This is a genomic window from Aeribacillus sp. JST-2 (assembly GCF_056032925.1).
Genome location: NZ_JBVVUU010000022.1, coordinates 1 through 42,378, shown reverse-complemented (window position 1 = coordinate 42,378; position 42,378 = coordinate 1). Strand labels below are relative to the sequence as shown.

The following is a 42,378-nucleotide window of genomic DNA, read 5'->3' as shown; positions in this document are numbered from 1 at the left end:
AAAAAAGTTTATCCTCATATCTGCTCATTTCTTGAATCAACAGGAACGCTTTCGTTTTGTTCAGTTTTCAAAGATCAATCAAAACAAGCGACTTTTATATTGTATAAAATACAATAACGATTGTCAACAAATTATTTATCCATCATCGCTGACTTCAAAAATTATAACAGCTTCAAACATGAATGACAAGTATTTTTTTATATACATGCAATTTCTTTAACACCAATTACATTAGAAAAGGCAGCTTGCCTAAAAACAAAAGCAAACTGCCACTTTACAATTAAAAAACTTGTTTAATAGACAAATCATTTTGTTTTTCTAAAGAGATGATCTCATCTGAATCAATGACTTGAATTAGAGGCCTAGAAGCGGTTTTCTCATTTATAAATCCAATTTTTCCAACCGTACCGTCGGAAAGCTTTACTTTCCGGCCGATCATATATTTAACAAATAATTTTTTAAAAACATTGACCACACTTAAATCGAATTTTCCAAACCCGTACTTTTCTAATTCTTCCAGCACGTAAAAAGGCGAGTATCCTGCCCGAAACGGACGCGGAGATACCATCGCTATATAATGATCTGCGAACGAAACAATCTTTGCGAATGGATGAAAATTGTCCCCCTTGACCCCTAACGGATACCCGGTTCCATCCATTCTTTCATGGTGTTGCAATACACAAATCTTTGTTCCTTTTTTTAAGGATGGAATATCCTTTATTAGCTGATAGCTGTATATTGGATGTTGTTTCACTTCTTTATATTCCCATTCATTCAACACTTCTTTTTTGTTTAAAATAGCCGGGGGGATTTTGGACATGCCACAATCACTTAACAATCCCGCAAGAGCAATTTGATTAATTTCCCCGGAAACAAACCCCAGTTTTTTCGCAATCAATGCGCTAAGCAATGAGACCGAAATGGAATGATGGTAAATATATTCATTAACTTTACATTTTTTATATAAGTCCATGGCATAGTGCTCTTCTTCCAGTGCTTTTCCTAACAAGGGAAATAATAATTTTCTTATATAAAAAATATCCAACGGAACTCCTGATTGCCATGATAAAAAAGTTTTTTGAAAATTTTTTACAGCCTCATCATATATTTCCGTAAAACTATCTGCTGTTATTTTTTCTTCTTTTTCATCTGCCACTTCTCGTTCAGACTTTTTCTTTGCCGACACTGCTTTCGAGAATGGTTCGACATTTACCTTCTGTACCAAAAATGCGCGGAAAATTTCAATATGTTTCTCTTCTATGACAGTGCCTTTTCTAGCAATTGGCTTTGATGTCAATGAAAAAACATCTTGTTGTAGGACAAAACCCTCTTGCAGTTGATTTACATCCATTAGCAAAGTAATCCCCCCTGTTTGACCAATTGAAACTTATAATAAATACGCCTGCTAATGATGTTTACTTAAACCTCATCTTGCTCCTCATTATCTTCTTCTTTTTCTACAAGAGCGACTGTCGAAACGTGTTCATTTTTATCGAGTTTGATTAACTTAACCCCCACTGTGTTTCGTCCCATTGATGATATGTCATTGACATCCATTCGGATAAGTACGCCGTTTTCTGTAATAATCATTAAATCTTCATGGCCTCGGACCGATTTTACAGCTACAACTTGCCCGTTTTTCTCAGTGATGTTGCACGTTTTTAAACCTTTTCCCCCACGGCTTTGAATTCGATACTCAGTTTCCGGCGTACGCTTTCCGTATCCATTTTCGGTTACGACTAACACATCGACGCCTTGTTCCAATACTTCCATACCGACTACTTGGTCATCGGCAAACAGTGTAATCCCTTTTACGCCAGTTGCTGTACGTCCCATTGAACGAACATCTGTTTCATGAAAACGAATCAACATCCCTTTTTTTGTGCCTATGACGATATCCTTCTTGCCATCTGTCAAATGTACAGAGATAAGTTCGTCTCCTTCGCGCAAATTTAAAGCAATTAAGCCGCTGTTGCGAATATGAGCAAATTGTGATAGAGGCGAACGTTTGCAAATCCCTTCCTTTGTAGCAAAAAATAAAAACCAATCATCGACAAACTCTGAGACAGGAATAACAGCATTAACCCATTCATCTTGGTCAATCTCTAATAAGTTAATAATTGGGATTCCTTTAGCTGTACGCCCATATTCTGGAATTTCATATCCTTTTGTCTTGTATACTTTCCCTTTGTTGGTGAAAAATAGAATGGTATCATGGGTGCTTGTCGTAAACAAATGTTCGACAAAATCATCCGCATGAGTCCCCATGCCTTGGATGCCTCTTCCACCACGTTTCTGGCTTCGATAGGTCGAAACAGGGAGCCGCTTAATATAACCTTTATGAGTGAGCGTAACCACTATATTCTCTCTCGGAATCAAGTCTTCATCCTCAATTGCTTCAAAACCAGTCGCAATAATTTCCGTACGCCGCTCATCATTAAATCTTTCTTTTATTTCTTGCAATTCTTCACGAATAATATCCAGTACTTTTTCTTCGCTGGCTAAAATTCCTTTTAATTCTTCTATTAATCGAACGAGCTCCTTATATTCTTCTTCTATTTTTTCGCGTTCTAGTCCTGTCAAGCGCTGCAATCTCATATCCAAAATCGCTTGCGCTTGTTTTTCTGTCAAAGAAAATCTCTCCATTAACCCTTGGCGGGCCAGATCGGTTGTTTTAGAACTGCGAATCAAATTAATTACCTCATCGATATGATCTAGGGCGATTCTTAATCCTTCCAAAATATGAGCCCGCGCTTCGGCTTTCCGTAATTCAAAGGCAGTTCGTCTTCGAATCACTACTTTTTGGTGATCTAAATAATGTTCCAATATTTGTTTTAAATTTAAGACTTTCGGCTCCCCGTTTACTAACGCCAGCATATTGATTCCAAAACTTGTCTGCAATGCAGTTTGCTTATATAGATTATTCAACAGGACATTTGCATTCGCATCTCTATGCACTTCAATAACAATACGCATGCCGTTTCTGTCCGATTCATCACGCAAATTAGATATGCCATCAATTTTTTTCTCCCGAACAAGTTCCGCAATCCTTTCGATGAGCTTAGCCTTATTCACTTGATACGGGATTTCAGTTACAATGATTGCTTGCTTTCCGTTCTCTTTTTCCTCAATCTCCACTTTCGCCCGAATGGTGATGGATCCGCGGCCGGTTTCATAAGCTTTTCGAATACCGCTCTTCCCCATAATTTGCCCAGCGGTTGGAAAATCGGGACCTGGGATGATTTCCATCAGTTCAGCAATCGATATATCAGGATCTTTGCTTAAAGCAAGAACACCATCAATTACTTCGCCGAGCTGATGAGGGGGAATATTTGTCGCCATACCGACAGCAATTCCTGATGCGCCATTGACTAATAAGTGCGGAAACCGGGAAGGTAAAACAACAGGCTCCTTTTCTGATCCATCATAGTTATCCTGATAATCAATCGTATCTTTATTGATATCCCGAAGCAGTTCTAGCGAAATCTTTGACATACGCGCCTCCGTATAGCGCATGGCGGCCGCCGCATCGCCATCAATGGAACCAAAATTACCGTGCCCGTCCACTAACATATAGCGATAGTTAAAATCCTGCGCCATTCTAACCATCGTCTCGTAAACCGCCGAATCGCCGTGAGGATGGTATTTCCCGATCACTTCTCCTACGATGCGGGCGGATTTTTTATGGGGTTTATCCGGGGTCATGCCGAGGTCATGCATCGCATAAAGAATTCGCCGGTGCACAGGCTTTAAACCATCGCGGACATCAGGCAAGGCGCGCGACACGATAACGCTCATAGCATAATCAAGAAAGGATGTCCGCATTTCCTGACTAATATTAACCTCTTGTATTTGTGATTCGTTCTTTTCAGCCATTTTTCTTACCTCCCAATAAACATTTCGCAGACCTCACCGAATTGGGGAGGAAATCTATTTGCTCGATTTGTCAACACAATGGAGCATTTCCATTGGATTTGGGCATGCTCAAATGATTTGCTCTATATTTCAATGAACGTTCAACCTACTAGCTAGGCGAACCATGCTGATGCCTGTATCAGATATCAAGATTTTTTACATAACGTGCATTTTCTTCAATAAATTGGCGACGGGGCTCAACTTTGTCGCCCATTAAAATTTCAAACGTTTCATCGGCATCAATTGCATCTTGCAATGTAACCTGCAATAAAGTTCTTGTAGATGGGTTCATAGTTGTTTCCCACAGCTGTTCTGGATTCATTTCTCCGAGACCTTTATAGCGCTGAATGCTTGGTTTCGGCTGATCCGGCAATTCAGACAAAATCTTTTCTAACTGCCGGTCATTATAAGCATATTCAACCTTTTTTCCTTGCGTAATTTTATATAAAGGCGGTTGTGCAATATAAACATAACGTTTTTCAATAATGCCTCTCATATACCGATAGAAAAATGTTAGTAAAAGAGTACGGATGTGAGCTCCATCCACATCGGCATCGGTCATAATCACAATTTTATGATATCTTGCCTTCGACACGTCAAAATCCTCGCCAATTCCTGTTCCGATGGCAGTAATTATAGCTCGCACTTCGTTGTTTGATAATATTTTATCAAGACGGGCTTTCTCTACATTCAATATTTTCCCTCTTAACGGCAAAATTGCTTGGAAATGACGATCTCGGCCTTGTTTTGCAGATCCTCCTGCAGAATCCCCTTCAACAACAAACAATTCAGAGATTGATGGGTCTCTAGAAGAACAGTCAGCTAATTTCCCAGGTAAATTGGAAATTTCTAATGCTGTCTTTCTTCTTGTTAATTCCCTTGCTTTTTTGGCAGCCAAACGAGCCCGCGCCGCCATCAAACCTTTCTCGACAATTTTTTTGGCAACATGTGGGTTTTCAAGCAGGAACGCTTCAAACATTTCTGAAAAGACCGAATCAGTAATCGCCCTGACTTCTGAATTTCCAAGCTTTGTTTTTGTTTGCCCTTCAAACTGAGGATTCGGATGTTTGACAGAAATGATCGCTGTCAACCCTTCGCGAACATCTTCTCCAGTTAAATTTTGATCGTTTTCCTTAATAGCGCCTGTTTTCCGTGAGTAATCATTTATAATTCTGGTTAAACCGGTTTTGAAGCCGGATTCGTGAGTACCACCTTCATATGTGTGAATATTATTGGCAAATGAGTAAATATTACTAGTAAACCCGTCATTATATTGTAAAGCTATTTCAATTGAAATGCCGTCTTTTTCCCCTTCAATGTAGATCGGTTCTTCGTGGAGAACCTCTTTTGTCCGATTAAGGTGTTTCACATAAGAAATAATGCCGCCCTCATAATGATATTCATTTTTGCGCTGTTTCCCTTCCCGCTTGTCTTCAATGGTGATGAGAATGCCTTTGTTTAAAAAAGCTAGTTCGCGCAGCCTTGTCGCCAGCGTGTCATAATCATATTCTGTTGTTTCTTTGAAAATTTCAGGATCCGGTTTAAAGTGGACGATTGTACCCGTTCCATCCGTTTCTCCAACAACCTTTAAATCTTCGCAAGGCACCCCTCGATTATATCGTTGATAGTAAATTTTCCCGTCCCGGTGAACAAAAACCTCCAGTTCTGTTGAAAGGGCATTTACAACGGAGGCACCTACACCGTGAAGTCCACCGGATACTTTGTATCCGCCGCCTCCAAATTTTCCTCCTGCGTGAAGGACAGTCATAATCACTTCAACAGCCGGCCGCCCCATCTTTTCATGAATTCCGACGGGGATTCCTCGTCCATTATCTTTTACCGTAATGCTATCATCTTTTTCGATGATGACATTAATTTCAGTGCAATAACCCGCAAGTGCTTCATCTATACTGTTATCAACAATTTCCCATACGAGGTGGTGCAGACCTTTTGAACTCGTTGAACCGATATACATACCGGGTCTTTTCCGGACAGCTTCCAATCCTTCGAGCACTTGGATCTGGTTTTCATCATATGTTGTTTGTTTTACTTCTTTTTGTTCCATTGCCACAATGATCACCTGCACTTTTCTAAACATAAAATTTTCATATTTCGGACTCATCCTTAAAAAAATCGTGCTCGTCTTTCCAAAGTTTTGGGAGCTAAAGCAGAAAAGTAAATCCTACTTTTCGTAATCACTAATGATTTCACTTCAACCGTTTGCAAAGGGACGACCATATTTTCTAGTTTTTTAGCAACTCCTGAACAATTGGGGGTGAGATGCATTTGGAATTGAGAATGATGATGATATCTTTTGAAGGGACGATTTGATTTTCACCGACATGCAAATGCATTCATCACCTCATTGACTTATACTAATTGTCCGGAAGATACCTGGTATATCGTTGCTTCCTTCAGTGTTTGATGATCAATCCCATCAACGCTTGTAGTCGTCACAAAAGTCTGTACTTTCCCTTGTATGGCATTTAATAAATGCGATTGGCGGAAATGATCTAATTCAGACAGCACATCATCCAGGAGCAAAATTGGATAATCACCTATTTCTTCTCTAATTAAGTCTATTTCAGCCAGTTTGACGGACAATGCTGTTGTTCGCTGCTGGCCTTGTGAACCAAATGTTTGAACATCTCGATTATTGACATAAAAAATGAGATCATCTCGATGAGGACCCGCCAACGTTGTGCCGCGTTCGATTTCTTTTTCCTTTATTTCTGAAAACTTGTTATAGTATACCTCTATTATTTTCGACAAGTCTTCTTCTTCTGATACCTCTACAGACGGCTTGTACCTTATCCTTAGATCTTCCATATCTCTTGAAATTGTTGAATGAATTGGATTTGCCCATTTTTCGAGCTTCTTCACAAATGAGGCGCGTTTCTTTGTTATGCTAGCGGCCGTTTCACAAAGCTGGAGCGTAAGTACATCAAGCATCTTCTCATCTGTTTGCTTTTTCGTTTGCAGGAGTTTTAAATAATGATTTCGCTGGTGCATAATTTTTTGATATTTGTTCAAATGATGCAAATAAACCGGCGAAACCTGCCCGATTTCCATATTGATAAAACGTCTTCGTATTTGCGGGCTTCCTTTTACTAAATTCAAATCCTCCGGCGCAAACATAATGACATTAACATTTCCCACATAATCGCTCAATTTTCTTTGTTCAATATGGTTAAATTTTGCTTTTTTTCCTTTATTTGAAATAATGAGCTCCACTGACGCAAAACGGTTTTGCTTTTCCACTCCACCTTCTATTTTAGCATATTCCTTTTCCCATTGAATCAGCTCTTTATCATTGCTCGTACGATGCGATTTCGCCATGGCCAAAACGTATATGGCTTCCATCATATTTGTTTTTCCTTGAGCATTTTCACCAATAATGACATTTACTTTATTTTCAAACTGTGCTGTTAAAGAATGATAATTTCGATAGTTCTTTAAGTTTAATTCTTTTAAATACAAGGACAGTCACCAACTTTAACTTTTTACGATAAACGTTCCGAACTCTTTAATATAGACAATGTCCCCATCTTTCAGTTTTCTCCCTCGCCGCTTTTCAGGTTCATCATTGACAAACACTTGATGCTCCTTTAAAAAACATTTCGCCATTCCGCCTGTTTGAATGATATCCGCCATCTTTAAAAACTGTCCAAGTGTGATGTATTCTCCTGTGAATCGAATAACTTGACCCATTTTATCAACCGCTTTCTCAAAACATTCTCTAACATTTAATTTTAACTTTTTTATTTTAAAGAAGAAAGCTACTAGCTAAATTTGAAACTAGTAGCTTTTTTTTGCTAATAAGTTCTAACAGGAAGGATCAGCTGCAATATAGTTTCATCTTCCGGCACTCGGATTAAAAACGGCCTCATCGCACCTGTAAAACTAATGTGAATTTCTGTTCCCTCTACGGCTTTAAGCGCATCTATCATATACTTTGCACTAAAGGAAATTTTTAATTCTTCCCCTTGAACTTCTTTTGCTTGAATTTCTTCAACCACTTTCCCGATTTCAGGGGAATTTGATGTAATTTCGATTGTTCCATCAAGTGTGGCGGATAATTTTACAACATTATTTCTTCCTTCCTTTGCAAGCAAGGAGGCCCGGTCAATAGCTTGGAGAAATTCCTTTGAATCAATGGTGATATCTGTTTTGCTTTCAGTAGGAATGAGCCTGCTTGTGTCAGGATAGGTACCATCAAGCAATCGGGAGAAGAGCAATATATTTTTTGTTTTAAACAGTACTTGGTTTTCGGTGATGACAATTTCCACAAGATCGGTACTGTCATCAATAATTTTGCTTAGTTCATTTAGGCTTTTGCCGGGAATGACGACGTTTTGGACATCATGGATATTTGTATCGACTTTTGCTTTCCTTAAAGCAAGACGGTGGCTGTCGGTTGCAATGCATGTTAATTCTCCATCCGAAAGGCGCCAATTCACTCCTGTTAAGATCGGTCTTGTTTCCGATGTGGAGACGGCAAATGCGGTTTGGCGTATCATGTTTTTTAATAAATCGGCCGGCAATTTGAAAACATTTTGTTCTTTAATATCAGGGAGCCTAGGGTATTCCTCTGCGTCTAATCCATGCAAATGAAATTCTGTTTTTCCCGAACGAATTACCGCTAATAAATGATTTTCCACTTTTATTTCAACTTGCTCCTGCGGAAGTTTTCTAACAATTTCGCTAAAAAATCGGGCTTGCAAAACAATGCTGCCTGGATTGATAACTTCGGCATTTATTTTTCCATCTTCTTCTATTGGAATGAAAGATTCAATAGAGATGTCTGAATCGCTTCCTGTTAATGTGATCCCTTCTTCTGATGCAGTTATTTTAATCCCTGTTAATATCGGAATGGTGGTTCTGGATGATACAGCTTTCATAACGTCTTGAACACTTTGGACAAGTTTACCTTTTTGAATAATTACTTGCATGTGTATCCTCCTTTATTTAAAAACGCGAGTAAACATCTTATGATGATTTATTTTTATTAATAAAAAAACAGCAAAAGTAATAGTAGTGTCTGTGGATATGTGGATAAATCTGTTGAAGAAAGGAAACACAGTCCATCCACATGTGGACAGACTGTGCGTGAATGGATTGTAATTATTCACAATGTCCCCAAAAACTAAAAAGGGTTTTTCAGCATTTCTTGTATCTCGTTAATTTGTTTTTGTAATTGTTGATCGTGTTCGAGCAGTTTTGAAATTTTTTCGTGTGCGTGAATGACTGTCGTATGGTCCCGTCCGCCAAACTCTTCCCCAATTTTCGGCAATGAACTATCCGTAAGCTCTCTTGATAAATACATGGCAATTTGCCTAGGAAATGCTACTGACTTCGTCCTTTTTTTTGCCTTAAAATCTTCCATCTTTAAATTAAAATGTTGACCGACAGCGCGCTGTATATCTTTAATTGTAATCACTTTCGGCTTTGAATTAGGAATGATATCTTTTAAAGCTTCTGCTGCCAGATCTGCGTTAATATCTTTATTGATCAACGAAGAATAGGCAACGACGCGTATGAGTGCACCTTCTAATTCGCGTATGTTCGAATCAATTTGATTTGCAATGTAAAGCATTACTTCATTTGGGATATCGAGCCCATCAGCCTTCGCTTTTTTTCGCAAAATGGCAATTCTTGTTTCAAGGTCAGGAGGTGTGATGTCTGTAATTAATCCCCATTCAAAACGTGATCTTAACCGATCTTCCAGAGTAGGAATTTCTTTTGGCGGTCTATCGCTGGAAATTACGATTTGTTTACTTTCTTCATGAAGAGTGTTAAACGTGTGGAAAAATTCCTCCTGAGTTGATTCTTTTCCGGCAAGAAACTGAATATCATCTATTAGCAGAACATCAACATTCCGATATTTGTTGCGGAATTCGACAGCTTTATTGTCACGAATGGAATTGATAAATTCATTCGTAAATTTTTCTGATGACAAGTAGACAACTCTTGCGGAAGGATTATGTTCAAGAACATAATGGCCGATTGCATGCATGAGATGGGTTTTACCAAGACCTACACCACCGTAGATGAAGAGCGGGTTATATGCCTTTGCCGGTGCTTCTGCAACTGCTAAAGAGGCGGCGTGAGCAAATCGATTTCCAGATCCAATGACGAATGTGTCAAAAGTGTATTTTGGATTAAGCAAATTTTGCGGAAAATCATTTGGCTCTTCCTCTTTTTTTGGTGCAGTTTTAATAGGAGCTTTCGGCATAAACTCATCATCTGTCAAATTTTGGGGAATAATAAACTTTACTCCGATTTCTTCCCCAGTTAAATCATAGATCGTATTGGCAATAAGATGAAGATACCGGGTCTCAAGCCAATCTCTAGCAAACTCGTTCGGAGCAGTAATAATTAACAGGTCGCCTTGCAAAGAGTGTGCTTTCGTTGATTTTAGCCATGTTTCATAACTGGGTTTGCTAACCTTCTTCTTGATTTCTGCAAGCACACGATTCCATAATTCTTCAATATTCTCCATGGCTCCCAAGGTTTCCCTCCTTCGCGGTGGCTAAGAAAACAAATGAATAAATATACAATCCCCAATGAATGTGTATAAAACATATAATATAGTAGAAAAATAACTTTTCTACTCTTTCCCTATGATGTGGATAAGTTCGTTCACATCATTGTGAATATTTTTCCACAATTTATTCACAATCTGTGGAAAAATAGAATAAAAAAGAAAGATGTTCAGGGTTAAAACAAAAATATAATAACAAAATCAATAAGATGTTGCAATGGTTTTTGTAGGTTTATCCACAAGAGAAACAATATGTTGAAAACAATTGTCCACAGGGGTGAAATGTGTGGAAAGTTTGTCGATAATTGTTGAAGATTGCATTTTTGTCGAAAAAAATATCCACAATGAAAAGATCTATGATTTCATTGGAAGGTTGGTTGACAATTAATGTGTTCCGTTACTATAATTAAAAAGACTGTCTTTGTTGAGATAATCCTCGGGGAGGTGTCATAAATAATGAAAAGAACTTATCAACCAAATAAACGTAAACGCAGCAAAGTGCATGGATTCCGCAGCAGAATGAGTTCAAAAAACGGGCGCAAAGTATTAGCAAGACGCCGTCGTAAAGGAAGAAAAGTTTTATCAGCATAGACCACTGAAAAAAAGTCAGTGGTCTTTTTTCACAATAGATAGCCGTCCATGTATGACTTGCTCCAGAAAGGCATTGTGCCCTGATGGAGAAAGTGAAAGTCGGAGTGAATGAAATGAAAAAAAGGAATCGCATTAAAAAAAATGAAGATTTTCAACAAGTATTTCAAAATGGAAAATCAACGGCGAATAGACAATTTGTTCTTTACGTGCTTGATCAACCTGATCAAAAAGAGTTCCGAGTCGGTTTATCCGTCAGCAAAAAAATTGGAAATGCTGTTACGAGAAATAGAGTAAAACGGCTCATTCGCCATGTTTTTATTTTAGAAAAGGAGAAAATATCAAAAGGAAAAGATTATATTGTTATAGCCAGAAAGCCGGCTGCTCATATGAGTTTTCATGAGGTTAGGAAAAGCCTGATCCACCTTTTTTTAAAGATGAATGTTTATCACAGCAATCCGGAAAAACAGATATAAAATGCAGGAATCGCAAGCAAATTGATCAAAAAGATGTTACAATGTTTTTAAATGAAAACGAATAAAATTTTTTCTATATAAACAGAGATATTAGTTGTTAGGAGGAAGTGTTGTTGATTAGGCGAATTTTATTATCTTTCATTTTAGCAATACTTGTATCTGTTTTGGCGGGCTGTATGGAATTCAATAAGCCGATTACGGAAGATAGTGAAGGGTTTTGGAATCAGTACATTGTTTATCCGCTTTCTATGTTAATTACCTATTTTGCGAAATTGTTAGGGAACGATTTCGGCTTGGCGATTATCATTGTGACATTTTTAATTCGGTTGGCTATTTTGCCGTTAATGATTAAGCAAATTCAGAATTCAAAAGCTACACAGGAAATACAGCCAGAACTGCAAAGACTTCGGGAAAAATATCGTTCAAAAGACCAAAAAACCCAGCAGAAGCTTCAACAAGAAACAATGGAACTGTTTCAAAAGCATGGCATCAATCCTCTTGCTGGATGTCTGCCGGTATTGATTCAGATGCCGATTTTAATAGGATTTTACCATGCTATAATGAGAACTCGCGAAATTGCCGAACATAGCTTTTTATGGTTTGATTTGGGGGAAAGGGATCCTTACTTTATATTGCCCCTTTTAGCAGGTGTTTTAACGTTTGTTCAGCAAAAATTGATGATGGCAGGTTCCGCCAATTTAAATCCGCAAATGCAGACGCTGTTGTGGATGATGCCGATTATGGTTATCATTTTTGCCGTAAGCTTGCCAGCAGCTTTGTCACTTTATTGGGTCGTTGGAAATATATTTACAATTGTTCAAACATTAATTATGAACAGCTTACATAATCCTTCTAAAAAGGCAGGAGGAGCACAAAAGTGAAAGAAATCACATCTACCGGCCAAACTGTGGAAGAGGCCGTAAAAAAAGCGTTGGAGAAATTGAACGTTGCCGAGGATGATGTTGAAATTCAGGTGATCGATGAGGGGAAAAAAGGTTTTTTCGGCATATTCGGCCAAAAGCCCGCCACCGTTTATGTGAAAGTGAAAGCGAAAATCAATTTTGAAGCTGATGTTTCAGTGGAGAAGGACAAAACGGGATCGTCGGCAGAAAGCAAAAAAGAAAATTCCGATCCTGTAGAAGAGGCGGAAAAATTCCTTGAAAAAGTAATAAAAGAAATGGGAATTGTTAATTCAGCTATTGATGTAAGAAAAGAAGGAAAAACGATTTATTTTGATATTAAAGGGGAAAATTTGGCCGTTCTCATTGGCAAAAGAGGACAAACATTAAATTCACTACAGTATTTGACACAACTCGTGGCAAATAAATCTTCGGAAGAATATGTAAAAATTATATTAGATGCAGAAAATTATCGGGAGCGGCGCAATGAAACGCTGAAACAGCTTGCGGTTAAATTGGCGGATAAAGCCGTCAAAACAAACAAGGAAATTTCATTGGAGCCGATGCCATCATTTGAAAGAAAAGTAATTCATTCTGCATTGATGGAAGATGGGAGAGTCCAGACTTATTCCATTGGAACGGAACCATACCGATATATTGTTATTGCTCCGAAATGATACTTTCAATGAGGAGAAAATGCTTTCTTTTTCCAAATATCGTATTAAAGTGTAGCTAAAGAGGCTGTCTTAAAATAAGGTCTAAACTCCCCTTTAGGTAAAACAGATTTATATTTTTTTATCTGTCTACCTTAAGGAGAGCATATTGGACTATGGCACAGCCTTTTTTTTTTGCATTCATTTGATGGCAATTCGTTTAAATAATCGAAACTGAAATATTGTTATTAACATGTGGATAAGTTAAAATAATAAATTAGAAATTTTTTGTGGATAACATAGTTGCCATTGTGTTTTGACTTTCATGTTTGAGTTCTATGCGGTATTTTTCGATTTTGTTTTCGGCCGAGATGATTTCAAGTTGATGTTTTATAGATAGCAATGTAACGTGAGGTGAACATCGTGGAATTTGATACAATTGCTGCAATTTCCACGCCGATGGGAGAAGGCGCGATTGCAATTGTCCGATTAAGCGGCAATGAAGCAATCGACATTGCCGATAAAATTTTTCGAAACCCAGCAGGAAAACAGCTAAAAAATGTTTCAACGCATACCATTCATTACGGAAAAATCGTTGACCCTGAAACGGATCAGATGGTGGAAGAGGTCATGGTATCTGTTATGAAAGCGCCAAAAACATTTACTCGTGAGGATGTTGTGGAGATTAATTGCCACGGAGGATTAGTCTCTGTGAATCGTGTTCTGCAGCTCGTTTTGCAACATGGGGCTCGTCTCGCAGAGCCGGGGGAATTTACAAAAAGGGCTTTTTTAAATGGCCGGATTGATTTATCTCAAGCCGAAGCGGTGATTGATTTAATCCGTGCCAAAACCGACAGAGCAATGAATGTTGCCTTAGGGCAGATGGAAGGGCGGCTGTCCAACCGTATTCAGCGCCTTCGCCAAGACATTCTTGAAACATTGGCTCATGTTGAAGTCAACATAGATTATCCCGAATACGATGATGTGGAGGAAATGACCCATGAAATGTTAATAAAAAAAGCAACAAAAGTGCGGAATGAAATTGAAACATTATTAGCAACATCCAAGCAAGGCAAGATTTTACGTGAGGGGTTGTCGACAGTCATTATCGGCCGGCCGAACGTCGGCAAATCCTCTTTGCTTAACGGCCTTGTCCATGAAAATAAAGCAATTGTCACGGATATTCCCGGTACCACAAGGGATGTCATTGAGGAATATGTCAATGTGAGGGGCGTCCCGTTGCGGTTGATCGATACGGCCGGAATTCGTGAGACAGAAGACATTGTAGAAAGAATCGGAGTGGAACGTTCCCGAAAAGTGTTAAAAGAAGCGGATTTAATATTATTCGTGCTGAACTATAATGAAGAACTCACAGATGAAGATCGAAAGCTTTTTGAAGCAGTAAAGGGAATGGAATATATTGTTATTGTCAATAAAACGGATTTGCCGCAAAAAATCGATATGAATGAAGTGAAAATCCTTGCGGAAGGCCGGCCGATCGTGGCAACCTCTTTAAAAGAAGACAAAGGAATAGATGAATTAGAAAAACAAATCAGTTTCTTGTTTTTTGAAGGAAACCTTCAAGCAAACGATCTAACATATGTTTCAAATGCCCGGCATATCGCTTTGTTGAATCAAGCAAAAAAAGCAATTGAAGATGCGCTTAATGGGATTGAACAAGGAGTTCCGATTGATATCGTCCAAATTGATTTAACCCGGACTTGGGAGCTCCTTGGCGAAATTATTGGCGACACCGTCAATGAAAGCCTGATCGATCAATTGTTTTCACAGTTTTGTCTTGGAAAATAAAAGGAAAGGTTTGATGAAAATGGGATATCAAGCAGGTGAGTACGATGTCATCGTAGTTGGCGCCGGTCATGCAGGCTGTGAGGCCGCACTTGCTGCAGCGAGATTAGGCGCAAAAACGCTTGTCCTCACTATAAATTTGGATATGGTTGCCTTTATGCCATGCAATCCTTCGATCGGCGGACCCGCTAAAGGAATAGTCGTACGGGAGATTGATGCGTTAGGCGGAGAAATGGGGAAAAACATAGACAAAACATATATACAAATGAGAATGTTAAATACAGGAAAAGGTCCAGCTGTTCGTGCGCTTCGTGCGCAAGCAGATAAAGTGATGTATCAGCGGGAAATGAAAAAGACACTTGAACAAGAAAGAAATTTGACTTTAATGCAAGGAATGGTGGAACAGTTAATTGTCGAGGATGGTGTTTGCAAAGGAGTTATTACACAAACCGGTGCAGAATACCGTTCCAAAACCGTTGTTTTAACAACTGGAACATTTCTTCGCGGCAGAATTATAATTGGTGATCTTTCCTATTCCAGCGGGCCAAACAATCAACAGCCGTCCATCAAGCTTTCGGAGCATTTGGAAGAGCTTGGTTTTGAACTTGTCCGTTTTAAAACAGGCACTCCGCCGAGAGTCAACGGACAAACGATTGACTACAGCAAAACTGAGATTCAGCCGGGAGACGAAGAGCCGCGGGCATTTTCATATGAAACGACAAAATATATCACTGATCAACTGCCTTGCTGGTTGACGTATACAAGCAGCGAGACACATAAAATTATCGATGAAAATTTGCACCGTTCACCAATGTATTCCGGAATGATCAAGGGAACAGGGCCACGGTACTGCCCTTCGATTGAAGACAAAATTGTCCGTTTCCATGATAAACCGCGCCATCAAATCTTTTTGGAACCTGAAGGCCGCAACACTGAAGAAGTCTATGTTCAAGGACTATCGACAAGCCTTCCGGAAGATGTGCAACGCCGTATGCTTACAACAATTCCAGGGCTTGAAAACGCTCAAATGATGAGAGCCGGATATGCTATTGAATATGATGCGATCGTACCAACACAATTATGGCCGACTTTGGAGACAAAAAAAGTAAAGAACTTATATACAGCGGGGCAAATTAACGGAACATCCGGTTATGAAGAAGCAGCCGGTCAAGGAATTATGGCTGGCATTAATGCCGCAAGAAGAGCGTTGAATAAGGATGAGGTTATTCTCAGCCGCTCTGATGCCTACATTGGCGTTTTAATAGACGATTTAGTAACGAAGGGGACAAATGAACCTTACCGCTTATTAACATCAAGAGCAGAATACCGTCTTCTCCTTCGCCATGACAATGCCGATTTGCGTTTGACAGAGCTCGGATATAATATCGGTTTGATCAAAAAAGAGCGGTATGAAAAGTTTTTGGCTAAAAAAGAAGCTATTGAAAAGGAGAAAAAACGTTTAAGTTCTATCATCATTAAACCGACCGAGGAAACGCAAAAATTGATTCAAAGCCTTGGCGGCAGCCCGTTAAAAGACGGCATTCGCGCATCGGATCTTTTAAGACGTCCGGAAATCAATTATGAACATATTAAAAAACTTGCTCCCGGCAATGAAGTGCTGGCTACTGAAGTGGAAGAGCAGGTTGAAATTCAAATAAAATACGAAGGATATATTGAAAAATCGTTGCAGCAGGTTGAAAAATTAAAACGAATGGAAAACAAAAAAATTCCGGAAGATATCGATTATGATGCCATCAATGGAATTGCATCCGAAGCGAGACAAAAACTAAAACAAGTGCGGCCAATTTCGGTTGCGCAAGCGTCACGCATATCGGGTGTGAATCCGGCAGATATTTCAATTTTGCTCGTTTATTTGGAACAAGGACGAATTGCACGCGTGTCTAATGAGTAAAATTTGACCAATTAGAAATGAAAGGATAGTTCAATGGACAGCATTCAGTTTCAACAATTATTGGAGAAAAAGGGGATTTTACTGTCCCCTCAGGCAATGGAACAATTTGAGATGTATTTTAAGCTTCTCGTAGAATGGAATGAAAAAATGAACTTGACGTCAATTACAGATCAGTCAGGAGTTTATTTAAAGCATTTTTTTGATTCCATATCTGCTGCCTTTTTTTATGATTTTCAAAAACCTCTTTCCGTTTGTGATGTGGGAGCGGGTGCGGGATTTCCAAGCATTCCGTTGAAAATTTGTTTTCCCCAACTGCAATTAACCATTGTCGATTCGTTAAAGAAACGAATCACATTTTTGGAACATTTAACGGAACAGTTAAAACTGGAAGGTGTATTTTTATACCATGATCGTGCGGAAACTTTTGGACAAAAAAAACAATTTCGGGAAACATTTGATGTGGTGATAGCCCGGGCTGTCGCCCGATTATCTGTTTTAAGCGAACTATGTATTCCGCTAGTTAAGATAAACGGTGATTTTCTTGCATTGAAAGCGCAATCGGCAAATGAAGAATTGCTGGAGGCAAAAAAAGCAATCTCTTTGCTAGGGGGAAAAGTCCAAACGGTCCATTCTTTTGAATTGCCGATTGAAAGAAGTGAACGGAATATAATTGTCATTCATAAGGAACGAGCTACTCCCAAAAAATATCCGAGAAAACCTGGAACTCCCAATAAAATGCCGATTGAATAAGTTTTTTTTAAAAATAAAATATTTATTTTGTCGTTCCAAGCAGGAAATTTGTCTAGAAAACGAGAAATAGTTTGCTGGTAGTATCTAAAGGTGGTGTCAGCGTATGAAACATCCTTTTTCTCGATTATTTGGATTAGGGGAAAAAGATGTGACCGTATTTGAAGAAGCTGAAAAAGAAGAAGTATTACATATTCGTGTTGACGACATTGTTCCGAATCGTTATCAGCCTAGAACGGTTTTTTCCAAGGAAAAAATTAATGAACTAGCGCAAACGATTCGTACACATGGAATCATACAGCCAATTGTCGTTAGAAAAATAGATGATAAGTATGAAATTATTGCCGGGGAAAGAAGATGGAGGGCTGTCAAAAAACTTGGTTGGGGAGAAATTCCAGCTATTGTTAAAAATTATAATGATAAAGAAACAGCATCCATTGCTTTAATTGAAAACTTACAGAGGGAAGAATTATCCGCTATAGAAGAAGCTGCCGCTTATGCAAAATTAATTGATCTGCATCAGCTGACTCAGGAAGCTCTTGCTCAAAGGCTTGGAAAAGGACAATCAACTATTGCAAACAAACTCCGATTGTTGAAACTTCCCCAAGAGGTTCAGGAAGCATTGTTAAACAAACAAATTACAGAACGGCATGCTCGTGCACTCATCCCATTAAAAAATTCTGAATGGCAAATCAAACTGTTACATGAAATTATTGAAAAACAATTAAATGTAAAACAAACAGAAGATCGTGTCATGAAATTAATGAATCAGGATGAAAAAAAGAAAAGGCCTAAAAGAAAAGCATTCAGCAGAGATACTAGAATTGCCATGAATACTATTCGACAGTCTCTCCACATGGTAGCGGAAACAGGTGTTAAAATAGATTCAAAAGAAGAAGAATTTGAGGATTATATACAGTTTACGATTAGGATACCGAAATAGCTCTTCACAGAATGTGAAGAGTTTTTTGCTTCCTAAAAAATATTCGACAATAATCAATTATTTTCCGGGAAATATGACAAGTTCTTTTGCCGATAACAAAGAAACTCCCTACATTTCTTCTTTTTCATGATAAAATAAACATTATGAGACTATGTGAAGTTGAAGAAAGTAGGTGACACCGTGGGAAAAATCATTTCCATAGCGAACCAAAAAGGCGGCGTTGGAAAGACTACAACTTCCGTTAACCTGGGCGCTTGTTTAGCATTCATAGGAAATCGGGTTTTGATCGTAGACATAGATCCTCAAGGCAATGCCACAAGCGGTTTGGGAATTGAAAAAGCGGATGTCGACCTTTGCGTGTATGATCTTTTAATAGAGGATGCAGATGTAAAAAAAGTAATAAAAACAACGCAAATAGAACAACTCGATGTCATTCCGGCCACCATTCAATTAGCTGGAGCAGAAATAGAATTAGTTCCAACTATTTCTCGGGAAGTCAGACTAAAAAAAGCCATTGATCAGGTGAAAGAACAATACGATTACATTATCATTGATTGCCCGCCTTCTCTTGGACTTTTAACACTCAATGCGCTGACTGCTTCCGATTCTGTTATCATTCCTGTTCAATGCGAATATTATGCTTTGGAAGGTTTAAGTCAATTATTGAATACCATTCGTTTAGTTCAAAAACATTTAAATCCCAACTTAATGATTGAGGGCGTTTTGCTGACAATGCTTGATGCAAGAACGAATTTAGGAATCCAAGTGATTGATGAAGTGAAAAAATACTTTCAAGATAAAGTCTATCAAACGATCATTCCCCGAAATGTGAGACTAAGCGAAGCACCAAGCCATGGACAGCCAATTATCCTTTATGATGCAAAATCGAAAGGAGCAGAGGTTTATTTAGAATTAGCAAAGGAAGTGGTGGCAAATGGCTAGAGGGTTAGGAAAAGGAATAAATGCACTGTTTCAAAATATGGAGTTAGGAAAAGAAGAAGTCGTACAGGAAATCAAGATATCTGAGTTGCGTCCAAATCCTTATCAGCCAAGAAAGACATTTGAACCAAGCACGATTGAAGAGTTGAAGGAATCGATTTTACAGCATGGAATTTTGCAGCCGCTTATCGTCCGAAAAAGCATTAAAGGTTTTGAAATTGTGGTTGGCGAACGCCGATTTCGTGCTGCGAAAGAGGCAAAATTAAAAACAGTGCCTGCCGTTGTTAAAAATCTAACGGATGAGCAGATGATGGAAATTGCGCTGTTGGAAAATTTGCAAAGGGAAGATTTAACACCGATTGAAGAAGCAAAAGCTTACCAAACATTGCTTGATCATTTAAACATTACCCAGGAAGAATTGGCAAAGCGGCTTGGAAAAAGCCGTCCGCATATTGCCAATCACCTGCGGCTATTGACTCTTCCGCCTTTCGTTCAATCGTTGATTTCGGAAGGAAAATTATCGATGGGTCATGGAAGAACATTGCTTGGATTAAAGAAAAAAGAGAAAATGGAGAATCTCGTCAATAAAATTTTAAAAGAGCATTTAAATGTCCGGCAAGTGGAACAGTTGGTGCAGCAATTAAATGAGAAAGTTCCACGTGAAACAAAAAAAACAATGGAGAAAAAAGACGCTTTTATCCGCGAACACGAATCATTTTTAAGAGAAAAATTCGGAACATCCGTAAAAATAAAACAACAAAAAAAGAAAGGGAAAATTGAAATCGAATTTTTTTCAAGAGAAGATTTGGAACGTATTTTAGAGCTATTAAATGTAAATATTTCTTCATAGTTTTTGTCCTTGTTATATTCTCTTGAAACGCATATTGCTGATATTAGCAGATACATTGGAAAGGCTGCTGCCAATTACATCTGCCATGCTCATAACAAGATGGAGTCTCGTATTTTGCAGAACGAAATATTCCATAAAGCCACCGACGTTCACTATACCGGTAATATGGATATCGCCGACTTCAGGCAATTTCTTGTTCACGCCTGCGCCGGGTTTTAAGGAACCTTTTGAAACAACGATCGATCCGATATTTTTCATTAAACCGAGGCAAGCATCTACTGCAATAATAAACGGATTTGAGTATGTGTAATATATTGTTTCAAGTGTTTCTTCTAAATTAACGGCATGTATGGGATATTTTAAAGTTCCATAAATATAGAAATGGTTTGCCCCTTGTTCTTCAAGTTTTGTCCCAACTAATGGACCGAGTGAGTCCCCTGTTGATCGATCGGTGCCAATGCATAAAACAACAATGGGCTGGTATGTATTTTTTGGTATTAAATTTTCGATTTTTAATGTTAAACGGGAAACTGCATCTGGATGATGAAAAAAAATCCTTTCCTTTTCGGTAATAGGAGATATAGCAGCCTTTCGTTTCATTGTGGATTCACTCCTTTTAATAGTATTACCATTATACGGAAAGCGCCGGAATTCTATACATAAAACAAATGATTATTTCTGTTTAAGAGACTGGAATTTTCGCGACATGCTACCAATGAGCCAAAAAAGTGGGTAAAATATAGATATCATATGCCATCTCTTTTAGGTGGCATTTCATTTTGGACATTACCTGAACAATAGGTTGAACATAAAGAAATAGAGGAGAAAGGATGATGATAATTTAAATGGTAAATAAAGAATTTGATCTTTACGATATTGTCGAAATGAAAAAACCTCATCCTTGTGGTGAAAACCGTTGGAAAGTCATACGAATGGGCATGGATATTCGGATTAAATGCGAAGGTTGCGGCCATAGTGTGCTTATGCCAAGAAAAGAATTTGTAAGAAAAATGAAAAAAGTGATTGCAAAAAGCAGCGAATGATAAAAGGCTGCCGGTAATGCACGGCAGCCTTTTGAAATGGTGGATGCGGCCTGGATCATGAAATGGAAGAAAGCTTGTCATTTTCCTTTTTCCTATCTATAATATGTGAAGATTGGCGGCATATCGCCCTAATAAAGAGGAGTGAAGAATAAATGGGTTTAACAGCTGGTATTGTAGGTCTTCCGAATGTCGGAAAATCTACATTATTTAATGCTATTACACAAGCTGGTGCAGAAAGTGCCAACTATCCTTTTTGTACGATAGATCCAAACGTTGGGATCGTTGAAGTACCTGATGATCGGTTGCAAAAACTTACAGAAATTTTTAATCCGAAAAAAACGGTGCCGACTACGTTTGAATTTACAGATATCGCAGGCATCGTCAAGGGTGCTAGCAAAGGTGAAGGTCTCGGAAATAAATTTCTTTCCCATATTCGTCAAGTTGATGCAATTTGCCATGTTGTTCGTTGTTTTCAAGACGATAATATCACCCACGTTGCCGGAAAAGTCGACCCGATTGCAGATATTGAAACCATCAATTTGGAGTTAATCTTGGCTGATTTGGAGACTGTTGATAAACGGATGGATCGAGTGGCCAAGATGGCTAAACAGAAAGATAAACAAGCGATGTTTGAGCATGAGATTTTAGTGAAATTGAAAGAAGCGTTTGAAAATGAAAAACCGGCTCGCTCCCTTTCATTTACCGAAGAACAGTTGAAATATGTGAAACAGCTTCATTTGTTAACCATTAAACCTGTTCTTTATGTGGCAAACGTAAACGAGGAAGATGCCGCATCAGGCAGCAATGAATATGTGGAAAAAGTTCGAGAATACGTGGCGCAAGAAAATGCGGAAGTAATCGTTGTTTGTGCAAAAATTGAATCCGAGATTGTTGAACTGGAATCTGAAGAAAAAGAGATGTTTTTAGAGGAACTTGGGATTCAAGAATCCGGTCTGGATCAATTAATTAAAGCATCCTATAGCTTACTGGGGCTTGCTACATATTTTACAGCTGGTGAACAAGAAGTCCGAGCATGGACGTTTCGGAAAGGAATGAAGGCTCCAGAGTGCGCAGGGATCATCCATTCCGATTTTGAACGTGGTTTTATACGGGCGGAGACTGTTTCTTATGATGATTTAATAGCGGCTGGATCAATGGCGGCAGCTAGAGAGGCAGGAAAAGTGCGCTTGGAAGGAAAAGATTATGAAGTGCAAGATGGGGATATCATCCATTTCCGCTTTAATGTTTAAAATTCCATCTCAAATAAGTGAAGAAAGAAAATAACGTTTTTCGGTATATTCCTATTCTCTACGGCAGATTTCCTGTATTGCATAGCAATGAAAACTTTGCTATAATTTTGCTTTGTGAGTAATGATGATTACTCCTTGCCCGATTGGGCCGCAAAGACCAGAAGGAGGTGGAAAAGGATGAGAAAATACGAAATTATGTACATCATCCGCCCGAACATTGAAGAGGATGCCAAAAAAGAGCTCGTGGAGCGTTTTAACAGCATTCTTGTGAACAACGGTGCGGAGATTACGGAAGTAAAGGAATGGGGAAAACGCCGTCTCGCATATGAAATTAAAGACTTCCGCGACGGCATTTATATGATTCTCAATGTTAAAGCTGCCCCAGCGGCTGTTGAAGAATTCAATCGTTTAGCAAGAATTAACGAAGACATTTTACGTCATATTATTGTAAAAGAAGAAGAATAAATCGTTTAAATAAAAATGTTAAAATGGTAAAATCATCTTAAAAGCAGTTTAGGAGTTGTTTGAATATGATGAATCGTGTCGTCCTTGTCGGCAGGCTTACAAGGGATCCGGAATTGAGGTACACGCCCAGCGGTGTTGCGGTTGCAACGTTCACCCTTGCAGTGAATCGAAATTTTACGAATCAGCAAGGGGAACGGGAAGCTGATTTTATTAATTGTGTCGTATGGCGGCGTCCCGCAGAAAATGTTGCAAACTATTTAAAAAAAGGAAGCCTTGCGGGCGTTGACGGACGTCTTCAAACTCGCAGTTACGAAGATCAAACGGGAAGACGGGTATATGTAACAGAGGTTGTTGCAGACAGTGTCCAATTTTTAGAACCGAAGAGCGCCTCAAGCGGGAATAATTACGGCGCTAATCAAGGAAATGCAAATCCGTATGGCGATTTTCCTTTTGATCAAAACCGCAGCAATCAAAGCCGCACAAGCTTGGACGATGATCCTTTCGCCAATGACGGACAGCCGATCGATATTTCTGATGATGATTTGCCATTTTAACATATTGTACGGCAAAATTAGAAGAGAAGGGAGGATTTGATGATGGCAGGACGCAGAGGTCGCGGAAAACGCCGCAAAGTTTGCTACTTTACAGCAAACGGCATTACCCATATCGATTACAAGGATGTGGATTTGCTTAAAAAATTCATTTCTGAACGCGGTAAAATTTTGCCTCGCCGTGTAACAGGAACAAGTGCAAAATATCAACGGAAATTAACAATTGCCATTAAACGGGCTCGCCAAATGGCATTGCTCCCATATGTAGCAGATGATAAGTAAGAGGTAAAGCAGTGAGGTAATATCCTTGCTGCTTTTTTCTTACTCAAAGTGATTTGAAAAATGTTTTTTGATAGAACCATGATTTGATTGTTTAAAAACTCTGGATTAAAATAGGAGTTAAGATTCAAGATCGAGGTGAGTTTGTGAAACGAACGAACGTTTTAGTGGAAGGAGCCATATTGCTTGCTTTATACATCATCCTTCTATTGGTTACATTATATGCTCCAATTATTAGTTTCATCACCATCTTGTTGCTTGCAACGCCATTTATCATTTTTGTTTTTCGGCATGGATGGAAACAATCGATTTCGTTGGTGATCGCCGCTTGTTTGCTATCGTTTTTGGCAGGAACCTTTGTTTCGGTTCCGATGGCCTTAATGTTTAGCACAACAGGGATTGTCATGGCTTATTTTTATCGTCGTCAAAGGCCAATGTACAGTCTGATCGGCGGAACGATTTCTCTCCTTATCCATTTTGTTGCGGCATATGCCGTATCTATTGTCTATTTAGGAGAGGATATTTTCGCTGAAACGATCGAGCAAACGAGATCTACCATAAATGAAACTTTGGAATTGTTTCCATCTTTAGATGAAGAAGCAAAGAAAATATTGGCGGAGCAAGTAAACGCCCAGCTAAATGTATTCGCTTATTTGCTTCCAAGTATGTTTGTTGTTGGTTCATTTATATTAACAATTGTCATACATATCATAAATCAACCGATTTTGAAAAGATTAAAAATGAATACTGGATCCCTCATGCCTTTTCGAGATTGGAAATTTCCTACTAGCATTATATGGTATTATTTAATTGCTGTTGTTCTGATGTTTCTTAACATACCGGAGGGGTCGTTTTTATATATAGCCCTTTTAAATCTTGTTTTTATATTGCGGACATTATTGTTGATTCAAGGTTTTTCCTTCATTTTTTATTTTTCTTACGTCAAAAAGTTCTCTAAAGCCATACCAATTTTGGCTGTTGTTGTTTCGTTTTTCATCCCGATCCTGCTTTATCCTGTCCAGATATTAGGAATTGTTGATTTAGGGTTTAATCTCCGTGATAAAATCCGTTAAACGGTTCGTTTTGTTTGCGAGGAGCTGAATGAAATGCCGGATGTTTTAGAAAAATCTTTATTCCTCTACTCCTTATATGTTTTGATAGGGATAGTAATAACAACGGTCGTTCTTTTGTTTTTCTATCATTGGTTGGCGGGATGTATAATCGCAGTAATCGCAGTTTCCGGTTTGCTTTTTTTCCATTACGCTTTCAAAAAACTGAGGTCAGACATCGATGCCTATATTTCGGCATTGAGTTTGCGGCTGGAAAAAGCGGGCGAGGAAGCTTTAATGGAAATGCCGATTGGAATCATGCTTGTAAATGATCAGTATATCGTTGAATGGGCGAATCCATTTATTGCTTCTTATTTTAAAAACGAAACGTTGATTGGCCGGTCACTTCAAGATATAGCGGAGCCATTGACGGCGCTCTTTAAGAAAAAAGCTGGTTCGGATATCATTTCTTTACAAGATCAAAAATTTCACGTTATTGTAAAAAAAGAGGAACGCATCCTTTATTTTTTTGATGTGACAGATAAAACAGAACTGAAAAAACAGTATGAGAACGAACGGACTGTTTTAGCATATATTTTCCTTGATAATTACGATGAAATTACGCAAGGGTTGGACGATCAAAAACGAAGCAGCTTAAATAGCGTTGTCACTTCTATTCTCAATAAGTGGGCGGTTGAAAACGGAATTTTTTTAAAGCGTGTTTCTTCCGAACGCTTTGTTGCGGTGTTAAATGAGAACATTCTGGCAGAACTTGAAAAAAATAAGTTTGCCATTTTGGATGAAGTAAGGGAAAATGCCATCATTCAAAATGTATCATTGACTTTGAGTATAGGGATTGGAAAAGGTGTTAAAAGTCTGCCGGAACTGGGTGATTTGGCACAATCAAGCCTTGATCTAGCTTTAGGAAGAGGCGGTGATCAGGTAGCCATTAAACAAGAAAATGGCAAGGTGAAGTTTTATGGAGGAAGGACGAATCCGGTAGAAAAACGAACGCGCGTCCGTGCCCGCGTCATTTCTCATGCGTTGAAAGAAATTATTCTTGAGAGCGATAAAGTATTGATTATGGGTCATAAAAACCCTGATATGGATTCAATTGGTTCAGCCATCGGCATTTTAAAAGTAGCGGAAGCAAATCAAAAAGACGGGTTTATCATTATCAATTTTGATGAGATGGGACACGGAATTGATAAACTGATCAGCGAGGTAAAGAAAAATTCTGAGTTATGGTCTCGATTTATTTCGCCGGAAGAGGCGATGGAAATTGCTACCGATCAAACGCTTCTCGTTGTGTTGGACACAAACAGGCCATCTATGGTGGAAGAGGAAAAAATATTGGATGAAATCGATCACATTGTCATTATTGACCATCATCGAAGAGGAGAAGAATTTATTAAAGACCCTCTTCTCGTCTATATCGAGCCGTATGCTTCGTCTACGTCCGAATTAGTCACAGAACTTTTAGTTTATCAACCGGCAGAATTAAATTTAAATATGGTTGAAGCAACAGCGTTATTAGCAGGAATTACTGTCGATACGAAAAATTTCACGCTTAGAACAGGCTCCCGTACATTTGATGCAGCTTCATATTTAAGATCAAAAGGGGCAGACACCATTCTCGTACAAAAATTTTTAAAAGAGGATATCGGACATTATGTCAAGAGGGCAAAATTCATTGAAAACACGGAAATATTCCCTAATGGCGTCGCTATTTCCAAAGCGGAAAACGAAGATGAATATTTTGACCAAGTAATGATAGCCCAAACAGCTGACACCCTTTTGACGATGAGCGGTGTATTAGCCTCTTTTGTGATTGCCAAACGTGATGAGAATACAGTTGGCATTAGCGCCAGGTCTTTGGGGGATATAAACGTCCAATTGATTATGGAAGCTCTTGGAGGAGGGGGCCATTTAACAAATGCAGCAGCACAGATAGAACATGTTACAATAAAAGAGGCTGAAAAAAGGTTAAAGCAAGCTGTTTTTGATTATTTTGAAGGGGGAAATAGGGAATGAAAGTCATTTTTTTAAAAGATGTAAAAGGAAAAGGGAAAAAAGGCGAGGTAAAAGAAGTAGCGGATGGATATGCACAAAATTACCTTATTAAAAAAGGATTGGCGATTGAAGCGACAAACTCAAACTTAAAACAGCTGGAAGCTCAAAAGAAAAAAGAAGCTAGAGAGGCTGCCGAGGAATTGGCTCAAGCAAAAAAATTAAAAGAACAGCTTGAACAAATTACCGTAGAATTGAAAGCAAAAGCGGGAGAGGGCGGAAGGCTATTTGGTTCTGTTACGAGCAAACAAATAGCAGATCAATTAAAAAAAGATTTTCAGATTCAAATCGATAAACGGAAAATCGACCTTCCGGATGCGATTCGCTCTCTAGGGTATACGAACGTTCCCGTCAAACTGCATTCCGAAGTCACCGCAACTTTGAAAGTTCACGTAACAGAAGAATAAAAGAATGAAAAGAAAATGTGGTATTATGGAAAGAAGTGAATCTTGAAATAATGCCACATTTCTCTTTATACTTTCTTTTCGGATAACCATGATGAAAGTGTTGATTGAAAAAGGCGGTGATCATCATGAATGATCTTCTATTAAGTGATCGAATTCCACCCCAAAATATAGAAGCAGAGCAGGCAGTGCTGGGGGCGATTTTTTTAGAACCGCAGACAGCCCTTATGTTAGCTTCGGAAATTTTAGTGCCTGAAGATTTTTATCGATCCAGTCACCAAAAAATTTTCCAATCGATGCTAAGGCTTGCTGATAAAGGGGAGCCGGTCGATTTAGTAACAGTGACGAAAGATTTAGCGGATGCGAAAATTTTAGATGAAGTTGGCGGAGTTTCCTATTTAAGCGACTTGGCCAACTCTGTTCCGACAGCCGCAAATGTAGAATATTATGCAAAAATTGTAGAAGAAAAGTCGATTTTGCGGAGATTGATTAGAACGGCAACATCGATTGTTCAGGAAGGTTACAACCGCGAAGATGAAGTAGATTCGCTGCTGATGGATGCGGAAAAAAACATCATGGAGGTAGCGCAGCGCAAAAAAGCAGGAGCGTTTCAAAATATAAAAGATATTCTTGTCAGAACATATGACAAAATTGAAATGCTTCATAACCGCAAAGGGGAGATTACCGGGGTTCCTACAGGTTTTTCCGAATTGGATCGAATGACGGCAGGTTTTCAGCGAAATGATTTGATCATTGTTGCAGCCCGTCCTTCTGTCGGAAAAACGGCCTTTGCACTAAATATCGCTCAAAATGTTGCGACGAAAACGGATGAAAATGTAGCTATCTTCAGCTTGGAAATGGGTGCTGAACAGCTTGTGATGCGGATGCTTTGTGCAGAAGGGAACATTGATGCGCAAAATTTAAGAACTGGGAATTTAACCCCAGATGATTGGGGGAAATTGACAATGGCAATGGGAAGTTTATCAAATGCGGGGATCTATATAGATGACACACCCGGCATAAGAGTGAGCGAAATAAGGGCCAAATGTCGGCGGCTAAAACAGGAAAAAGGGCTTGGATTGGTGATTATTGATTATTTGCAATTAATTCAAGGGAGCGGCCGAAACAGGGAAAACCGTCAACAAGAAGTTTCAGAGATTTCGAGATCTTTAAAAGCACTGGCACGGGAATTGGAAGTTCCTGTGATTGCTTTGTCTCAGCTTTCCAGAAGTGTGGAGCAACGTCAAGATAAACGCCCGATGATGTCAGATATTCGCGAATCGGGAAGCATTGAACAAGATGCGGACATTGTGGCCTTTTTGTATCGGGATGATTATTACAATAACGAATCAGAAAACAAAAACATTATTGAAATTATTATAGCCAAACAGCGCAACGGTCCTGTCGGCACAGTGCAGCTTGCCTTTGTAAAGGAATATAATAAGTTTGTTAATCTTGAACGGAGATTTGATGATGATCACATTCCTCCAGCTGTCTCTTCATGAGACAGTTTTTTTTATATAATACCGAACATTTTATTTGATTTTAAATATTTTGTTCGGATTTATTTGACTCCGCCCTTAGCAATTGGTAGAATAAACTTGTTTCTTGGTTTGATTTTTTGTTAAACGCGGAGGTGGATATATACATGTCATCAGTTGTGGTGGTTGGTACGCAATGGGGAGATGAAGGAAAAGGGAAGATTACTGACTTCCTTTCGCAAAATGCGGAAGTGATTGCGCGATACCAAGGAGGCAATAATGCAGGTCACACCATTAAATTTAACGGTGAAACATATAAGCTGCATTTAATCCCATCAGGTATTTTTTTTCAAGATAAAATTTGTGTCATTGGAAATGGAATGGTTGTTGATCCGAAAGCGTTAGTAGAAGAGCTTAGCGGTTTACATAAACGAGGAATTCAAACGAACAATCTGCGAATTTCCAACCGTGCTCATGTCATCCTTCCATACCATTTAAAATTAGATGAAGTGGAAGAAGAAAGAAAAGGCGCCAACAAAATTGGCACAACAAAAAAAGGAATTGGCCCGGCATATATGGACAAAGCCGCCCGTATTGGCATTCGGATTGCCGATTTGTTGGATCGGGAAGTGTTTGAAGAGAAATTAAAACGGAATTTAGAAGAAAAAAACCGGCTGTTTGAAAAAGTGTATGAAGTGGAAGGATTCAAACTTGAAGAGATTTTAGAAGAATATTATGAATATGGCCAACAAATTAAAGAATATGTATGCGATACATCTGTCGTGCTAAACGATGCATTGGACGAAGGCCGCCGGGTGTTATTTGAGGGAGCACAAGGGGTTATGCTTGATATTGACCAAGGGACATATCCATTTGTCACTTCGTCCAATCCGGTAGCAGGCGGTGTAACCATTGGCGCCGGTGTAGGGCCAACCAAAATTAAACATGTTGTCGGCGTTTCGAAAGCATATACCACTCGTGTAGGAGATGGACCGTTTCCGACAGAACTCCATGATGAAATAGGCAATCGCATTCGTGAGGTCGGAAGGGAATATGGAACAACGACAGGACGTCCCCGACGCGTTGGCTGGTTTGACAGCGTTGTCGTCCGCCACGCACGCCGTGTGAGCGGGATTACTGATCTATCATTAAATTCGGTAGATGTTTTAACAGGGATTGATACGTTAAAAATTTGCGTGGCATACAAGTATAAAGGCCAAATTTTAGAAGAATTCCCGGCAAGTTTGAAAGTACTTGCGGAATGTGAACCGGTTTATGAAGAAATGCCAGGCTGGACGGAAGATATTACGGGTGCGAAAAGCTTGGACGACTTACCTGACAATGCCCGTCATTACGTAGAACGCATTTCTCAATTAACAGGCATTCCGCTCTCTATTTTCTCGGTTGGGCCTGATCGTTCGCAAACCAATGTCGTCCGCAGTGTTTACAGCCCTGTTTAATAAGGAAAGGAGGGATTTGGAAAGATCCCTCTTTTTTATTGATAGAAAAAATGAAAAAGAACTTGTTTTATCCATTCGAAAATGGTATGATTATACACGTCTTGAAAAAATAAACCGTCAGATTATGTGGCAAAGCATGAACGACTTTGCTTCGGAGTTATCCTTTTGGGTATTCTGCTCGAACCACTGCTTGGTTTCTCAACTGAGCGGGGCGGCAGGCAGAAGAGGTTAAAGACATCAGGAAAATTGAAAAAGAGATCATAATTGCTATGAAGAGCCATTAGCCCAGTGGTGGAGCAACGAGCCAAGCTTCTTTGAAAAGACTGTGAGTTGTCCCGACGCACTCATCATCGCCGAAAGAGCTGGAAGAGGAAGGGACATCTGACTTTTAAAAAATAAGAATTGTTGATTGATTTTGAGCCATTAGCTCAGTCGGTAGAGCATCTGACTTTTAATCAGAGGGTCGGAGGTTCGAATCCTCCATGGCTCACCATGATAAAGAGATGAACCACATTGCAGTTTGACGATGCATCTTTACAGATGATCCATTGTTGCACCATCATGGGCCATAATGAAATACTTTTCACGGCTCGGTAGCTCAGTCGGTAGAGCAAAGGACTGAAAATCCTTGTGTCGGCGGTTCGATTCCGTCCCGAGCCATTCAAAACGCACGAATTGTCGTGCGTTTTTTTGTTTCCTCAAAATTTATACATAAAAATTTGTTTACATTTATTATACAAATTTGTTACATTTTTTCTCGATTTAAAGAGTTTAAAAAAAAATATGTTACCCTATAAAAGTACAACTGAAATGGTTGCTTACGGTTGACAGCTTGTTTAAACAGCAAGGGGGAAACTCGATCGTGGCAATAAGGAAAAAGGAAGTTAAGCATTTCCGGGACAGAGGGATTACGTTTACTCTTTTAAGCTCATTGCTTGCAGTGAGCCTGCCGTTGAAAGCTTCTGCAAACCAACAAACTGACAACGTTTATCAAGTTTATTTAAACGGCAAATATATTGGTGCGTTGGATCAGCCGCAAGGAATCAGCAAAATGGCCGGAGTAAAAAAAACAAAAAACTTCTATAGGAACGCGCCGATTGCCATCCGAGACTTAGTTTTTATTCCTGTAAAGAGGTTTCATAGCAGAAAAAATCAAACGGCAATCAATAGTCTTCAAGTTCCAGTTTCATCTATTGCCTTGGTTGTGGGCGGAAACATTATTGCTTATTTTCAAAATAAAAAAGAGGCGGAAAAAGCAGTCTCCCAGCATATCCAAAAATTTTTGCCCGAAGATTTCCACGTTGAAATGGAAGAACTGCTTGCAAATCGCAAACTTTTTTCCGCCGTACAAAAAGGTGAGTCCCAAATAATAGACGTATTTTTATCAAAAGAAGTTTCATTTAAAGAGAAAAAAATAATACCTGAGATGATCGTATCTGCTGAAGAAGGTGCTAAACTTTTAGATAGAGGATATTTGCAAGAAATCATTTATACGGTGCAAAAACATGATGTACTCATTAATATAGCAGCAAAATTTCATTTAACTCTGGATCAGTTGTTAGCTTTTAATCCGTTTTTAACAAAGGAATCAATTATTCGTCCTGGCGATAAACTCTATATACAGACCTATCAACCTTTTTTCAATGTTCAAGTTCGAGAAAAAGTAATGGAAAAAGAACGTGTTCCCTATGGAATGGAAATTATTAGGGATGCAACAATACCTGAAGGAAAAGAAATAGTAAAACAGGAAGGAAAAGAAGGAATCAAACTTCATCATTATTTCGTTTATAAAATAAATGGCAAACAAGTAAGAAAAGAACCAATAAAAGAGGAAATCCTCCAAAAACCGATAAAAAAAGTAATCATAAAAGGAACAGAAGCTGTTTCTTCCCGAGGACAAGGAGTTTTAAAATGGCCTGCTGCAAAAGGTTATGTTTCTAGCAAAATGGGTCAGAGATGGGGCCGAATGCATAAAGGGATTGATATAGCCCGCCCGGCAAATAGAACGATCGTAGCGGCGGATGACGGAACGGTGATTTCAGCAGGATACGATGGCGGATATGGAAACAAAATTGTGATCGATCACCATAATGGAATGCGCACAGTATATGCGCATTTACATTCCATTTCCGTTAGTGCCGGCCAAACGGTTACACAAGGGCAAAAAATTGGTATAATGGGTTCAACGGGAAATTCCACAGGGGTTCATTTGCATTTTGAAGTTTATCAAAACGGCAAGCTGCAAAACCCTTTGAACTATTTAAAATAAACCTCTAGCAACTGGGCTAGGGGTTTTCTGCTTACATTTTCCCCATTTTTCCCAGTAAAAAGTTTATGCTGGGAGATATTGACTCTGTTCTCATGGATGGTGAAACATAGCCAATCGTGGTAAATTTAAAATAAGGAGATTTAAAGGGGAGAAAGTGATGGAAAACAAAAAAATACTTGTTGTAGATGATGAAAAACCGATTGCAGATATATTAGAATTCAATTTAAAAAAAGAAGGTTTTGATGTTTATTGCACTTATGATGGAACAAGCGCCATTGAAATGGTGGAAGACATACAGCCGGATTTAATTTTGCTTGATATTATGCTTCCGGGCAAGGATGGAATGGAAGTATGCCGCGAAGTTCGAAAAAAATATGAAATGCCGATTATTATGTTAACAGCTAAAGACTCAGAAATTGATAAGGTGCTTGGATTAGAACTGGGGGCGGATGATTATGTGACAAAGCCTTTTAGTACAAGAGAACTGTTGGCAAGAGTCAAAGCGAATTTGCGCAGACACCAAGCAAATGCAGCAAAAGATGCCAATTTTGAGCAGACGGAAATTCAAATCGGCTCCCTCGTCATTCATCCGGACGCCTATGTCGTATCGAAGAGAGGGGAAACGATTGAATTGACACATCGCGAATTTGAACTGCTTCACTATTTGGCAAAGCATATTGGACAAGTGATGACGCGTGAACATTTGCTGCAAACCGTTTGGGGCTATGATTATTTTGGCGATGTGAGGACTGTGGATGTAACGGTCAGAAGACTTCGGGAAAAAATTGAAGACAACCCGAGCCATCCAACTTGGATTGTCACTAGACGAGGAGTAGGATATTATTTGCGCAACCCTGAACAGGAGCTGTGAACATGAACAGCAGTAAAGTCAGCTTTTTCCGTTCAATTCATTTCAAGATTGTTTTAATTTATGTTCTTTTGATTATATTGGCAATGCAAATTATTGGAATTTATTTCGTTAAGGAGCTTGAATCTTCTCTAATTGAAAATTTTAAATCCTCTCTTTCGCAGCGGATTGATTTGCTTGTTTACAATATCGAACAAGCAATGACGACTGCCGAAACGGATGAATCAATGGATTTGGAAGAGGAGATTTCCGCTATCCTGCAAGATTTTAAACGAGAGGAAATTCATGAAGTTCGTGTAGTCGATCAAGACGCACGGATAATCGGGACATCTGATTTTAATAAAGATGTTGTTGGAAAAAGAACGACTGAAAATATGATCAAAAGAACTTTAATCGTCAGCTCTCCGGAAAGCAATGTTCTTCTTGATCCCGATACGAAACATCGGATGTATGTTTCGGCGACACCTATCATTACTGATCATAAGCGGGAAACGATCGGAGTCGTGTATGTCGTTGCTTCAATGGAAGAAGTGTTTTCGCAAATGCGTACGATCAACAAAATTTTTGCAACAGGCACGGGAATGTCGCTTTTAATCACAGCAGCACTTGGGATTTTTCTTGCCCGTACGATTACACGCCCTTTATCGGATATGAGAAAACAAGCTTTAGAACTTGCAAAAGGGAATTTTTCCAGAAAAGTAAAAGTATATGGGGAAGATGAGATCGGACAACTAGCTTTGACATTCAACCATTTAACAGAAGAACTGGAAGAAGCGCATGAAACAACGGAAGAGGAACGGAGAAAGCTCGCTTCGGTCATTGCTCATATGACTGAAGGTGTTATCGCAACAGACCGGACAGGAAACATCATTATAATCAATAATCCCGCTCTTGAAATGCTGAATGTTTCACGTGAAACAGCATCAGAAAAGTCGATTGTGGAGCTTTTAGGATTAACCGATCAATATACTTTTGATGATTTGCTGAATCAGCAGGAACCGATGTTGCTAGATGTCAGTACGAAAGAGAAACCTTATATATTGCGGATAAGTTTTTCTACCATACAAATTGATGAACATCACATTAATGGCCTGATTGCCGTTGTCTACGATGTGACAGAACAAGAGCGGATCAATCAGGAACGGCGTGAATTTGTTGCGAATGTTTCTCATGAACTAAGAACACCGTTGACAACTATGAGAAGCTATTTAGAGGCATTGGCGGAGGGGGCTTGGAAGGATCCGGAAATTGCACCAAAATTTTTGCAGGTTACACAAAATGAAACGGAGCGGATGATTCGGCTTGTTAATGATTTGCTTCAATTGTCCAAAATGGACAGTAAAGACTATCATTTAAATAAACATTGGGTGAATTTCACCGAATTCTTCCATAAAATTATTGACCGCTTTGAAATGATGAAACAGCTGCATGTCATATTTGAACGGGACATTCCAAAAAAGAATTATTATGTTAAAGTTGATGCTGATAAAATTACTCAAGTGCTCGATAATATTATTTCAAATGCTTTAAAATATTCGCCTCAAGGAGGAAAGATTTCTTTTCGCGCAGCGGAAGTTGGCAGTTTTATTCAAATTAGCGTAAAAGATGAAGGAATTGGGATTCCAAAAGAAAGTGTGAAAAAGATTTTTGAACGTTTTTACAGGGTGGATAAGGCTCGTTCCCGGAAAATGGGAGGAACTGGTCTTGGTCTTGCAATAGCAAAAGAGATGGTAGAAGCCCATGGCGGAAAAATCTGGGTTAAAAGTGAGGAAGAAAAAGGAACAACGGTTTTCTTCACTTTGCCGTATGAACCGAATCAAGATCAAGAGGATGATTGGCAATGAACCGGGAAACGATCAAATCGGTCATTTTAACAATATTAGTTTTGACAAGTTTGTTTTTCACGTGGAATATTTGGACTTATCAGCCGAACTACGGAGAAATATCCAACTCAAATTATGTGGAAAACAATCCTTTAAGCAATACTACCAAGAAACTGTATGAAGTTATTGAGCCAGATCATGTTTTTATACATGAAGATCAGAAGCATTTTGCAACATATGATGAAAACATCATTGAAAAATTATGGAGGGATGTTCGCCAATTAGAATTAGAAAATTTTCGAAATATATCTGACAACATCGGAAAAGAATATGGTTTTGATAAGTGGATCATTGGTGAAAGCAAAGATTTCAATCAAACATTCGTTTTTGTTTTTAATGATTTAATCCCGATGTCTGCCATGATGACTATTTCTGAGTGGGATAATAAGGAAGACTTTAATATTAAATTTGACCGGATTTTAGTGCCGTTTTCAGAAGGCAGAAATAAGCAAAAAATTTATTTAGTGGATTATGAGCATAAATATGTTGTTGAAGCGGAAGTCAAAACGGTATTAAATGATATTTGGAAGCAAGTTTACGGACAAGAGAAAGAAAGATTTCACCGCTATTTCATTTGGAAAGGCCTTTTTTTGCCGCAAGACCCATTTCCGATGAAGAGGCTTCAATACTTTACAAAATCGTTGAATGGAGAACAAATTAAAAACGCTTTGTTTAGTGATCCAAGCTACGTGAAGCGGGATGTCAACGCAACTGAATATATTTATACAGACAGTTCCCGACAGCTTGTTATTAATGAAGATAAGGAACAGGTTTTGTATGTCAATCCAGCCATTGATCAATCGCTGACAACAGAAAAAGGGCAGCTGATTTTGCAAAGCGTCGATTTTTTAAATAAACATGGAGGATGGGTATCAGGGTTAAATGATTATCGCTATGATAAAACGGATCAAGATCAAAAAATTTATTTTCGTTTAATGGTTCGCAACTTTCCTGTATTTTCTTTCAGCGATTCTCATTATACGATCACGACCATCATGCAAAGCTGGGGGGCTAATGATATCGCCTTATACCAGCGGCCGTTATTTTATTTAGATGATTTTATTCGCGAGGACTACAAAACATTGCCGGGAGCGAATGAAATAATAAAAGCGCTGGAAAATGATCCTAGTTTTGAAAGCCAAAAAATTAAGCGTATTTTTCCCGCTTATGATATACAGTTGTCATCACGGCAAAATATCGTCAATTTAGAGCCGATTTGGTGTATCGAATTAGAAAGCGGAAAATATAAAAAACTGGCAATCAATGAAGACAAGGGAGGGGAAGGCAGTGGATTGGAGTAGAACGAAGACTGTCTTTATAATTGCCTTCCTGGTCCTTGATATTTATTTAGCCTTTCAGTATCTGGAAAAAGTAAAAAATTCAAAATATGACATGATAACGAAAACAACGACGGAAGAGCAGTTTGCAGCGGAAAATATTCAATACGGGAATCTGCCAAAAGAAGTGATCGAGGGATCTTACATAACAGCAGAAAGCAAAGTATTTAAACGGGAAGAGATAGAAAACTTAGAAAACCAAGAACCGATGCTTCCTGATGAAGATTTGTCAAATTCAGTGACAAAGCTGAGAATGAGCTTTATAAAACCCATTCCGACTTCGGAAGAAAATATAAAAAGTAAAATAAAGCAAATTTTAAACACGCAAATCATTGAAGGAAGCCAATATCAATTTTGGCGGTACAATAAAGAGTCAAAAGAAATTATTTGTCTTCAAGCTTACAATGGCCGAATTATTTTCCAAGACGTAAACGATGGCATCGGAATGATTGTATTTTATTTAAACGATTTTAATGAAATCATTTCATACCAACAGACATTGCTTGAGGATATAAAAGAGCTTGAAAAACAAGAAATATTGCCGGCTATTAAAGCGTTAGAAGCGCTTTATTATAAAGACGATTTAAAACCAAACAGCAAGGTAACAGAAGTTGAATATGGCTATTATACGCAATATCCGTTGTCGGAACAGCAGATTTTGGCTCCCACATGGCACGTTGTTGTCAATAAAACAGAGGATTTTTTTGTCAATGCTTTGGAGGGACAAGTAATCAAACCAGAGAAAAATCATTTGGAGTGAAGAAGATGAGTTTGCAATTTAGCGTGTTGGCAAGCGGCAGTACTGGAAATGCCGTCTATGTTGAAACAGATGAACATGCACTATTAGTCGATGTTGGATTAAGCGGGAAGCAGATGGAAAGATTATTTATGCAAATCGGACGGGATATTCAAAATTTAAGCGGCATTTTAGTCACTCATGAACATAGCGACCATATTAAGGGATTAGGGGTTTTGGCGAGAAAATATAAAATACCGGTTTTTGCGAACGAAAAAACATGGAGAGCAATGGAAAGGGAAATCGGCGATATTGATCTAGAGCAAAAATTTACTTTTGAAATCGGTGAAACAAAATCGTTCGGAAGCTTGGAAATTGAATCTTTTGGTGTTTCTCATGATGCGGCGGAACCGATGTTTTTTGTTTTTCACCATTGTAATAAAAAACTGGCGTTAATTACGGACACAGGTTATGTAAGCGACCGAATGAAAGGGGTTATTAAAGGAGCGGATGTCTTTATATTTGAGAGCAACCATGACGTGGAGCTGCTCCGGATGGGAAGATACCCTTGGAATGTAAAACGAAGAATCTTATCGGATGTCGGGCATGTTTCAAATGAAGATGCTGCATTGGCCATGGCAGATGTCATTGGCGAGAAAACAAAAAGCATTTATTTAGCCCATTTAAGTCAAGAAAACAATATGAAGGAACTGGCGCGGATGTCTGTGCAGCAAACATTGGCGAAAAAAGGATTGTTGGTTGGCGAGCAATTTGATTTATATGATACGGATCCTAAAAAACCGACTCCACTTGTTGCGGTATAATGTTTGAATTTCGGGTTAGCGGGGAAAGTTAATGTTATCAATGTTTTTCCTTCCACTTTCAAGTTATACTATAGATAGATCAATCATTCGCCATTGAAAGGAATGATGAAGGCAATGGGATATTATGACCAAGATTACAAGCGGTATGATGACCGGAAGCAAAAGGGTAATCGGGGCGGAACCATTCTAGCCGGATTTCTCGGGGCGGTTTTAGGTGCATTGTTAATCATTTTCTCTATTCCGGCGCTGGCAAGGTTCGGCGTTCTCCCATATGATTTGAATATTGGCGAGACAAACGGGAATAACGGCAGCGATAATGTGTTGGAAACCGAGCCCGGAACTGCTAAGACGGTGAACGTTGATGTGAATACGGCCGTTACAGAAGCCGTTAATAAAGTGTCCGATGCAGTAGTGGGAGTTGTCAATATTCAACAGGCAAGCTTCTGGGATCAAACAGAGCAAGGGGAAGCAGGAACCGGATCAGGCGTGGTTTATAAAAAACAGGGAGACAAAGCATTTATTGTCACAAATCATCATGTTGTAGCCGGGGCTAGTGAATTGGAGGTTGTCTTAAAAGATGAGACACGTATCCCCGCCCAACTAGTCGGTAGCGATGAGCTAATGGATTTAGCGGTATTGGTTGTCGATGCAAAACATGTGAAAAAAGTTGCTGAATTCGGCAATTCAGATAAAGTTAAACCGGGTGAACCGGTGCTGGCGATCGGAAACCCGCTCGGCCTTCAATTTGCCGGCTCAGTTACACAAGGAATTATTTCTGGAACAGAGCGAACGATTCCTGTTGATATTGATGAAAACGGGACAGTGGATTGGCAGGCGGAAGTGCTGCAGACCGATGCGGCCATTAACCCTGGAAACAGCGGTGGAGCGCTTGTGAATTTGGATGGAAAAGTCATTGGCATTAATTCAATGAAAATCGCCGAATCGGCAGTGGAAGGAATCGGGCTGTCCATTCCGATCAATATCGCCGTTCCAATTATTGACGATCTGGAAAAATACGGAGAAGTTAAACGTCCTTATATGGGCATCGGCCTTCAATCCTTGGAAGACATTCCTAGCTACTATTGGCAAGAGGCATTAAATTTGCCGACCGATGTAAAAGATGGCGTGGTGGTCATGAGCGTAGAACCAATGTCGCCGGCGGATCGTGCCGGTTTGAGGGAAAAGGACGTCATTGTTGAGCTTGCCGGGAAAAAAGTAGAGAATGTACTTGCCCTTAGAAAGCAGCTGTATCAACAAGAAGTCGGAGATACAATCGATGTGAAATTTTATCGGGACGGCAAGCTTGAGACAGCCAAAATGAAGCTAATTGAGCAAAAGTCTTTTTAAGACAGGAAGGCAAGAGCTTTCCTGTTTTTTTATGGAAAATCGAAAACGGAGGCTTTCAAACATGTATTGTTGTGAAGATCATGTGGAATTGGCCATTGATATGTATATTGATACTTATGAGGAAGCACCGAATATTCATAAAATTAAAGATAATCACAGTTTATCCACAGCCTGTGAATTATGTGGCAAAACAGCCATATATATTGTTGGGAATGAATGATGAACTACAAAATATAGAAAAAAATCATCCACAATTGTGGATAAATTCTGTGTATAATTTTCTGTTTATGTGGAAAATATTTTATCAACATGTGAATATTGATGATTTTACCGGGAGGATAGAAAATGAACATCCAAATTATTGCGGTTGGCAAGCTGAAGGAAAAATATTTAAAGCAGGGGATTGACGAATATTTCAAACGCCTTTCGTCGTACGCAAAAGTTGACATCGTCGAACTCCCTGACGAAAAAGCTCCCGAGCAAGCAAGTCCGCAGGAAATGGAACAAATCAAAAACAAAGAGGGGGAACGAATTTTAGCAAAACTTCCACCCGACGCATACGCCATCGCCCTCGCCATCGAAGGCAACATGAAATCATCGGAAGAGTTTGCGCAAAGTTTAGATCGGCTGGCCACATACGGAAAAAGCAAAATCGCCTTTATCATCGGCGGATCGCTCGGACTGAGCAGCGCCGTGCTGAAGCGCGCGGATGAAAAGCTGTCTTTTTCCAAAATGACCTTTCCCCATCAGCTCATGCGGCTCATTCTCCTTGAGCAGATTTATCGGGCATTTCGGATTAACAGGGGGGAACCGTATCATAAGTAAGTATCGATTTTTGGAGATAGCTTAGTAGATGGATTTTGGAGAAATGCCACTGTGAAGGACAAAAATAATATAATAAAATTTGTAAATGTCCTTCATAGAGGCGATGAAGTCCAAAAAGAAGCAATTGTATATAACTGAATGTCCGTCAAAAGACTTTTGACGGACATAATTAAGATAGAAAGCATAAGAAAAGTCCTTCATAAGACTCCTGAAGGACATAAATAAGATAGAACATGGGAAAAGAAGCTATTCAGAAAGTCAAAATCCATTGAAAACGTCTGATATATCAACTTTCTAAAACATTAAAGGGGCGCCTATAAGCCGAAAAATCGACAGCTCCGAAATAAGAATAATACAGTTTAATAAAGGACAGATCTTCTACTTATTACTCATAATAAGTCCATTGACGAACTCCTACTTGATTAAGATTATTGTTTAGAATTCTTCTGATTCTCTTTTTAGATGGTACTATCTGACACCATTCATGAATTGCATTCGTAGTAATCCGATGATCTGGAAAAAGAAGCTTAAATTCCTTCACACTACGCATTACGGAAGCTGTAACTAATTCTTCGTGCCTACATTCCTTACATACACATTTTCTTCCTTCGATGTAGATAGAAAAAGACTTGCATTGAACACAAGTGATTCCTTTTCGTACCTGTTCATAATCATATGATGGTAACTGTTGATAAGGCGATTCAGTTATATGTAATGAAATAAGTTTATCCGCTAGCTTCTTGTGTTTTCTATTTAACTTTGAAGGTTTGGTATTTAGTTTGTCCAAATATTGGTCTAGCTGGGTAGGAAAAATAAATGGTTTATCGAGAGGTGCTTGATATAAGGTGAAATTAGGATTGATAAAAACAACCGAAGCATCAATTTGAGAATTAAAGCCAAGATTAAGGAGTAGCTGGCGTAATAAATAATTACTTCTATTCAATTGATGAACAGGATTAATAATTTCGGATTTTGTTATTTTGAACAACTTATCTGATTCATAATAATAATCCCCTTCATAATTTTTGACCTCGAATAAATAAATTTTCTCTGAAGTTATAATTAGAGAATCAATTTGGAAGTTGGTATTATTTATATTTAGTAGTAAGTCATTTAAAATAAAACATTCACATTGAAGATTCTCTGTTAAGGCATCAAATGAAACTTCCCCTTCATAACCCTTTTTCAAAGAGTGATAATACTGTTTGTCCTTGCTAGATAAATCCATTCGAGTGTTCAAAAGCTCCATAATCAACAATTCTTTAGACTTAGTTCGAGCTTTATAAAGCATAGTCTACGTCCTTTCAATTAATGGAATTGGTTATAAATTGTTGAGGTGATTATCAATAATGCGAGAAGACTACATATGGAAAAAAATACAAGTGCAAAGTATTGGAAGGGAAAAATAAGGTTTAATAGAACGTATGTTCTATTTATAGAATATAAAAATAAATTTTAATTGTCAAACTTGATTAATTGCATCACCTTTTTTAAGATAGAGTTTCCCTCCTTCTTTTCTCCTCCAGATCCCGAATACGTTTCTTGAGTTCACGAACTTCGTGGTCTTCGGATCGAAAAGTTTTGATTTTTAAAATTTCGATTCATCACCACTTTTTGTGATTTTGGCAAAAAAGAAGAAAACACTTACGAAAACCTGGCAATAATGTTAGCTACCAGACAAACATAAGGAGGTTTCGTAAGTGCTTTCTATATCACTAGAATTGCCAGAGTTTGAAGTGATTAAACAACTTTCTTTCTCCAATCAATATTTTGTTCATGTTCAAAAAAAGTGTCATGAGGAACGTTGTCCTTATTGTGGATTTATGACTTCTTATGTCCATGACAGGAGGACAAGAAAGGTTCGTGATCTTCCTATTCTCAATCATTCTGGATTTAAGTCAATATTTTGGACACCAATAAGTGAAATTTAATTTTGATCTCATGCCATATTTTTCATGACATCGC

Annotated in this window: 38 protein-coding genes, 2 tRNA genes and 1 pseudogene; 32 read left to right on the top strand and 9 right to left on the bottom strand. The window is 38.7% G+C overall.

The features are described from left to right. Positions 1 to 280 precede the first annotated feature (280 nt). The 7 genes from AC0KTX_RS11685 to dnaA all read right to left on the bottom strand — a co-directional run bounded on the left by AC0KTX_RS11685 (position 281) and on the right by dnaA (position 10,417). Positions 281 to 1,351 (bottom strand): HD-GYP domain-containing protein, encoded by a 1,071-nt coding sequence (locus tag AC0KTX_RS11685; protein WP_474252349.1) that lies wholly within the window; start codon positions 1,349 to 1,351, stop codon positions 281 to 283. A 68-nt stretch (positions 1,352 to 1,419) separates the two neighbouring features. Beyond that, positions 1,420 to 3,876, bottom strand: coding sequence for a DNA gyrase subunit A (gyrA, locus tag AC0KTX_RS11680; protein ID WP_474252345.1), 2,457 nt, complete (start codon positions 3,874 to 3,876; stop codon positions 1,420 to 1,422). Between the two features lie 178 nt (positions 3,877 to 4,054). After that, positions 4,055 to 5,980, bottom strand: coding sequence for a DNA topoisomerase (ATP-hydrolyzing) subunit B (gyrB, locus tag AC0KTX_RS11675; protein ID WP_474252348.1), 1,926 nt, complete (start codon positions 5,978 to 5,980; stop codon positions 4,055 to 4,057). A 305-nt stretch (positions 5,981 to 6,285) separates the two neighbouring features. After that, positions 6,286 to 7,395 (bottom strand): DNA replication/repair protein RecF, encoded by a 1,110-nt coding sequence (recF, locus tag AC0KTX_RS11670; RefSeq protein ID WP_474252344.1) that lies wholly within the window; start codon positions 7,393 to 7,395, stop codon positions 6,286 to 6,288. 15 nt (positions 7,396 to 7,410) lie between these two features. Further along, the gene (gene yaaA, locus AC0KTX_RS11665; RefSeq protein WP_474252343.1) at positions 7,411 to 7,626 is read right to left on the bottom strand and encodes a S4 domain-containing protein YaaA; all 216 of its coding nucleotides are present in this window, start codon (positions 7,624 to 7,626) and stop codon (positions 7,411 to 7,413) included. A 104-nt stretch (positions 7,627 to 7,730) separates the two neighbouring features. Continuing rightward, entirely contained in the window at positions 7,731 to 8,867 is a 1,137-nt protein-coding gene (dnaN, locus tag AC0KTX_RS11660; protein WP_474252342.1) for a DNA polymerase III subunit beta, read from the bottom strand. Positions 8,868 to 9,061: 194 nt separating this feature from the next. Further along, entirely contained in the window at positions 9,062 to 10,417 is a 1,356-nt protein-coding gene (gene dnaA / locus AC0KTX_RS11655) for a chromosomal replication initiator protein DnaA (protein ID WP_474252347.1), read from the bottom strand. Positions 10,418 to 10,915: 498 nt separating this feature from the next. Here dnaA and rpmH point away from each other — a divergent pair, with 498 nt between their 5' ends. The 10 genes from rpmH to AC0KTX_RS11605 all read left to right on the top strand — a co-directional run bounded on the left by rpmH (position 10,916) and on the right by AC0KTX_RS11605 (position 20,272). Beyond that, positions 10,916 to 11,050, top strand: a complete 135-nt coding sequence (gene rpmH, locus AC0KTX_RS11650; RefSeq protein WP_474252341.1) for a 50S ribosomal protein L34 — start codon at positions 10,916 to 10,918, stop codon at positions 11,048 to 11,050. A 113-nt stretch (positions 11,051 to 11,163) separates the two neighbouring features. Beyond that, the gene (rnpA, locus tag AC0KTX_RS11645) at positions 11,164 to 11,523 is read left to right on the top strand and encodes a ribonuclease P protein component (RefSeq protein WP_474252340.1); all 360 of its coding nucleotides are present in this window, start codon (positions 11,164 to 11,166) and stop codon (positions 11,521 to 11,523) included. 113 nt (positions 11,524 to 11,636) lie between these two features. Then, positions 11,637 to 12,404: a YidC family membrane integrase SpoIIIJ gene (gene spoIIIJ, locus AC0KTX_RS11640; protein ID WP_474252339.1), complete on the top strand. Its 768-nt coding sequence runs from the start codon at positions 11,637 to 11,639 to the stop codon at positions 12,402 to 12,404. Then, positions 12,401 to 13,099, top strand: a complete 699-nt coding sequence (gene jag, locus AC0KTX_RS11635) for an RNA-binding cell elongation regulator Jag/EloR (RefSeq protein ID WP_474252338.1) — start codon at positions 12,401 to 12,403, stop codon at positions 13,097 to 13,099. Before spoIIIJ ends, jag begins: the two co-directional genes overlap by 4 nt. 399 nt (positions 13,100 to 13,498) lie before the next feature. After that, positions 13,499 to 14,884, top strand: a complete 1,386-nt coding sequence (gene mnmE, locus AC0KTX_RS11630; RefSeq protein WP_474252337.1) for a tRNA uridine-5-carboxymethylaminomethyl(34) synthesis GTPase MnmE — start codon at positions 13,499 to 13,501, stop codon at positions 14,882 to 14,884. A 19-nt stretch (positions 14,885 to 14,903) separates the two neighbouring features. Beyond that, a complete protein-coding gene (gene mnmG, locus AC0KTX_RS11625; RefSeq protein ID WP_474252346.1) occupies positions 14,904 to 16,793 on the top strand; it encodes a tRNA uridine-5-carboxymethylaminomethyl(34) synthesis enzyme MnmG in 1,890 nt (629 codons plus the stop codon). Positions 16,794 to 16,826: 33 nt separating this feature from the next. Further along, complete coding sequence (rsmG, locus tag AC0KTX_RS11620; protein ID WP_474252336.1) at positions 16,827 to 17,543, top strand: 16S rRNA (guanine(527)-N(7))-methyltransferase RsmG; 717 nt, start codon at positions 16,827 to 16,829, stop codon at positions 17,541 to 17,543. Positions 17,544 to 17,646: 103 nt separating this feature from the next. Beyond that, on the top strand, positions 17,647 to 18,483 hold the full coding sequence (gene noc / locus AC0KTX_RS11615; RefSeq protein WP_474252335.1) for a nucleoid occlusion protein: 837 nt from the start codon (positions 17,647 to 17,649) through the stop codon (positions 18,481 to 18,483). 180 nt (positions 18,484 to 18,663) lie between these two features. Beyond that, positions 18,664 to 19,425 carry a ParA family protein gene (locus AC0KTX_RS11610; RefSeq protein ID WP_474252334.1) on the top strand — a complete coding sequence of 254 codons (762 nt, stop codon included), beginning with the start codon at positions 18,664 to 18,666 and terminating at the stop codon, positions 19,423 to 19,425. Then, positions 19,418 to 20,272 carry a ParB/RepB/Spo0J family partition protein gene (locus tag AC0KTX_RS11605; RefSeq protein ID WP_474252333.1) on the top strand — a complete coding sequence of 285 codons (855 nt, stop codon included), beginning with the start codon at positions 19,418 to 19,420 and terminating at the stop codon, positions 20,270 to 20,272. Before AC0KTX_RS11610 ends, AC0KTX_RS11605 begins: the two co-directional genes overlap by 8 nt. A 12-nt stretch (positions 20,273 to 20,284) precedes the next feature. Here AC0KTX_RS11605 and yyaC read toward each other — a convergent pair whose 3' ends face one another. Beyond that, the gene (gene yyaC / locus AC0KTX_RS11600) at positions 20,285 to 20,872 is read right to left on the bottom strand and encodes a spore protease YyaC (RefSeq protein WP_474252332.1); all 588 of its coding nucleotides are present in this window, start codon (positions 20,870 to 20,872) and stop codon (positions 20,285 to 20,287) included. A gap of 245 nt (positions 20,873 to 21,117) precedes the next feature. On the opposite strand from yyaC, the gene AC0KTX_RS11595 reads away from it, so the two are divergent. The 21 genes from AC0KTX_RS11595 to rlmH all read left to right on the top strand — a co-directional run bounded on the left by AC0KTX_RS11595 (position 21,118) and on the right by rlmH (position 40,413). Then, on the top strand, positions 21,118 to 21,315 hold the full coding sequence (locus AC0KTX_RS11595) for a DUF951 domain-containing protein (RefSeq protein WP_474252331.1): 198 nt from the start codon (positions 21,118 to 21,120) through the stop codon (positions 21,313 to 21,315). A 152-nt stretch (positions 21,316 to 21,467) separates the two neighbouring features. Then, entirely contained in the window at positions 21,468 to 22,565 is a 1,098-nt protein-coding gene (ychF, locus tag AC0KTX_RS11590; RefSeq protein ID WP_474252330.1) for a redox-regulated ATPase YchF, read from the top strand. 177 nt (positions 22,566 to 22,742) lie between these two features. Then, complete coding sequence (rpsF, locus tag AC0KTX_RS11585; RefSeq protein WP_474252329.1) at positions 22,743 to 23,030, top strand: 30S ribosomal protein S6; 288 nt, start codon at positions 22,743 to 22,745, stop codon at positions 23,028 to 23,030. Positions 23,031 to 23,095: 65 nt separating this feature from the next. Next, on the top strand, positions 23,096 to 23,584 hold the full coding sequence (gene ssb / locus AC0KTX_RS11580; protein ID WP_474252328.1) for a single-stranded DNA-binding protein: 489 nt from the start codon (positions 23,096 to 23,098) through the stop codon (positions 23,582 to 23,584). A gap of 42 nt (positions 23,585 to 23,626) precedes the next feature. Continuing rightward, complete coding sequence (gene rpsR, locus AC0KTX_RS11575; RefSeq protein WP_474252327.1) at positions 23,627 to 23,863, top strand: 30S ribosomal protein S18; 237 nt, start codon at positions 23,627 to 23,629, stop codon at positions 23,861 to 23,863. Positions 23,864 to 24,006: 143 nt separating this feature from the next. Then, positions 24,007 to 24,933, top strand: coding sequence for a YybS family protein (locus AC0KTX_RS11570; RefSeq protein ID WP_474252326.1), 927 nt, complete (start codon positions 24,007 to 24,009; stop codon positions 24,931 to 24,933). 33 nt (positions 24,934 to 24,966) lie between these two features. Further along, positions 24,967 to 26,943 (top strand): DHH family phosphoesterase, encoded by a 1,977-nt coding sequence (locus AC0KTX_RS11565; RefSeq protein WP_474252325.1) that lies wholly within the window; start codon positions 24,967 to 24,969, stop codon positions 26,941 to 26,943. After that, complete coding sequence (rplI, locus tag AC0KTX_RS11560) at positions 26,940 to 27,386, top strand: 50S ribosomal protein L9 (RefSeq protein ID WP_474252324.1); 447 nt, start codon at positions 26,940 to 26,942, stop codon at positions 27,384 to 27,386. Before AC0KTX_RS11565 ends, rplI begins: the two co-directional genes overlap by 4 nt. A 125-nt stretch (positions 27,387 to 27,511) precedes the next feature. Further along, the gene (gene dnaB, locus AC0KTX_RS11555; RefSeq protein ID WP_474252323.1) at positions 27,512 to 28,888 is read left to right on the top strand and encodes a replicative DNA helicase; all 1,377 of its coding nucleotides are present in this window, start codon (positions 27,512 to 27,514) and stop codon (positions 28,886 to 28,888) included. 143 nt (positions 28,889 to 29,031) lie between these two features. Continuing rightward, a complete protein-coding gene (locus tag AC0KTX_RS11550) occupies positions 29,032 to 30,324 on the top strand; it encodes an adenylosuccinate synthase (RefSeq protein WP_474252322.1) in 1,293 nt (430 codons plus the stop codon). A gap of 417 nt (positions 30,325 to 30,741) precedes the next feature. Further along, positions 30,742 to 30,817: transfer RNA gene (locus AC0KTX_RS11545), tRNA-Lys, on the top strand. 94 nt (positions 30,818 to 30,911) lie between these two features. Beyond that, positions 30,912 to 30,984, top strand: a tRNA-Phe gene (locus AC0KTX_RS11540). Positions 30,985 to 31,186: 202 nt separating this feature from the next. Continuing rightward, a complete protein-coding gene (locus tag AC0KTX_RS11535) occupies positions 31,187 to 32,593 on the top strand; it encodes a peptidoglycan DD-metalloendopeptidase family protein (RefSeq protein WP_474252321.1) in 1,407 nt (468 codons plus the stop codon). Between the two features lie 157 nt (positions 32,594 to 32,750). After that, positions 32,751 to 33,464, top strand: a complete 714-nt coding sequence (gene yycF / locus AC0KTX_RS11530) for a response regulator YycF (RefSeq protein WP_474252320.1) — start codon at positions 32,751 to 32,753, stop codon at positions 33,462 to 33,464. 2 nt (positions 33,465 to 33,466) lie between these two features. Then, positions 33,467 to 35,305, top strand: a complete 1,839-nt coding sequence (gene walK, locus AC0KTX_RS11525; protein WP_474252319.1) for a cell wall metabolism sensor histidine kinase WalK — start codon at positions 33,467 to 33,469, stop codon at positions 35,303 to 35,305. Then, entirely contained in the window at positions 35,302 to 36,645 is a 1,344-nt protein-coding gene (locus AC0KTX_RS11520; protein WP_474252318.1) for a YycH family regulatory protein, read from the top strand. The genes walK and AC0KTX_RS11520 overlap by 4 nt, the downstream gene beginning before the upstream one ends. Further along, on the top strand, positions 36,632 to 37,441 hold the full coding sequence (locus AC0KTX_RS11515) for a two-component system regulatory protein YycI (RefSeq protein ID WP_474252317.1): 810 nt from the start codon (positions 36,632 to 36,634) through the stop codon (positions 37,439 to 37,441). Before AC0KTX_RS11520 ends, AC0KTX_RS11515 begins: the two co-directional genes overlap by 14 nt. 5 nt (positions 37,442 to 37,446) lie before the next feature. Then, positions 37,447 to 38,241 carry an MBL fold metallo-hydrolase gene (locus AC0KTX_RS11510; RefSeq protein WP_474252316.1) on the top strand — a complete coding sequence of 265 codons (795 nt, stop codon included), beginning with the start codon at positions 37,447 to 37,449 and terminating at the stop codon, positions 38,239 to 38,241. Positions 38,242 to 38,355: 114 nt separating this feature from the next. Beyond that, positions 38,356 to 39,588, top strand: coding sequence for a S1C family serine protease (locus AC0KTX_RS11505; protein ID WP_474252315.1), 1,233 nt, complete (start codon positions 38,356 to 38,358; stop codon positions 39,586 to 39,588). A 61-nt stretch (positions 39,589 to 39,649) separates the two neighbouring features. Next, positions 39,650 to 39,808, top strand: a complete 159-nt coding sequence (locus AC0KTX_RS11500) for a CxxH/CxxC protein (protein WP_474252314.1) — start codon at positions 39,650 to 39,652, stop codon at positions 39,806 to 39,808. A 125-nt stretch (positions 39,809 to 39,933) separates the two neighbouring features. After that, positions 39,934 to 40,413 carry a 23S rRNA (pseudouridine(1915)-N(3))-methyltransferase RlmH gene (gene rlmH / locus AC0KTX_RS11495; RefSeq protein WP_474252313.1) on the top strand — a complete coding sequence of 160 codons (480 nt, stop codon included), beginning with the start codon at positions 39,934 to 39,936 and terminating at the stop codon, positions 40,411 to 40,413. 385 nt (positions 40,414 to 40,798) lie between these two features. Here the strand turns inward: rlmH and AC0KTX_RS11490 are convergent, their stop codons facing one another. After that, positions 40,799 to 41,704, bottom strand: a complete 906-nt coding sequence (locus AC0KTX_RS11490) for a nuclease-related domain-containing protein (protein ID WP_474252312.1) — start codon at positions 41,702 to 41,704, stop codon at positions 40,799 to 40,801. Positions 41,705 to 42,113: 409 nt separating this feature from the next. Between AC0KTX_RS11490 and AC0KTX_RS11485 the strand changes: the two are divergent. Further along, positions 42,114 to 42,302: pseudogene (locus AC0KTX_RS11485) on the top strand (transposase family protein); the annotation flags it as partial. Positions 42,303 to 42,378: the final 76 nt, after the last annotated feature.

What these genes read in the sequence shown, in the direction of transcription:
- ssb (WP_474252328.1), top strand. Translation starts at nt 23,096, where the DNA reads ATGATGAATCGTGTCGTCCTTGTCGGCAGGCTTACAAGGGATCCGGAA.
- rpsR (WP_474252327.1), top strand. Translation starts at nt 23,627, where the DNA reads ATGGCAGGACGCAGAGGTCGCGGAAAACGCCGCAAAGTTTGCTACTTT.
- dnaA (WP_474252347.1), bottom strand. Translation starts at nt 10,417, where the DNA reads ATGGAGAATATTGAAGAATTATGGAATCGTGTGCTTGCAGAAATCAAG.
- AC0KTX_RS11550 (WP_474252322.1), top strand. Translation starts at nt 29,032, where the DNA reads ATGTCATCAGTTGTGGTGGTTGGTACGCAATGGGGAGATGAAGGAAAA.
- rplI (WP_474252324.1), top strand. Translation starts at nt 26,940, where the DNA reads ATGAAAGTCATTTTTTTAAAAGATGTAAAAGGAAAAGGGAAAAAAGGC.
- ychF (WP_474252330.1), top strand. Translation starts at nt 21,468, where the DNA reads ATGGGTTTAACAGCTGGTATTGTAGGTCTTCCGAATGTCGGAAAATCT.
- walK (WP_474252319.1), top strand. Translation starts at nt 33,467, where the DNA reads ATGAACAGCAGTAAAGTCAGCTTTTTCCGTTCAATTCATTTCAAGATT.
- AC0KTX_RS11490 (WP_474252312.1), bottom strand. Translation starts at nt 41,704, where the DNA reads ATGCTTTATAAAGCTCGAACTAAGTCTAAAGAATTGTTGATTATGGAG.
- yaaA (WP_474252343.1), bottom strand. Translation starts at nt 7,626, where the DNA reads ATGGGTCAAGTTATTCGATTCACAGGAGAATACATCACACTTGGACAG.
- dnaN (WP_474252342.1), bottom strand. Translation starts at nt 8,867, where the DNA reads ATGCAAGTAATTATTCAAAAAGGTAAACTTGTCCAAAGTGTTCAAGAC.
- rsmG (WP_474252336.1), top strand. Translation starts at nt 16,827, where the DNA reads ATGGACAGCATTCAGTTTCAACAATTATTGGAGAAAAAGGGGATTTTA.
- AC0KTX_RS11520 (WP_474252318.1), top strand. Translation starts at nt 35,302, where the DNA reads ATGAACCGGGAAACGATCAAATCGGTCATTTTAACAATATTAGTTTTG.
- AC0KTX_RS11595 (WP_474252331.1), top strand. Translation starts at nt 21,118, where the DNA reads ATGGTAAATAAAGAATTTGATCTTTACGATATTGTCGAAATGAAAAAA.
- rnpA (WP_474252340.1), top strand. Translation starts at nt 11,164, where the DNA reads ATGAAAAAAAGGAATCGCATTAAAAAAAATGAAGATTTTCAACAAGTA.
- AC0KTX_RS11505 (WP_474252315.1), top strand. Translation starts at nt 38,356, where the DNA reads ATGGGATATTATGACCAAGATTACAAGCGGTATGATGACCGGAAGCAA.
- yycF (WP_474252320.1), top strand. Translation starts at nt 32,751, where the DNA reads ATGGAAAACAAAAAAATACTTGTTGTAGATGATGAAAAACCGATTGCA.
- rlmH (WP_474252313.1), top strand. Translation starts at nt 39,934, where the DNA reads ATGAACATCCAAATTATTGCGGTTGGCAAGCTGAAGGAAAAATATTTA.
- noc (WP_474252335.1), top strand. Translation starts at nt 17,647, where the DNA reads ATGAAACATCCTTTTTCTCGATTATTTGGATTAGGGGAAAAAGATGTG.
- rpmH (WP_474252341.1), top strand. Translation starts at nt 10,916, where the DNA reads ATGAAAAGAACTTATCAACCAAATAAACGTAAACGCAGCAAAGTGCAT.
- AC0KTX_RS11565 (WP_474252325.1), top strand. Translation starts at nt 24,967, where the DNA reads ATGCCGGATGTTTTAGAAAAATCTTTATTCCTCTACTCCTTATATGTT.
- gyrA (WP_474252345.1), bottom strand. Translation starts at nt 3,876, where the DNA reads ATGGCTGAAAAGAACGAATCACAAATACAAGAGGTTAATATTAGTCAG.
- AC0KTX_RS11605 (WP_474252333.1), top strand. Translation starts at nt 19,418, where the DNA reads ATGGCTAGAGGGTTAGGAAAAGGAATAAATGCACTGTTTCAAAATATG.
- AC0KTX_RS11685 (WP_474252349.1), bottom strand. Translation starts at nt 1,351, where the DNA reads ATGGATGTAAATCAACTGCAAGAGGGTTTTGTCCTACAACAAGATGTT.
- yyaC (WP_474252332.1), bottom strand. Translation starts at nt 20,872, where the DNA reads ATGAAACGAAAGGCTGCTATATCTCCTATTACCGAAAAGGAAAGGATT.
- gyrB (WP_474252348.1), bottom strand. Translation starts at nt 5,980, where the DNA reads ATGGAACAAAAAGAAGTAAAACAAACAACATATGATGAAAACCAGATC.
- mnmG (WP_474252346.1), top strand. Translation starts at nt 14,904, where the DNA reads ATGGGATATCAAGCAGGTGAGTACGATGTCATCGTAGTTGGCGCCGGT.
- dnaB (WP_474252323.1), top strand. Translation starts at nt 27,512, where the DNA reads ATGAATGATCTTCTATTAAGTGATCGAATTCCACCCCAAAATATAGAA.
- rpsF (WP_474252329.1), top strand. Translation starts at nt 22,743, where the DNA reads ATGAGAAAATACGAAATTATGTACATCATCCGCCCGAACATTGAAGAG.
- AC0KTX_RS11510 (WP_474252316.1), top strand. Translation starts at nt 37,447, where the DNA reads ATGAGTTTGCAATTTAGCGTGTTGGCAAGCGGCAGTACTGGAAATGCC.
- AC0KTX_RS11500 (WP_474252314.1), top strand. Translation starts at nt 39,650, where the DNA reads ATGTATTGTTGTGAAGATCATGTGGAATTGGCCATTGATATGTATATT.